Here is a 57,015-nt window from a genome sequence, read left to right as displayed (position 1 = left end):
GCTGCCCTACCTGATCAGCATGGCGCTGTTCGTCTCGGGCCTGGGCACCTTCGTCCAGGCCCGGCGCCTGGGGCCGATCGGTTCCGGCCTGCTGTGCGTGCAGGGCACCAGCTTTTCCTTTATCAGCGTGCTGCTCAGCGCCGGCTTCATGGTCAAGGGCCGGGGCGGCAGCACCGACGACATCCTCTCCACCATCTTCGGCATCTGTTTTGTCGCGGCCTTTATCGAGATGTTCCTCAGCCAGTTCATCGGCAAGCTGCGCAAGCTGATCACCCCGGTGGTGACCGGCACCATCATCACCCTGATGGGCCTGTCGCTGATCAAGGTGGCGGTCACCGACATGGCCGGCGGCTACGGCGCCAGCGACCTGGGCGCGGCGAGCAACCTGGGCCTGGCGGCATTGGTGCTGCTGACCATCGTGATACTCAACCGTTTCAACCATCCGATGCTGCGCCTGGGCTCGATCGTCATCGGCCTGACCCTGGGCTTCGTGGTGGCCTGGATGCTTGGCCGGGTGGACCTGGCGGCCCTGCCCGAGGTGCCGCTGGTGAGCGTGCCGGTGCCGTTCAAGTACGGCTTTTCCTTCGACCTGATTGCCTTTATTCCCCTGGCGGTGATCTTCCTGATTTCGCCCCTGGAGGCGGCCGGCGACCTGACCGCCAACTCGATGATTTCCCAGCAGCCGGTCAAGGGCCCGCTGTACATCAAGCGCATCAAGTCCGGGCTGCTGGCGGACGGTTTCAACTCGGCGGTGGCGGCGGTGTTCAACAGCCTGCCGATGGTGACCTTTGCCCAGAACAACGGGGTGATCCAACTGACCGGCGTGGCCAGCCGCTACGTGGCCTACTTCATTGCCGGGCTGCTGGTGCTGCTGGGCCTGTTCCCGGTGATCGGCGCGGTGCTGCAACTGATGCCCAAGCCGGTGCTGGGCGGCGCCACCCTGATCATGTTCGGCACCGTGGCAGTGGCCGGGATCAAGATTCTCGCCGAGGCCGGGCTGCACCGGCGCAACGTGCTGATCGTGGCCATTTCCCTGGGCATGGGCCTGGGGGTGGCGGCGGTGCCGGAGGTGCTGCGCGAGCTGCCCAAGGCCCTGCACAACATCTTCGAGTCGCCGATCACCGTGGGGGCTTTCTGCGCGATCTTGCTCAACCTCTTCCTGCCGGAAGAATTCCTCGAACTGGAAGAGGATGAGTTCGACCCGGAAGCGGCGACCCTCAAGGTCATGCAAGACCCGGACATGAGCGCTAAAGCGAACTCCTGAGGCTGGCGGGCGTCTATGCTGCGTGCGCGGGTGTCGGGCTCTCGGCTTTGGATGTTGCAAGGCCCTGGGGGCCTTGTCGCAGCCTCGCAGGCTCGGCAGCGGCTACAAGGTGCCGGTCCGTCATTCATTTCCATTGTTGACAGGTATTGCATGCGTAGATTGATCGCCTTGACCCTGGTACTGCTCAGCCTCGGCGCCTGCGCGCTGTTGCCCAACCGCGATCCGCTGGCGATCAACGTGGTGGGCATCGAGCCGCTGCCGAGCCAGGACCTGGAAATGCGCTTTGCGGTGAAACTGCGCCTGCAGAACCCCAACGAAAGCCCCATCGACTACAACGGCGTGGCCCTGGACCTGGAGGTCAACGGCCGCCCGCTGGCCTCCGGGGTCAGCGACCAGCAGGGGCACATCGGCCGCTACTCGGAAGACATCCTGGTGATTCCGGTCAGCGTCTCGGCCTTTGCGGTGCTGCGCCAGACCCTGGGCCTGAGCCAGACCCAGAGCCTGGACAACCTGCCCTACGTGCTGCGCGGCAAGCTGGCCGGCGGGCTGTTCGGCACCCAGCGCTTCATCGATCGCGGGCAGATCAGCCTGAACAACCCCGGCGCCTGGTAAACCCTGGGCTCTGTACCAAAGGTTTTGCGACGAAGGTCAGGCAAGGCGAAAACGGTCGAGGAACGACCGGGGTCGCGTTCGACTTTACGGGTTGTCAATGAGCATTCCGATCAGACTCGCGCACGAGACTGTTTTCAACGCAGCATCACCGAGTATCAAGGCTGTTCGTACAAAGCCTAGAACACTGACCAACCTATGCGCTGGCTGAGCAGTTCCAGGGCCGCCATGCCCACCAGCGAGTTGCCGGCGGCGTTGAGTTCCGGCGACCACACGCACACCGTGAACTGCCCCGGCACCACGGCGACAATCCCCCCACCGACCCCGCTCTTGCCCGGCAGGCCAACTCGATAGGCGAAGTTGCCAGCCTCGTCGTACAGGCCGCTGGTGGCCATGATCGAGTTGACCTGCTGGGTCTGGCGCCGAGTGAGAGTCTGCTCGCCGCTGTGCTTGCAGAAGCCGTCGTTGGCCAGAAAGCAGAACGCCCGGGCCAGATCGACGCAGCTCATGCGCAGCGCGCAATGGCTGAAATAGTTGCGCAGCACCGCCTCGACATCGTTATGGAAGTTGCCGAAGGACTGCATCAGGTAGGCCATGGCCGCGTTGCGCGCCCGGTGCTGATATTCCGACTCCGCCACCCGGCCATCCACCAGCACCTGATGGTTGCCCGACAGGCGCCGGACGAAATCGCGCATGGACAAGGCCGGTGCGGCGAAACGCGACTGATTGATGTCGCAGATCACCAGGGCGCCGGCATTGATGAAGGGATTGCGCGGGCGGCCGCGCTCGAACTCCAGTTGCACCAGGGAGTTGAAGGGTTGTCCCGAGGGCTCGTGGCCCAGGCGTTCCCAGATCGCTTCGCCGGAATGGCCGATGGCCTGCACCAGGCTGAAGACCTTGGAAATGCTTTGCACCGAGAATGGCGTGTCGGCGTCACCGGCGCTGAATACCTGGCCATCGTTGCCATATACGGCAATCCCCAGCTGGTTGGCCGGCACGTCGGCCAGGGCCGGAATGTAGTTGGCGACCCGGCCTTGGCCGATCAGGGGGCGGACTTCATCGAGAATCTGGTTCAACAGGGCTTGCATGTTCAGGCTCATCATCACGGGCCCCGGTACGGCTGCGGGGCTATGGCTGCTAGACGCACGCCAGGCCCTGCGCAGCACACCCGAGTGCACATCCGCCGGCACTTTTGCCGGCGCTGGCAGGTCTGCGAAAGCACGCCAAGGCCCTGTACCGGTCTCCAGGCCCCCTTCGCCGGCAGGGCCCACGCCATCGCGCAGGTGCCGAGAGGCCAGCAACAGCGCGGCAGGCCCGGCACATGAAATCGAAATGCAATTGAGATTCGATCATTTCCAGCAATCACAAAACACGCTGTCGATGACCCGCATCAGCTTGAATTAAGGTTCAGGCGCTAGAATGGCCTCCGGTTACGCGCGAACAAAGCTGTCATATCCCGCTATACCCCAGCGCCACACCACCCCATGCATCGCGCCTTATGGCCTTGCCCCCCTTGCAACGGGACCTTTGCGGCAGTCGATGTTCATGCCATGACGGCATTTCCTGAGCGGAGTCATGCACCCTTGAAAACCTGGCACACGATAATCGGCGTTCTGCTGATCACCACGTTCACCCTCCTGCTGGAGATCCCTTCCACCACCTGGCTGACCTCCGCCACCCTGAGCATGGTCCTGGGCAGCACCGCCCTGGCGTACATGGCCCTGTCCTGCCTGCTGGCCGCCCGCTGGGGCGTTGTCGAGCGCCTGTTCGGCGGCCTTGACCGGGTCTACGAGGTGCATAAATGGCTGGGGATCTGGGCCCTGGCGTTCGCCAGCTATCACCTGGTGTTCAAGGCCAACCTGGACGAATGGAACAGCGTGCCGATCCTCGAACTGTCCAAGTACTGGACACGCCTGGTGCGCCAGTTGAGCTACGTGGCCCTGGGCCTGATCGTGCTCCTGGCGCTGAACCGCAACATTCCCTACAGCCAGTGGCGCTGGTGGCACAAGCTGTCCGGGCCGCTGTTCCTGATCGTCATCCTGCACGGCTTGAGCTTCAAGTCGCCGATCACCCTGGACTCGCCATCGGGCCTGTGGCTTGGCGCGCTGTGCATCCTCGGGGTGCTGGGCGCCCTGTACAAACTGCTGCTTTACCCCTTGGTGGCCAAGGCCGGCGAGTATCAGGTGAGCGCGGTCAGGGTGGAGAAGAACTCCCTGCACCTGGAACTGCGCCCCCTGGGCCGTGGCTTTCCCTTCAAGGCCGGGCAGTTCGCGTTTCTGTCGATGCAGGAAAAGGGCCTGCGCGAGCCGCACCCCTTCACCATCGCCAGTGCCCAGGCCGAGGACGGGCGCATCGAGTTCGTCATCCGCGCCCTGGGCGACTACACCCAACGGCTGCGCAAGCAGGTCAAGGTCGGCATGCGTGCTGATCTCTACGCGCCTTACGGCCGCTTCAAGCGGCCCGAGGCGGCGGCCCGGGAGATCTGGATCGGCGGCGGAGTGGGCATCTCGCCGTTCATTTCCTGGCTGCAGGACGCGGCCGCCGGGGAGTTCGACAAGGCCACCCTGGTGTATTGCTACAACCCGTCCCGGGCCTTTCCCAGCGTCGACACCCTGCAGGGCATGGCCCAGGCTCGCGGCGTGGACTTCGTCGCCAACAGCGGCGGCACCGAGTCCCTGGCGCAAACCCTGCAACGCAGCGCGGCGCAAACCGACCCGCAGCAGATCCGCATCAGTTTCTGCGGCCCCAAGGGTCTGCTGGCCCAGGTCCGCGAGTTGATGCACCAGTACCGGATTCCCGAAGCCAACCTGCACTACGAGTTCTTCGAGTTCCGCTGATCAGCTCCGCAAGCGACGCGGGTGGCGCGGCTCATGCAACGCCACCTTCACCACCAGGGCCGCCACCAGGGTGATGACCATCAGCACCTGCAACAGCTGGCTGAAGGCCTGGGCATAGCCCTGCAGCAACGCCTCCCGGGACCCGCTCGGCAAAGTCCCGGCACTGGCCGCCAGATCCCCCCCGGCCAGTTGCCGGGCCGCCAGCACCAGGGACTCGCCCGTGGCCCCCTGGGCGCCCAGGGCCTGTTGCAGCAGTGCCGCCAGCAAGGCCACCACCAGGGCCAGGGCAATGCCCTCGCCCGCCACCCGGGTGGTGCTGAAGATGCCACTGGCCATGCCGGCCCGCTCCTTGGGCACCACGCTCACCGACAGACCGTCCATCAAGCCCCAGGGCAGGCCGCTGCCCAGGCCGATCACCAGCAACGGCCAGACCCGTTCGCCGCTGCCCTGCCCCGGCGCCAGGCGACTGAGCCACCAGAGTCCGCCGGCGGCCACCACCAGCCCCAGGCTCGACAGATTGCCGGCGCTGAACCAGCGGTTGAGCCAGCCCGCAGCCAACGGCACCACCAGCATCGGCGCGGACAGGGCCAGCATCAGCAGCCCGGCGTCGATCTCGCTGTAGCCTTCGACGCCGATAAAGCGGATCGGTAGCAGGATCAGCAGCACCACGTAGCAATAGCAGGTAGCGATAGGCAGCACCTGCACCCCGACAAAGCGCGGGTAGCGAAACAGCGACAGGTCGAGCATCGGCCGTGCCGCCCGCCGCTCCACGACGACGAACAGCCCCAGCGCCAGCAGCGCTCCCAGCAGCAGCGCCAGAACCCAGGGGCTGCCCCAGCCGCTTTGCGGCGCCTGCAGAATGCCCCAGGTCAGCAGCACCAGGGCCAGGGTGAAGCTCAAGGTCCCGGGCCAGTCCACGCCCCGGGCCTCGGGATCCCTGGACTCCTGCATGCGCGGCACGCCAAAGGCCAGGGACAGGCCGCCGATCAGCGCTCCGGAGACGAAGATCCCGCGCCAGCCGCTGTGTTCCACCAGGACCCCGGCGAGGATCGGGCCAAAGGCCAGGCCGACGCCAAAGGTGGTGCCCAGCAGGCTGAAGGCCCGGGTCCGCCCGGGGCCGTCGAAGGCCTGGGCCAGGGCCGCCGAACCACCGGCCAGGGCGGCGGCCCCGGCCAGTCCCTGGACCCCGCGCAGCAGGTTGAGCCACAGCAGCGACGGCACGAACACCAGGGCCAGGGAGCTCAGGCCGAACAGCGCCACCCCCAGGCTGAACAGGCGCTTGCGACCGTACTCGTCGGCCAGGGTCCCGGCGGCCATCAACACACTGCCAAAGGTCAGCATGAAGGCGTTGGTGGTCCAGCTCAGGGCCAGGGGGCTGCCCCCCAGTTCGCGGGCGATGGCCGGGGTCGCCACGGCCACCCCGACAAAGGTCAGGGGCAGCATCAGCGCCGCCAGGCACACCGCCGCCAATACGCCGTAGGCACCCCGCTCGCGGGTACGGGCCGGCAGCCCAAGGGATAGGTCGAGTTCAGGATTCACGGACACCTCTACGCCCCGGTCATCAGGGCTCTTGGAAGAAAAACCCAGGATAGGCAGGCCGCAATCGGTAAAAAACAGGGCATTATTCCGCTCTTTACGGACAAAAACGCTGCAATCGAGGAGCGCCATGGACAACCTGAACGGCCTGCAAGTGTTTGTCTGCGTGGTCCAGAGCGGCAGCCTGGTGGCCGCCGGTGAACGCCTGGGGCTGTCCGCCTCGGCGGTGGGCAAGGCCCTGTCACGCCTGGAACAACGGCTCGGCGTGCGCCTGCTCAACCGCAGCACCCGGCGCATCAGCCTGACCGACGAAGGCACGCTGTTCTACGAACGCGGCCAGCGCATCGTCGATCAGGTACAGGAAGCGGAAGCCGAACTGGCGCGGATCAGTGATGCGCCACGGGGGCGCTTGCGGGTCAGCCTGCCGGCCATCGGCTACCGCATGTTGCTGCCGATCCTTCCGGCGTTCTCCGCGCGCTATCCGGACATCGAACTGGACCTGGATTTCAACGACCGGCTGATCGACGTGATCGCCGAAGGGGTGGATGCGGTGATTCGCAGCGGCGAGTTGCCGGACTCCCAGCTCAGGTCCCGCAGCCTCGGGCCCTTCGGCTTCGTGCTGGTCGGCGCGCCCGGCTACTTCGCGCGCCGCGGCACGCCCCAGACGCCCAGGGACCTGGAGCACCACGCCTGCCTGCGCTACAAGTTTCCCGGTGGCACCCAGCTGCAGCCGTGGCGCCTGCACCTGGCCGACAGCGCAGCGCCGCTGGTGCTGGGCAGCGCCCTGACCAGCAACAACCTGGAGTCGCTGATCCATGCCGCGACCCAGGGCCTGGGCATCGCCTACGTGCCGGATTTCGTGGTCGCTGGCGCCCTGGCCGATGGCAGCCTGGTGTCGGTGCTGGACGACTTCCAGCAAGAGCGCGGCAAGTTCTCCATACTCTGGCCCAGCAGCCGGCACCTGCTGCCCAAGCTGCGGGTGTTCGTCGACTTTCTCGGCGAGCATCTGCTGCTCGGCAAACTTCACAAGGAGTCCTGACGATGATTGGCAACCTGCCCACCCTGCACACCGAGCGCCTGTTGCTGCGGCCCCTGGAACTGGCGGATGCCGACGCCATCCAGCAGCTGTTTCCACATTGGGAAGTGGTGCGCTACCTCAACGCCCTGGTGCCCTGGCCCTACCCGGCCGACGGTGCCTTGAGCTACGTGCGCGACCTGGCCCTGCCGGCCATGGCCCGGGGCACGGAATGGCACTGGACCCTGCGCCGGCGCAGCGACCCGGGCCAGATGATCGGCTGCATCAGCCTGATGGACCAGGTGGACGACAACCGCGGCTTCTGGCTGGCCCCGCCATGGCAGGGCCAGGGCTACATGAGCGAAGCCTGCAAGGCGGTGGACCACTATTGGTTCGAGGTGCTGCAACGGCCCTTGATGCGCGTGCCCAAGGCGGCGCCGAACCAGGGATCGCGGCGGATTTCCGAGCGTGGCGGCATGCGCCTGATCGACTCCCGGGACGGCGAATTCGTCAGCGGGCGGTTCCCCGTGGAGCTGTGGGAAATCACCCGCGAAGAGTGGCGCCGGCTCAGGTAAAGCGCACTCCGGGGCGGGCGCGCTGGTCCACGGTCAGTTCAAACACATCCGGGCGGGCGTAATGACCGACCACGTCGTAGTCATAACGCGCACGCACCAGGTCGGCGGTATCGATCTCGGCGCTGATCAGCCCGGCGCGGCCCACCAGCGGCCCGGCCAGCACATCGCCCATGGGCCCGACGATCACGCTGCCGCCGGCAATCAACGGCCGCTGCGCCGGCCAGTTGGCAATCTCCAGCCCCAGTTCCTCGGGCGAGGCCTGCACTTGACAGGCGCTGACCACGAAGCAGCGGCCCTCGTGGGCGATATGGCGCATGCTCACTTGCCACATTTCCCGCTCGTCCACCGTCGGCGCGCACCAGACTTCGATGCCCTGGGCATACATCGCGGTGCGCAGCAGCGGCATCATGTTTTCCCAGCAGATCACCGCGCCGACCCGGCCGACCTGGGTGTCCAGCACCGGCAGGGTCGAGCCGTCACCCTTGCCCCAGATCAGCCGCTCGGTGCCGGTGGGCATCAATTTGCGATGCTTGCCCACAAGCCCCGCCTGCGGGTCGAAATACAGCGCCGTGCAATACAGGGTGCTGCCGCTGCGCTCGATCACCCCCAGGACCAGATTGGCCCCGGTCCGCGCCGACAGCCCGGCCAGGGCCTCGGTTTCGGCCCCGGGGACATCGATGGCATTGGCAAAGTAGCGGGCGAAGGCCTCGCGCCCTTCCGGCAGGCGATAGCCCAGTTGAGTGCCGAAGCCTTCACCCTTGGGGTAGCCCCCCAACAGCGCTTCGGGCATCACCACCAGGTGCGCACCGGCCTCGATGATGGCGGCTTCGTAGGACAGGATCTGCTCCAGGGTGGCCGCCTTGCCTTCAGGCAGGGCACCGATTTGCAGGGCAGCGACGATGGACTTGGGCATGACGTGTTTCCTCGAACGATCAGGTGTTGCGCATTCTGCGGGCGCCGCCGATCATCGATAAACCCCAACTCAGTGCTTAATGATATGAATCAGATGAATATCGCCAGCGTCGATCTCAACCTGCTCAAGGCCTTCGAAGCCTTGCATGACGAGTCCAGCGCCAGCCGCGCCGCCCTGCGCCTGGGGGTCACCCAATCGGCCATGAGCGCGGCCTTGCGCCGGCTGCGGGAGCTGTATGGCGATCCCCTGTTCGTGCGCACCGGGCGCGGCTTGGCACCGACCCTCAAGGCCAATCAGTTGAAGCCGGTGGTCAGCGATGCCCTGAACAAATGCCGGCAGAGCCTGGCCATGGTCGCTCCGGACACCGGCGATTATCAGGGGCGCTCGGTGACGGTCGGGCTGTCGGATGATTTCGAGATTGCCTATGGCCGGCAGATGATCGAGGCCGTGGCCCGGCGGGCGCCCAAGCTGCGGCTGATTTTCCGCCAGACCCACAGCCAGATCGTCGCCGAGGCGCTGTTGCAGCGCAGCGTCGACCTGGCCATCAGCGCCGGCGGTTTTGCCGAACGCCTGCTCAGCCGCCAGGTGCTGGGAGAAGGGGCTTACCTGTGCCTGGCCGACCCGGCCAGCCTGGCTCCCGGGCAGCAACGCATCAGCCTTGAAGAGTTCGTCGAGCGGGAGCACCTGCTGGTGTCGTCCCAGGGCTTTATCGGCATCACCGATGAAGGATTGGCGAACCTGGGCCTCAGTCGCCGGGTGTGCGCCTCGACCACGCACTTTGCCGCGCTGCCCTTTCTGCTCAAGGGCAGCCAGGCGGTGGCAACCATTCCCGACCATGCCGCCCGGCGCATCGCCGAGCTCACCGGCCTGCAACTGCTGCCCTGCCCCCTGGCGCTGCCGCGTTATCCGATCGAACTGGGCTGGCGCACCAGCCCGCAGACCGATCCACTGCTGGTGAAGGTACGCGAGGCGATCGTCGAGAGTTTCGCCCTTACTTGTTCGCCGCCATCAGGCGATTGACTTCGCTGCGCACCATGTTGGAGAACTCCGGCGGCGACATGCCGTCGAGCTCGGCGCGGACCCACTCGGCCCACTTGCCCTTGCGCTTGCCACGCTCGCCGAACAACCGCGCGGCCTCGCCCTTGGCCTTGCCCAGGTTGCTCTGCCACAGTTCGAACAGACGGGACTTCTCGTCCTCGATGGCGGCGCGCTCGGCCAGGGGCTTGTTAGCCAGATTGAAACTCATGGGAAATTCCTGCTGCGTAAAATAGGCGACATCTTACACTGTAGGGGCTGACGGGTTTACCCCGGACTGGCGAGCAAGGAGCAAAATGGCTGCAACTTTTGCCCCGGCAACGGACTCCATTGCAGGTACCCGATCACTGCAGCCGCTGCCGCAGACTGCAATCGGCTTGAGCCGGCCTCCCGCTCCGGAAGGCGCGCTCATGCACCACCGTTCACATTGTCCAAGGAAAAACTTCATGGCTCGTAAATCAGCCGCGCAAGCGGAAAACGATCAAATCAAGGATCAGGCCTTCAGCGAGTTGCAGGCGCTGATCGAAGAATCGGAAAAACTGCTCAAGGGCAGCGCCACCCTGGTGGGCGAAGAAGGTGAAAGCCTGCGCCGGCAGGTGAGCCTCAAGCTCAAGCAGGCGCTGGACTCGGTGAGCCATGTGCGCGAACGCAGCAAGCCGGTGGTGGATGCCACCGAACAGTACATCGGTGGCCATCCGTGGCAGACCGTGGCCATCTCCGCCGGTGTCGGGCTGGTAGTCGGCCTGTTGCTGGGCCGTCGTTCCTGACCGCCCCTGCAGGCCGGGCCCCTGGTGGGCCTGGCCTGCATCTGTGCATCCCTCAGCCCCGCGCCAGATCCCGCAACTGCTGCAGTTGCGCAGCGCCGATGGCAATCCCTTGTTGCAGTGAACGCTCGCGCTGCTGATGCCGGCGCTCCCCGGGCAGGCGCTTGAGTCCCACCGCGTGCATCTGCCGCACCAGTTCCTGGCTGCGCTCGGCGAAACTCTGTCCGGCGGCCTTGCTCGGATCGATGACGATCAGCAACTGCCCGGTCCAGGGCGTCTTGGCCCCGGGATGATTGGACCAGTCGAATTCGAAAGAGAAATGCCCGCCAGTCAGCGCCGCGGCCAGCAACTCCACCATCATCGACAGCGCCGAGCCCTTGTGCCCGCCAAAGGGCAGCAGCGCCCCGCCTTCGAGGATCGCCTTGGGGTCCTGGGTCGGCTGCCCCAGGCTGTCGACCCCCATGCCCAGGGGCAGGCGCTGGCCTTCCCGTGCGGCAATCTGCACATCGCCATGGGCAATGGCGCTGGTGGCCAGGTCGAAGACAATCGGCTGGCCCTGGGCCTGGGGCGCGGCGAAGGCGATCGGGTTGGTGCCGAACAACGGCCGGTCGGCCCCATGGGGCACCACGCAGGTCATGCTGTTGACCACGCTCAGGGCCACCAGCCCTTCTTCGGCAAAGGGTTCGACATCCGGCCAGAGTGCCGCGAAATGGTGCGAGTTGCGGATGGCCAGGACGGCGATCCCGGCCTCGCGGGCCTTGTGCACCAGCAGCTCGCGGGCCGCCGCCAGGGCCGGCTGGGCAAACCCGTTGTCGGCATCGACCCGGACAAAGGCGGCGGCCACGTCTTCCACCCGCGGCTGCGCCTGGCCATTGACCCAGCCACTGGCCAGGGTCGAGACATAACCTGGAATACGGAACACGCCATGACTGTGGGCGCCGTCACGCTCGGCGCCGGCGCAGTTCTCGGCCAGGCACCGGGCGACGTCGGCGCGACAGCCGTGGCCCAGGAAGATCGTCTCCAGCAACTGCACCAGAGCCGGGAACGACAGGTATTCGGAGGGGGTATCAACAACCGGGGACGAGGCAGACATCTGAAGCTCCAGAGTAGTTATTGGAGGGGGCAACAGCGCGTGACCCGCGATTAAACAACGCCGAGCCGCAACCCTGTCAACCACTGCCTGAAGCTTGCAGGGAAGGTGCCAGGATCCCCCTTGCGGCGGCATGCGCCACCTTGCCCCCAGCGCCTGCCAAGGGGCGTCTCGGATGAAAATAACCACCGGTTACTGGGCAATCGCCATCATGGTTGTTCTCCAAGGCTTGTCGCGAAGGGTAGAATGCGCGAAATCAGGAAGAGTCAATGAGCCAACAGATCCTCTCAGAAGCCGAGTACGACGCCATTACCCAGGCTGCGGCGCAATGGTGCATGCGCCTGCACGAAGCAGACTGCAGCGATGCCGAACGCCTGGCCTTTCAGCAATGGCACGATGCCGACCCACTGCACGCCTTCGAATACCAGGCCATGCGGGAAATCTGGGAAGTGGCCGACCAACTGCCACCCTCCGCCCTGTCGACCCCGGCGCCCCAGCCTGCGCCACGGCGCAGCTGGCAACGCTACGGCGTGGCGGCGGCCATTGCCCTGTGCGCCCTGCCCCTGGCCGCCTACAGCGGCTGGGAACTGGGTTGGCTGCCCTCATCCTACGAACGCTTCGAAGCCGGCGACAGCCTGCGCAGCGTGACCCTGGCCGACGGCAGCCAGGTCGAGCTGAACCTGGGCAGCGCCCTGACCTACAGCAACTACAAGGACCAGCGCCGGGTCACCCTGAACAAGGGCGAGGCCTTCTTCAAGGTCAGCCATGACAGCGCCCATCCTTTCGTGGTCAAGGCCGCCCGGGGGCAGGTCAAGGTCACCGGCACCCAGTTCAACGTGTGGATGTATGAAGATCAGGTGCGGGTCACCCTGCTGCAGGGCTCGGTGCTGGTCAACAGCGATACCGCCCAGCCTGGCGAAGGCTTCCGCCTGGAGCCCGGCATGCAGGCCCGCTACCAGGAAGGCGACTACGCGCCCCAGATCAGCCAGACCTACAGCAACGACAGTTCCCTGGCCTGGCGCAATGGCAAGCTGGTGCTGGACAACCTGTCCCTCAACGAGGCCCTGCCGCTGATCAATCGCTATCTGGATAGCCCGGTACAGCTGGCTGACAGCCAGACCGGCAGCATTCGCGTCGGCGGCATCTACAACACCAGGGAGATCAAGAGCCTGCTGACCTCGCTGCCCAAGGTGCTGCCGGTCTACCTGACGCGCAATCGCCAGGGCAACCCGGTGATCAACGCCCTGCCCCAGTCCCCGCCAAACAGCTGAAGGCCGCCCGGTTGCCCGGGCGGCCCAGATGATCCCACCGACCTTCACAGCGCCGCCAATGGCTAAGGCTCCCGGCGCGGCTCCTGGATCCGTTGCACCTGATACTGGCCATCGGCGCGGATCTGCGCCTCGGTAAAGGGCAGCACCTGCCACTGCTTGGCGGCGAACGCCTCGGTCTGGTCGCGAAAATGCGCCGAGGCCGGGTCGCTGGACAGGGAGAACGCCAGCAACCCCAGGGCCCGTGGCCCCTGCTCATCGAAGCTGACCACATTCAGGTAGCTGGTGCCGCTCACCACCTCCCGCTTGCCGCCGTCCCCCGGCACGCTCTGGATGGCGTTGTACACCCCCAGGCTTTCCGGGCCGCCGGGCACCGGGGTCGGTCGGCCGCCCCGGCTCACCTGCTGCAGCTCGCCCCAGCGCACGTCATCGGCCAACCCGGCCTCGTCCACCATCTGCGCCGCTGCCAGCATGGCCGCACGCAGGGCCCGGGCCACCGGTTCGCGGCCGATGGCCAGGCCCCGCGGCGTGTGCTGCGGGTCCCTGGCATCGAACGCCACCCGCCAGATGTCCGGGTCATGCAGCAGCGGCTGCATGATGCCCTGGAAATACACCAGGCCCAGCCCGCTGTGCAGGCCGGCGCTGCGGTCCCAGGACCCGAGGCTGCCACACAGCCGCGCCAGGCGCCGGGCATCGGCGCCCAAGTCCTGTGCACAGAACTGCAGCAGGTCCGGCATCACCAGGCCGGCCAGGTACACCTGGTTGTCGCTGACCATGTGCAGCAGATCGGCAGCCTTGATCTGCTGCATCCGGCCCAGGCGCTCCAGGGCGAAACGCGCACGCATCTTCAACGGTACGTCCTGCTGGCTGATCACCGGCGAGAAGCCTTGCAGCGGCGCCGCCGGGTTGACCATCCAGGCCGAGTCGTTGGCGTGCTGCAGGTAGTCGTTGCGCGCCAGCTGCGGCAACTGGCTGGCGGCGAAGATACCCGGCTGCGCCGCGGCCGGATCGATATCCCAGGCGCAGGCGCTGCGCGATCCATCGAGAACGATCACCTGGGTACCGGCCCGCGGATCGCTGCACTGCGCCAGCTTGGCCTGGGTCACGTTGGGCACCACCGACTGGTTCATGTACAAGCCGCGGCCCTGGTCATCCACCGCCAGGGTGTTGACCCAGGGAATGCCCTGCAACCGGTGCACGCTGTCTTGCAGGTCGCTGACGCTGCCGGCCTGATTCATCGCGTACCACTGGGCCAGCACGCGGCTGTTGTCGAGGTTGGCGTCACGCAGGCTGTAGGCGTACTGGCGGTTCCAGTCCAGCTCCCCCGGCCATTGCACCACGGGGCCGAACACCGAGCTGTAGAGGGTGCGCGACTGGGGCTGCAAGCGCCCGTCCGCGGTCTTGCCCTGCACCGTCACCACCTGACGCTGCAATGGCAGCGAGCGGCCATCCAGCAGGTAGCGGGTCGGGTCCTTGGGGTCCAGTTGCAGGCGGTACAGGGTGAAGTGCTTGGACGTATCCACGGTGTGGGTCCAGGCCAGGTGCTGGTTGAAGCCGATATTGATCAGCGGCAGACCGGGCAAGGCAGCGCCCATCACATCCAGCTGACCGGGAATGGTCAGGTGCATCTGATAGAAGCGCATGCCGCCGACCCAGGGAAAGTGCGGATTGGCCAGCAGCAGACCGCGCCCATTGAAGGAACGCTCGCCGCCCACCGCCACGGCGTTGCTGCCCCGGTCCAGGGCAAAAGCCTGTTGCCGGTTCGCCGCCAGTTGCCACTGCCTGGGGCTCAAGGCCGCCTGGGCGGCGTCTCCCGGAGGCGCGGCCAGGGCCAGGGCCTCGACGAACTGGCCGGCACCGCCTTCGACCAGCAGGCGCCGGGTCAGCTTCACCAGGTCGGCGCTGGTCAGCGGCCGCACCCAGTCGCCCTGGCACTGCTCCGGCAGGCCCTGGGCACGGCGCTCGAGCAATTGCCGGTTGAAGCCTTCGACATAGCCCTGCATGCGCTCACGCAGCGCCGGGGTCTGCGCCTGCCAGAACGCCGCCACCGCCTGGGGCGAGTTCAGCCAGCTGAAGAACAGGTCGCTGGCCAGATTGTCGCGCTGCTCCAGGGTCTGGCCCTCCGGACCGAAATACCTGGAGCGCTCGGCGTTGACCGTCAGCACTTCATTGGCCATCAGGCACAGATTGTCCTGGGCATAGGCGTAACCGATGCCGTAGCCCAGTCCGCGCTCATCGGCGGCACGGATATGCGGGACACCAAAGCTGGTGCGGCGGATCTCGGCCTGGACCGGGTCCGGCTGCGCCTGTGCGTGAACCCCACAACCGAGGCTCAGCAACACGGCGGCAAGGGCAAAATGCGGGAACTGCCTGGAAATGATCACACCGACTCCTGATACAAAAGAACACAACCAGGACTGGTGCGCAGGCGGGGTACGGCGATGCCGCCAGTCTGGGAATCCAGCCGCGCACGGATCAACCGGCGCCTGCCTGCCCATAAGGACGAAGAGCGGGAAAAAAATTTACTCCCATCGCAGCGGCCGCCGCGGTCATGACATGTCAGTGACTCGATACTGACAATTTTTCTACATCCCGGGCCTCATGATTGGTCGCGCTCGCTCGTCTAGTACTAGAGCACCCATCATTCTTTTCCTGATCAGGCTCTGATAAGGAGTTCTTGCATGTACAACCCGCAACTGCCAATGGATGGCACCACCATGAACAACCCGCCTGCGCTGAATGCCGGCGCCGGTGTCTTCGGCCGCAGCGCCGAGCGCACCAGCAACGAGCGCATCAAGCAGCTGCTGAAGAGCTTTGGCCTGCGCACCAGCCTGATTCGCCTGAAAGTCATCGACGCCCTGCTCACCGCCGCCCAGAGCGAACGCTCCCTGGGCGTGCGCGGAATCCACAGCCAATTGCTGGAACTGGACATTCCGCTGTCGTTTCTCAGTGTCCGGGAAGTGTTGAAACGCCTGTGCAGCGAGGGCGTGCTGACCCTCAATGCGGACAAGAGCTACAGCCTGCACCAGCGGGCCGCAGCGGTGCTCGACGGCCTCTCCTGAGGCCGCCGGCGGCTCAGGGCTTGACCTTGCGACGCATCACGCCATTGATCACCACCACGACCACCGCCACGCCAATGGCGATGTACTGGAACAGTTTTTCGCTGATCACCCCGTGGTTCTGCAGGTAGGAAAGGCCAAGCATGATCCCCAGTACCACCAGGGAAATCAGAATCGAGTATTTCAAGCGTTGTGACTGGGTCATTGCGGGGTCCTGAAGCTGAAAATGTATCCGCTGTGTATCAAGGTCGATGCCAAGCACCTACCAGGTTTTGGGGATGAGCCGGGGAAATCGGGGTCACATGGTACAGGCGCCAAGGAGATTTTGCTTACTTGACGGCCTGTTGCGTTTTCCGTGCCCTTTGAGGATTGATAAATGTTTCGTCGAATCACGCTGCTGATTCCCCTGCTGGCCATCCTGACCCTGTCAGGCTGCATCATCATGCCCCGCGATGGCGGCCATCATCGTTACTACGACGGCGGTCCCGGCTACTACCACCGCTGAAACGTGCGGCCAATCCATCGGCCGCAGCGCATCGCCTACCACCAACGCCCGCCCCGTCGCGGGCGTTTTGCTGCCAGGGGTGGCGGTTTCAGGGGCGCGAAGTCAGGTTGCCGGGACGAGCGAACAGCTCCACCAACCAGTCGACCAGCACCCGTACCCGGGTCGACAGGTGGCGCTGGGGCGGATACAGCGCAGTCAAGGGCAGCGTCGGCGCCGGGCAGTCCTGTAGCACCTCCTGCAGAAGGCCGGCCTGCAACTGCCGGGCAACGTTGTAGTACGGGGTCTGCACCAGCCCGTAACCGGCCTCGCAGGCCGCCAGGTAACCGTCGGCGCTGTTGACCGCCACCTGCTTGGGCAACTGCATCTGGCGCAACTGGCCGTCGACGAAGAACTCCAGGCCATAGCGCTTGCCGCTGACGCTGGAGAAGTACTCCACCATCTGATGCCCCTCCAGCTCCGCCGGGGACCGTGGGATCCCCCGCTGGCGCAGGTAGCCGGGGCTGGCGCACGTCACCTGCTGCAATTGCACCAGCGGCCGCGCCACCAGGCTCTCGTCCAGCGTCGGGCCGCCACGCAGGGCGCAATCGACACCTTCGCGGATCAGGTCCACCGGACGGTCATTGAGGCCGATTTCCAGCTCGATCAACGGGTAGCGGGCGGAGAACTCCGGCAATGCCGGAATCACCATCAGGCGACCGATGCCCACCGGCATGTCGATGCGCAACAGCCCCCGGGGATGGTGCCGGGTCAGGGAAAACGCCGCCTCGGTTTCCTCCAGGTCCGCCAGCAGTTGCACGCAGCGCCGGTAATAGGCGGCGCCGTCCAGGGTCGGGCTGACCTGGCGGGTGGTGCGGTGCAGCAGTTGCACCCCCAGGTGGGCTTCCAATTGCTTGATCAGGATGGTCACCGAAGCCCGGGGCAGTTGCAGGTCGTCGGCGGCCCGGGCAAAGCCGCCAAGCTCGACGATGCGGGTGAAGACGCGCATGGCGTTGAAACGGTCCATGGAATACAGGCTCGCGATTATTTAGAAAATACCAATAGTGATAGCGTTTTTAGCCTGTTTATCGGTTTTTTGTCGAGTAGCAAACTGCACGCTCTTCCCCACTCACCGGAGTAATCACCGATGCACACTCGACAACTGGGTCACAACGGTCCGCAGGTTTCCGCCATTGGCCTGGGCTGCATGGGCATGAGCGACTTCTACACCCCCGACAGCGATCCCCGGGAAGCCATCGCCACCCTGCACCGCGCCCTGGAACTGGGGATCAACCTGTTGGACACCGCCGACATGTATGGCCCCCACAGCAACGAAGAACTGATCGGCCAGGCGATTCGCGGCAAGCGCCAGCAGGTGTTCCTGGCCAGCAAGTTCGGCATCGTCCGCGATCCGGGCGACGCCACGGCCCGCGGCGTCAATGGCCGCCCGGAATACGTGCGCGCCTCCATCGACGGCAGCCTGCGTCGCCTCGGCGTGGACACCCTGGACCTGTACTACCTGCACCGGGTCGATCCGCAAGTGGCCATCGAGGAGACGGTCGGCGCCATGGCCGAGCTGGTCCAGGCCGGCAAGGTGCGCTACCTGGGCCTCAGCGAAGCCTCGGCCGCGACCCTGGAGCGGGCGCACAAGGTGCATCCCATCAGCGCCCTGCAAAGCGAATATTCGTTGTGGAGCCGGGATCAGGAAGACAACGGCTGCCTCGCCGCCTGCCAGCGCCTGGGGATCGCCTTCGTGCCCTACAGCCCCCTGGGCCGGGGTTTTCTCACCGGCGCCCTGCAAAGCCCGGACGATTTCGCCGCTGATGACTACCGGCGCCTGAGCCCGCGTTTCCAGGGGCAGAACTTCCAGCGCAACCTGCAACTGGTGCAGCAGGTGCAGCAACTGGCGGCGGACAAGCAGGTCAGTGCCGGGCAACTGGCCCTGGCCTGGGTGCTGGCACAGGGCGACTACCTGATTCCGATTCCCGGAACCAAGCAACGGCGCTATCTGGAGGAAAACCTGGGGGCACTGGAGGTGCGCTTGAGTGCGCAGGAACTGGCGTCGCTGGAGCAGATCTTCAGCCCGGGCAACACGGCGGGCAATCGCTATCCCGAAGAGGTCATGGCGCTGCTGACGCGTTGAAGCAAGCGGCTTGCGCGCTCGCCGGGCGAGCGCGCAAGCGTCGCGCAATCAGGCTTTGGTGGAGACGTTCTTGTCGGTCACCGTGGTGCCGTTGCCCTTGCCGTAGTTCTGCAGGCTCTGCAGCACGTAGATGGCCTTCTTGTACTCGGGCACCAGGTAATTGGCGTACTTGTTGCCCTTGATGTTGTTGTTCTGGATGTCATCGAGCTTCATGGCGAAGTATTCCAGGGCATTGAAGGGCTCGTCCGGGTTCTTCGGAATACCGAAGCGGTCGAACTTGTCGCCGGCGTTGAGCAGATTCAGCGCGGTGACGTCGGAAATCAGCCCGTTGTTCTTCAAGAAGGTGCTCATGCCGCCCAGGGACTTGGTGGTCACGTTGGTCGGATCAAAGCCCTTGATCTGCTTGTGCAATTTCAACTGGTCCATCTTGCGGATGTCCAGCACCGTGGGGTTGCTTCCCACCAGGCTCAACATCTGCCGCACCTTGGCGCTCTGCGAAACCGGTTTGGAGGAACTGCCACCGCCGTCCTGCACCAACAGACCCGCCTTGCTGGTCCAGCCTCCAACGTATCCGATTGCCATGCTGACACTCCTGTAGTCCGGCTTGCCGATCCCCCTGTTGCGCTTGCTAGCGCCAGCCCCTGAAAGCTCTGATAAGGGACCTGAAACTGGGTGGAAGCCGTGTTGAATCATCTGAATGGGCGCCAGTATCAACGCCGGGGGAGCCCAGCAACAACGCTTTATTTCCACAATTTACAATTTTTGTACAAACTCGACACAATTCGCCCAAAGGCTTGATTTACTGGGTGGACAGAGGGTCGCCCCTGCTCCAACCGTCATCTTTTCCTGGTCTGATCGAGGCTTTGCGCACCTGCCCGGGGCCTTGGCCGAGCCGCGCTCATGGCGGTTTTCAAACCCGTCGCGATTTTTTTGGACGATCGTACTAAAGAGCTGAAAAACCGCGCCGACATCCTGTGGATGCCCTGACACGGCTCATCCCCCCGAATAATAAAAAACGCTCGGTAAGGACAGGTCCCATGCCCGCTTTGCGCACCATTCAAGCCCGCTACACGCTGTTTCTGGTCCTGTTCATTGTCTTGATGCTGGTACTCACCGTCGTGGGCATCAGTCAGCTGGTCGCGCCCAAGCTGCGCCACACCGAAGAACAGGTGGCCCTCAATCGCATCGCCGAAGTGGCGGAACGCATCCAGGGCGAACTGAACAAGGTCCAGGCCCAGCAGCGCAGCATCACCCAGACCATTCCCCTGCTCGACAGCGACAGCATCGACCGGGTCCTGCCGGGGCTGGTGGACCAGTACGGCGAGCAGAAAGTCTTCGGTGGCGGCATCTGGCCCCTGCCGGGCCAGCGCACCCCGGGCCGCAACAAGCACAGCACCTTCTGGCACCGCGACGCCTCCGGCAAGCTGGTGGTCAACACGTTCTGGAACAGCGACCCGGCCCCCAACTACTACGACCAGTCCTGGTACAAGGGCGGCATGCAGACCGCTCCCGGCCAGTGCGCCTGGGCCGCGGCCTACAAGGACGACGCCAGCGCCGAACCGCGGACCAACTGCGCCATGGCCATCCGCCGTGACGGCCAGCCCTGGGGCGTGGCCACCATCGACGTGACCCTGGGCTTCTTCAACGACCTGGTGGCCCGCCAGGAAAAGGAACTCAACGCGCAGATGCTGATCGTCGAGGCCGACGGCAAGATCATCAGCAACAGCTCGCGCATCAGCGGTCCGATCGTCCTCAAGAACATTCGCGAACTGGCCGCCGCCTCGCCCTTCGCCGCCCGGATCCAGGCCGCGCTGGAGCAACGCGACAAGGGCAGCCAGCGCATCGAATTCGATAACGCCGGGGTGCCCAGCACCTTCTTCATGCGCGCCATCGAAGGCACCCCCTGGTTCCTCGCCAGCACCCTGCCCACCCAGCAGATCACCGCCCAGCGCGACGATGTGCTGAGCACCCTGAGCCTGTTGCAGATCCCCATGGTGATCCTGCTGGTGCTGCTGCAGGTCTATGCGATCCGTCAGCTGGTGCAACGGATGAAGATCCTCAAGGGCAACATCGATGCCCTGGCCACCGGCGACGCCGACCTGACCCGGCGCATCGTGATCCGCGCCGAAGACGAGCTCGGCGCCATCGGCCATTCGGTCAACCACTTCATCCAGTACCTGCAGACGATGATCGGCGAAGTGACCCAGGCCACCGACGCCATGGCCAGCAGCCTGGCGCAGTTGCAACAGAGTTCGGCCCACAGCCAGCAGATCCTGCTGCGTCACGCTTCGGAAACCGACCAGACCGTGACCGCCATCACGCAGATGAGCAGCACCGCCGACAGCGTCGCGGCCAACGCCGCGCAGACCGCGGACTTCACCCGCCGCGCCAACGAGCATGCCGAGCATTCGCGAGTGGTGGTGGGCCAGGCCTCGGGCAGCGTCATCGCCCTGATCGACGAAGTGGCCGATGCCACCCACAAGGTCGAAGCCATGCAGGCCGACGCCCAGCGCATCACCGAAATCCTCGGGGTGATCGGCGACATCGCCGGACAGACCAACCTGCTGGCCCTCAACGCCGCCATCGAAGCGGCCCGGGCCGGAGAACAGGGACGCGGCTTCGCGGTGGTCGCCGACGAAGTCCGGGCACTGGCGGCGCGGACCCAGGACAGCACCTCGCAGATCAACGAAATGCTCAGCCGCCTGAGCCAGGGCGTCAGCTCCTCGGTGAGCGCCATGGAAAACACCCAGGCCAGTTGCCAGTCGGCGGCGGACGCCACCGCGCGGGTCAACACCGGCCTTGACCAGATGGCCGATTCGGTGAGCCAGATCAACAGCCTCAGCACCCAGATCGCCACCGCCGCCGAACAGCAGAGCGCGGTGACCGAGGAGATCAACCGCAGCATGGTGAGCATCCGACACATGGTCGAGGAACTGGTGGAGAGCGCCCGAGCCGGCCAAAGCAATACCCAGAGCCTGCTGCAGGCCAACGCCCAGGTCAGCCACCTGATGAGCCGCTTCAAAGTCCGCTGAACGGTCACCCGCCGCCGCTGGCAGCACCGGGCGGCGGGACTATATTGGAGGCTCCGGTCACAAGGAAGTGGAGTGCGTCATGGGCCAGCGCCAATCACATTTGTTGCAGGAACAGATCCGCCACGAGCTGTACATCCATGCCGGTATCGACACCCTCTACTACTACGTGACCCAGCCGGACCGCTGGCCGGAATGGCACCCTTGCAGCCTGCGGGCCGACACCGGGCTCGGCGGCTCGCTGCCGGCCGGCCACCGCTTCAGCGAAACCATGGACCTGCTGGGGGTGCAGATCCCCATGAGCTACCGGGTGCTGGTCGCGCAGTTTCCCAAGGAGTTCAAGGCCGTGTTCAGCTCCGCCGCGCTGGACGGCTCGATTCACTACCAGTTGAGCAAACAGGGTGACGGCACACTGCTGCGCCGGACCCTGGCGTTCTCCACCGACCTGCATCTGAGCGGCCTGCGCCTGCGCATGGAGCAGCTGTCGGCCCAGGCCCTGGGCAATCTCAAGCAGCGCCTGGAAGCCGCGACCGGCTGATCAGAAGGCGCCGTTGGCATTGGCGGCCTGGTCCGGCAGCACCTGGCTGGTGTCCCAATGCTCGACGATCTTGCCCTGCTCCAGGCGATAGATATCGATGATCGACTTGACCACCCCCGGTTCGCGGCCGGTGTTGCGCACATGCACGATCACGAAGTCGCCATCGACGAACAGGCGTTTGATCTCGCTTTGCGATTGCGGGTAGTGCTGCTTGAGAAACTCGATAAAGGTCCTGAATCCCTCGATGCCGTCCGCCACGGCCGGATTGTGCTGAATGTAGTGCGCGCCCAGATAAGGTCGGGCAGCGGCGAAGTCCTTGTCGTTCAGGGCCAGTTGATAGAACGCCAGCACAATGCGCCGGTTCTCCTGCTCCTGGGCGCTGTACCCGGCCAGCGCCGGATTGGCCAACAACAGCAGGAACAACAACGTCAGGTAGGGTTTCATGGAACCTCGCTTGTGTGCCGCGGGCCGTGCGCCCGGCCCTGTATAAGAATGTTCGCCCTGGCCGCCAGCCCACCTGACAAATCTGTAACCCAGGCCTCAGGTTGCTGACAGCCAGCGCCGCTTAGGCTGTGCCAAACCCGCAGGACTCTATCGGCATGCAGGGCCCTGCAACAAGCCATCGGTGCATCAGGTCCGCAGCCGGTGGCGCCCGGGCAGCGGCTTTGTATCACCTTGATACATACACGGGCGCCACAAACCGGCAAAAACCGCAAAAATGCGCGGCACACGGCAATGGCCCGCGCATCCACACGAGATATTCCATGAAACACACACTGCGTCTGGCGGCCCTGTCCGCCCTGTTCCTCACCTCCCTGGCCCAGGCCGCCGGCAGCATCGACATCGATGTCCACCGGGACGCCAACTGTGGCTGCTGCAAGAAGTGGATCGAGCATTTGCAGGCCAACGGCTTCAACGTCCGCGATCATGTCGAGGCCGACATGAGCCCGGTCAAGCAGCGCCTGGGCGTGGCACCGCGCCTGAGCTCCTGCCACACCGCGGTCATCGACGGCAAGTTCGTCGAGGGCCACGTACCGGCCGAGCAGGTGCTGGCCCTGCGCAAGCGCGACGACCTGCTGGGCATCGCGGCCCCCGGCATGCCCATGGGCTCCCCCGGCATGGAGATGGACGGCATGGGCGCCGAGGCCTTCCAGATCATCGGCCTGACCCGCGACGGCCGTGATGTGCTGGTGGCGGACTACCCGGCCCGTTGATCCTCGGCGCCTACCTCGGGCTGTTCCTGGCGGCCTTCGCCGCCGCCACCCTGCTGCCCCTGCAATCGGAAGCCCTGCTGGTGGGCCTGCTGCACAACGACCAACTGAGCGTGCTCGGGCTGTGGCTGGTGGCCACCCTGGGCAATGTCCTGGGCTCCCTGGTCAACTGGTGGCTGGGACGCCGCCTGGAGCAGTACAAGGAGCGCCGCTGGTTCCCCGTCGGCCCGCGGCATCTGGAGCGGGCCCGCCAGCACTACCAGCGCTACGGCCACTGGTCGCTGCTGCTGAGCTGGATGCCTCTGATCGGCGACCCGCTGACCCTGGTGGCCGGCGTCATGGGCGAGCCCCTCAAGCGTTTCCTGCTGCTGGTCAGCCTGGCCAAGGGCGCGCGCTACGCCGTATTGGTGTGGCTGACCCTGGGCTGGCTGACCGGCCCGGGCGCCTGACTGACACCCCGTAGCGGGCTGGCCAGCCAGGGTACCGCCAGGACCATGCGCCTCCTGGGACCTGCTCGCCGAGCAGCCGACGCCAGCGAAATCTGCGTGCGCGGGACGGCGGATCTGCGCCATGATCGGCAGCCTCAGCAGGCCCCGCCGGGCCGCTTGATCCGCCCCCCGAATCAGGAGCCCGTACATGACGCTGCAGATTGCGGTAATCGACGATTGGCAAGACGTGGCCCGCGAGGTGGTCGACTGGTCGGTGCTGCAGAGCATCGGCCAGGTCAGCTTCCTGCATGACTACCCTGGCGAGCGCGAGCTTCTGGTGCAGCGCCTGCTGCCGTACCAGGTGATCTGCGTGATGCGCGAGCGCACCCTGTTCGACGCCGATCTGCTGCAACGCCTGCCCCAACTCAAGTTGCTGCTGACCGGCGGCATGCGCAACGCCGCCATCGACCTTGAAGCCGCCAAGGCCCTGGGGATCCAGGTCTGCGGCAGCGACAGCTACCGGCAGGCCGCCCCGGAACTGACCTGGGCACTGCTCATGGCCCTGACCCGCAACCTGCTCAACGAGGCCAATGCCCTGCGTGCCGGCCACTGGCAACAGGGACTGGGCGGCGATCTGTACGGCAAGACCCTGGGCCTGCTCGGCCTGGGCAACATCGGCCAGCGGGTGGCGCAGTTCGGTCAGGTGTTCGGCATGCGGGTGATTGCCTGGAGCGAGAACCTCAGCGCCGAGCGCGCGGCCGCCGCGGGGGTGATCCACGTCAGCAAGCAGGCCCTGTTCGAACAGGCCGATGTGCTCTCGGTGCACCTGGTGCTCAGTGAACGCAGCCGCCACCTGGTGGACGCCCAAGCCCTGGCCTGGATGAAGCCCGACGCCCTGCTGGTCAACACCGCCCGGGGGCCGATCGTCGACGAGGCGGCGTTGATCGCCGCCCTGGAACAGGGCCGGCTGGCCGGAGCCGCCCTCGACGTGTTCGCCGAAGAGCCCTTGCCCGCCGGGCATCCGTTCCGGCACCTGCCCAATGTCCTGGCCACGCCCCATATCGGGTATGTCACTGAGCAGAACTACCGACTGTTCTTCAGCCAGATGATCGAGGACCTGCAGGCCTGGCACGCCGGCCGGCCGATCCGTCTGCTCAACTGACCCGCCGCCTCCCCGGCCCATTTTCGGGCAGCGCGCCCCAGGCCCTGCACCAGCGGCTGGCAGGGCCTCACCGTTTTCGCGCCGAGGGCTGCACGGCCACGCTCGCCGACGGTGCAGCCACGACCTTTCGTCGGGAGATGTCCTGGCTCCCGCCAGCCCTCCGGGGGAAAACCCCGGGGCCCACGGCGACGCTCTAGGTTCTGTCCTAGACTGAATTTCGCCCCGTGACCGGCCGGTCACTTTGACACTGAAAAAGTCGAAACTTTTCGCTTCGGCCCAGGGTCAGGTTAAAGGTAGGGCCGCTGCCACTGGTGCATTCCTTGCAGCGGCTGATCCACCCTTTCTGCTTCAGCGCTCGAGCAGCTCAGGCTGATCGATGTGTGGCGCGTTTGCGCCCGGCCACAGGAATTGGCCGACAGCACTTCAATAAAAACGGGAGAGACCTATGATCAGCGCCGTATTGAATACTCAGGGAGAGCATCCTCAACCGCAGGCCGGTGAACGCACCGCCCAGCCGACTTCGGGGAGCAAGACGGTGCTGCCGCTGGCCCGGCACAATCCCAACCGCAAGCGGGTGCTGTTCGTCACTTCGGAAATCGCCGATCTGGTCAAGACCGGCGGCCTGGGCGATGTCTCCGCGGCCCTGCCCCGAGCCATGGCCCACCTGCACGATGTGCGGGTGCTGATCCCCGGCTACCCCCAGGTGCTGCACAGCGAGAACCCCATTCACATCATCGGCGAGCTGGGCGGCCACGCGGCGCTGCCGGCGTGCAAGATCGGGCGCATGGACATGCCCGACGGCCTGGTGATCTACGTGCTGATCTGCCCGGAGCTCTATGAGCGCGAAGGCACGCCCTACGGCGCCAACAATGGCCGCGACTGGCCCGACAACCATATTCGCTTCGCCCGCCTGGGGCTGGCCGCCGCCGACATCGCCGCCAACCTGGCGCAGATCCACTGGTGCCCCGATCTGGTGCACGCCCACGACTGGCCCGCCGGCCTGGCCCCGGCCTACATGCACTGGCGCGGACAACGCACGCCGACCCTGTTCACCATCCACAACCTGGCCTACCAGGGCGTGGTCAGCCTGGCCTCCTGCCCGGAGCTGGGCATTCCCGAACACGCCCTGCAACAGGAAGGCATGGAGTTCTACGGCAAGCTGTCGTTCCTCAAGGCCGGCATGGCCTACGCCAGCCACATCACCACGGTCAGCGCCACCTATGCCCAGGAAATCACCACCCCGGCCTTCGGTTGCGGGCTGGACGGCTTCCTTGCCAGCAAGACCCAGCAGGGCCTGCTCAGCGGCATTCCCAACGGCATCGACGAGAGCTGGGACGCCGCCACCGACAGCCATCTGTTCCGCCCCTTCAGCATCGGCGACTGGGAAGGCAAGGCGGCCAATGCCGCCTATGTGCGGCAGATGTTCGGCCTCGACCCCAGCAACGGCCCGTTGTTCGCGGTGGTCTCGCGGCTGGTCTACCAGAAGGGCCTGGACCTCACCGAGGCGGTGGCGGAGTTCATCGTGCAAGCAGGTGGCCAGATCGCCATCATCGGCCGCGGCGAACCGGAAGAGGAGCAATCCATGCGCGCCCTGGCCCGGCGCTTCCCCGGGCGCATCGGGGTGCATATCGGCTTCAACGAAACCGACGCCCGGCGCATGTTCGCCGGCAGCGACTTCCTGCTCATGCCCTCGCGCTACGAGCCCTGCGGCCTGAGCCAGATGTACGCCCAGCGTTTCGGCTCGCTGCCGGTGGCGCGCAACACCGGCGGCCTGGCGGACACCATCGACAATGGCGTCACCGGGTTCCTCTTCGACGAATCCACGGTCCCCAGCTACCAGGAGGCCCTGACCCGGGCGTTCAAGGTGTTTGCCTACCCGGCGCTGCTCAACGCCATGCGCTGCCGGGCCATGGCGGCGCCGTTCAACTGGTGCAAGGCGGTGGAACCCTACGCCGAGCTCTATGAGCAGTTGGTGGCCAAGGCCCTGGGGCAGGCCGTGAGGCCGTAGGGGCCGGGCACCATGTCACTCAGCCCCCCCGCGAGCCACGGCGCGGTTGTCCTGGACGCTGCGCGCACCCGCTTCGCCCTCTGGGCCCCGGATGCGCGCAGCGTCAGTCTCGAACTCGACCAGGGCCGGTCGCTGCCCATGCAGGCCGAGGCCGAGGGCTGGTTCGTGCTCCAGGCGCCCTGTCCTCCGGGCAGCCGCTACCGCTTCAAGATCGACCAACAGCTGCTGGTGCCGGACCCGGCGTCCCGGGCCCAGGACGGCGACATCCACGGCCCGAGCCTGGTGGTCGCCGCCGACGCCTATCCATGGCAGCACCCGGCCTGGGCTGGCCGCCCCTGGCACGAGGCGGTGATCTACGAGCTGCATGTGGGCGTCATGGGCGGCTACCAGGCGGTGCAACAGGCCTTGCCGGGCCTGGTGGAACTGGGGGTGACCGCCATCGAGCTGATGCCCCTGGCGGAATTCCCCGGCGCGCGCAACTGGGGTTACGACGGGGTTCTGCCCTATGCGCCGGAAGCCTCCTACGGCCCGCCCGAAGCGCTCAAGGCGCTGATCGACTGCGCCCACGGCCTGGGCCTGGCGGTCATTCTCGACGTGGTCTACAACCACTTCGGCCCCGACGGCAACTACCTGCCGCACTACGCCAAGGGCTTCTTTCGCCAGGACCTGCACACGCCCTGGGGCGCGGCCATCGACTTTCGCCGCCGCCCGGTACGCGACTTCTTTATCGACAACGCGCTGATGTGGCTCCTGGAATACCGCTTCGACGGCCTGCGCCTGGATGCGGTGCACGCCATCGACGACCCGGACTTTCTCCTCGAACTGGCCCGGCGGGTGCGCCAGGCCGTGCCTCCCGAGCGCCATGTGTGGCTCAACCTGGAGAACGAACGCAATCAGGCCAGCCTGCTGCAACAGGGCTTCGATGCCCAGTGGAACGATGATGGGCACAACGCCCTGCACGTGCTGCTGACCGGCGAAACCGAGGCCTACTACGCCGACTTCGCCGACGACCCGACCACGCAACTGGCCCGCTGCCTGAGCCAGGGCTTCGCCTTCCAGGGCCATGTCGACCGCCACGGCAAGGCCCGGGGCGAACCCAGCGGCCACCTGCCCCCCAGCGCTTTCGTGCTGTTCCTGCAGAACCACGACCAGATCGGCAACCGGGCCTTCGGCGAGCGCCTCAACCAGCTGGCACCGCCCCAGGCCCTGCACGCCGCAACCGCGCTGTTGCTGCTGTCCCCGATGATTCCGCTGCTGTTCATGGGCGACGAGGTCGCCGCCGAGGAACCCTTCCTGTTCTTCACCAGTCATCAGGGACCACTGGCCGAGGCGGTGCGCGAGGGCCGGCGCAACGAGTTCGCCGCCTTCAGGGCCTTTGCCGATGCCCGGCAGCGCCAGGGCATCCCCGACCCCAATGCCCTTTCGACCTTCCAGGCCTCGCGGCCGCAGCCGCGCTTCGACCAGGCCGCCGCGACCCGGGCGCTGTACCAGAGCCTGCTGCAGATCCGCCACCGCCAGTTGCTCCCGCGCCTGCCCGCCGCCCAGGCCCTGGGCACGCGGGTGCTGGCCGAGGGCGCCCTCAGCGCGCACTGGCGCCTGGGGGATGGCAGCCGCCTGCGCATCGACCTCAACCTGAGCCCGCACCGGGTCGAGCTGGCGCCCGAGCCTCCGGGGCAACTCTGGTTCGAACACCCGCCCCACAGCCTCGACCACTGGCGCCAAGGCTGGCTGCCGGCCTTCAGCGTGGTGGTCCAGCTGGACGACATACATGCCCCGACAGCCCCTGATGGAGAATGCCTATGAGCGATGCGCAACTGGAACTGCTGGCCAGCCGCGCCGGCCTGGCCGTGGATTGGATCGATGCCAACGGCCGTGGGCAGAAGGTCGAACCCCGGGTCCTGCGGGCAGTGCTGGCGGGCCTGGGCCACCCCGCCGACAACGACCAGGAAATCCGGCACAGCCTGCAGCAACTGGAGGAACTGCAACACAGTCGCCACCTGCCGCCGCTGCTCACTGTCGACGTCGGCCAGGGGCTGGATCTGGCCCGCTACTTTCCGGCGCACACGGTCTGCGCCATCCAGCTGGAAGACGGCAACCCGCTGTCCCTGTCCCTGGATCAGGCCAGCGTGCTGCCCGGCGTGCTGCCCGTGGGCTACCACGGGATACAGGTGAACGACGAACACTTCGTCCTCGCCGTGGCCCCCGAACGCTGCTACAGCGTGGCCGACGCCGTGGACCAGGCCACGCCCCGCGCCTGGGGCCTGACGGTGCAGCTGTATGCCCTGCGGCGTCCCGGGGATGGCGGCTTTGGCGACACCCAGGCCCTGGAGGATCTGGCCCGCCAGGCCGCCGAGCGCGGTGCCGACGCCCTGGCCATCAGCCCGCTGCACGCCATGTTCGCCGCCGATCCCCAGCGCTACAGCCCCTACTCGCCCTCCAGCCGGCTGTTTCTCAACAGTCTGTACGCCGCGCCGGCGGCCATTCTCGGGGACCGGGCCTGGCGCACCGCCATCCAGTCCTGCGGGGTCGGCGAACAGTTGCAGGCCCTGGAGCATGAGCCGCTGATCGACTGGCCCCAGGCCGCCAAGGCCAAGCAGTTGGCATTGCGGGCCCTGTATGCGGGTTTCTGTCACGGCCAGCACCCACTGCACGAGGACTTCGCCAGCTATCGCCGGGCCGCCGGCGAAGCCCTGGAAAACCACTGCCGCTTCGAAGCCATCCAGGCCCAGCGGGCGGCCCGTGGCGAAGACCTGGACTGGCGCCACTGGCCAGAACAGTGGCGCAACCCGGCCAGCCCGGCCCTGGCCCGCTTTGCCCAGGAGCAGGCTGAGGAAATCGGCTTTCATGCCTTCTGCCAGTGGCTGATTGCCCGCGGCCTGGAACGGGCCCAGAGCGCGGCCCGCAGCGGCGGCATGGGCATCGGCCTGATCGCCGACCTGGCGGTGGGCGCCGACGGCGGCGGCAGCCAGGCCTGGAGCCGCCAGGAGCAACTGCTGGCGTCCCTGACCGTGGGCGCGCCACCGGACGTGCTCAATCGCCAGGGCCAGGGCTGGGGCATCTGCGCCTTCTCCCCCGAAGGCCTGCAGCGCCATGGCTTTCGTGCCTTTATCGAAATGCTGCGGGCCAACTTCGCCCACGCCGGCGGCCTGCGCATCGACCATGTCATGGGCCTGCAACGCCTGTGGGTGATTCCCCTGGGCGCGCCGCCCAGCGACGGCGCCTACCTCAATTACCCGGTGGACGACCTGCTGCGCCTGCTGACCCTGGAGTCCCACCGCCATCAGGCCATCGTTCTCGGCGAAGACCTGGGCACGGTGCCCGACGGCCTGCGGGACAAGCTCGCCGCCCGGGCCATGCTCGGCATGCGCGTGCTGCTGTTCGAACAGGACCACGGCTGCCACTTCAGGCCGATCCTCGACTGGCCGGACAACGCCCTGGCCACCACCAGCACCCACGACCTGCCGACCCTCAATGGCTGGTGGCAGGGCCGCGACATCGACTGGAACCTGCGCCTGGGCATGGTGGACGAACACGGCGCCCGGCAATGGGCCGAACACCGCCAGCGCGAGCGTGACGGCCTGCGCCAGGCCCTGGCCCGGGACCCGCAGAACTTTCGCCAGGACTGCCAGGAAACCGAGCAGGTGATCGACGCTGCCGTGCGCTTTCTCGGCCACACCCGGGCGCCACTGGTGCTGCTACCCCTGGAAGACGCCCTGGGCATCGATGAACAGGCCAACCTGCCCGGCACCCTCGACAGCCACCCCAACTGGCGCCGGCGCCTGGCCAGCGCGAGCCGCCGCCTGCTGGAGGACAGCGACGCCGCCCGGCGCCTGGAACTGCTGGCCTGCGCCCGCCAGCAAGCCCTAGAGCGTGACCGATGAACTCCAGCACCCTGCCCCAACCCCTGCCCCTGTTGCGGGCCAGCCTGCGCCTGCAGTTCCACCGGGGGTTCAGCCTCGACGACGCCGTGCCTCTGGTGCCCTACTTCGCCCGCCTGGGCATCAGCCACCTCTACGCCTCGCCGCTGCTGTGCGCCCGGGCCGGATCGATGCACGGCTACGACGTGGTGGACCCGACCCGGGTCAACCCGGAACTGGGCGGCGAAGCGGCCCTCAGACGCCTGGTGAGCGCCTTGCGCGCCGAGGGCATGGGCCTGATCCTGGACATCGTCTCCAACCACATGGCGGTGGGCGGCAGTGACAACCCCTGGTGGCTGGACCTGTTGCAGTGGGGGCGCCTGAGCCCCTATGGCGAATTCTTCGATATCCAGTGGCACTCCCCCGACCCGCTGATGCAAGGCCAGCTGTTGGTGCCCTTTCTGGCCACTGACTACGGCGTAGCGCTGCAGCAAGGCAGCCTGCCCTTGCAGCTGGACGAGGATCTGGCGGGCTTTCATGTGCAGCACCACGAGCATCGTTTTCCCATCTGCCCTGCCGACTACGGGGAGCTGTTGCGGATCGAATCGCCCCTGGCGCCGGCGGCCGCGGCCGAACTCAAGGCCCTGGCCGGCGCCTTCGACGCCCTGCGCTTGCACGGTGATGCCCAGGCCCAGGCCCGGCCCCTGCAGCAGGCCCTGGCGCGCCTGCTGCAACAGCCGGCGCTGCGCCAAGCGGTCGCCGAGCACTTGCACGGCTACGACGGACGTCAGCCCGAAGGCCTGAGCCGTCTGCATCAATTGCTGGAGCGCCAGAGCTACCGACTGGCCAGCTGGCGCACCGCCGCCGATGACATCAACTGGCGGCGCTTCTTCGACGTCAACGAGCTGGGCGGCCTGCGGGTCGAGCGCCCAGCGGTGTTCGAGGCCACTCACGCCAAGATCTTCCAGCTGATCGAAGAAGGCCTGGTGGACGGCCTGCGCATCGACCATATCGACGGCCTGGCCGATCCCCGGGCCTACTGCCGCAAGCTGCGGCGCCGGGTCGAGCGCCTGCGCCCCGGCCAGCACCTGCCGATCTATGTCGAAAAGATCCTCGGCGCCGAAGAAACCCTGGCCCGCGACTGGCAGGTGGACGGCAGCACCGGCTACGAATTCATGAACCAGCTGTCGCTGCTGCAACAGGCCGCCACGGGCCGGCCACTGCTGGCCGAACTCTGGAGCCGGTACAGTCGGCGGCCGGCGCAGTTTGCCCGGGAGGCGCTGCTGGCCCGTCAGCAGATCCTCAACGGTTCTCTGGCCGGCGACTTTGAAAGCGTGGCCCAGGCCCTGCTGCAAGTGGCGCGCCTGGACCTGATGAGCCGCGACCTGACCCTGGGCGCCATTCGCCGGGCGCTGCAGGAACTGATCGTGCACTTCCCGGTGTATCGCACCTACATCAGCGCCCGCGGCCGCGGCCCCCAGGACCAGCGGTTCTTCCAGCAGGCCATGCAGGGGGCCCGGGCCAGCCTGGGCGAAGCCGACTGGCCGGTGCTCGATTACCTGGAGCGCTGGCTCGGCGGCCAGGGCTGGCGGCAACAGCCGGCGGGTCGCCCACGCAAACTGCTGCGCCACGCCTGCGTGCGCTTCCAGCAACTGACCTCGCCGGCGGCGGCCAAGGCGGTGGAGGACACCGCGTTCTATCGCTCGGCGGTGCTCCTGGCGCGCAATGACGTGGGCTTCGACACCGAGCAGTTCAGCGCGCCGCCCGCGGCCTTCCACAGCGCCTGCGAACAGCGCCTGGAGCGGTTCCCCGACAACCTGCTGACCAGCGCCACCCACGACCACAAGCGCGGCGAGGACAGTCGCGCGCGCCTGGCGGTGCTCAGCGAGCGCGCCGCCTGGTACGTGCGCCAGGTGCAGGCATGGCGGCCGCTGGCCGAGCCGTTGCGCCAAGGCCGCGACGGGCCATCGGCGGCGGATGAGCTGATCCTCTACCAGACCCTACTGGGCAGTTGGCCCCTGGACCTGCAGGCAGATGATCAACCGGCCCTGGCCGACTACGCCCGGCGGATCGGGCAGTGGCAACTCAAGGCCCTGCGCGAGGCCAAGCTGCACACCAGTTGGGCCGCGCCGAACCCGGAGTACGAAGAGGCCGCGCAAGGGTTTATCGAGCGCCTGCTGTGCGCGCCCGAGGGCCTGCCCTTGCGTCGCTCGATCGCCGATGCGGTGAATGCCATCGCCCCCGCCGGCGCCCTCAACAGCCTGGCGCAAACTTTGCTGCGCATGACAGTGCCGGGGGTGCCGGATCTGTATCAGGGCAACGAGTTCTGGGACTTCAGCCTGGTGGATCCGGACAACCGCCGGCCGGTGGACTACGGGGCCCGGCAACAGGCGCTGAACCGCTTGCGCGATCCCCGCGAGTGGCTCACAGGTTGGCGCGACGGGCGCATCAAGCAAGGCCTGATCGCCCGGACCCTGGGCCTGCGCAGCCAGTACCCGGAGCTGTTCCGGCGCGGCCACTACCGGCCCTTGCCGGTGCTCGGCCAGGAGGCGGGACGGGTTCTGGCCTTCATGCGTGAATACCGGGAGCAACGGTTGGTGGTGATAGTACCGATCCGGGTCGCCGCGCTGCTGGAGGACAGCGCAGTGCCCAAGGTCGATGCACAACGATGGGGCGATACCCGGGTGCAACTACCGTTCACCGCCTCGCGCCGCAACCTGAATGGACTTTTTTCAACCGGAGCAGTCACACCCCATAAGGAGTTGCTGATCAGTGCCGTATTGCAAGACTTTCCGCTCAATCTTTTGATTCAACATTGAATCCAGTCCAGGAGCATTGCGATGAGTACCGACGACAAACGCATTCGTGAATTCGCCTATCAGATCTGGGAATCGGAAGGCAAACCCCAGGGCCAGGAAGCCCGGCACTGGGACATGGCGCGCAAGCTGGCCGAAGCCGAAGCCCTGGCGCCGCCGCCCCCGGCCAAGGCCGCCAAGCCCAGGACCCGCACCGCCGCCGCCAAGCCCAAGGCCAAGCCGGCCGCCGCCGTGGTCCTGCCTCCGGGCGAGAAGCCGGCGCCGAAGAAACCCCGGGCCCCGCGCAAGCCGCCCGCCCACTGACGCCCTTCCCCACCCGTTGATCACCGCCGACCCGTGGCGCGTCATGGCGCCACAAGGGTTTGTCTCGCCCGGAAAAAACCGGAGCAGCACGGGTATCAGCACTTGTCATCAGACCTGCAGGAGCAACCATGAGCCGATCCAAGCAGACTCCCGAGCACGAACCCTCGCGCATCCGTGAAGGCCTGCCCTTCCCGCTGGGCGCCACCTGGGATGGCCTGGGCGTCAACTTCGCGCTGTTCTCGGCCAACGCCACCCGGGTCGAACTGTGCCTGTTCGACGCCACCGGCGAAGTGGAACTGGAGCGCATCGAACTGCCGGAATACACCGACGAGATCTTCCACGGCTACCTGCCCGATGCCCACCCCGGGCTGATCTACGGCTACCGGGTGTACGGCCCCTACGACCCGGCCAACGGCCACCGCTTCAACCCCAACAAACTGCTGATCGACCCCTATGCCAAGCAACTGGTGGGGGAACTGAAATGGTCCGAGGCGCTGTTCGGCTACACCATCGGCCACCCGGATGCCGACCTGAGCTTCGATGAGCGTGACAGCGCGCCCTTCGTGCCCAAGTGCAAGGTCATCGATCCGGCCCACACCTGGGGCCACGACCAGCAGATCAACGTGCCCTGGGACAAGACCGTCATCTACGAGACCCACGTGCGCGGCTTCACCATGCGCCATCCCGCGGTGCCGGAAAACCTGCGGGGCAGCTTTGCCGGGCTGATGGTCGACGACGTGCTGGAGCACATTCGCAAGCTGGGGGTGTCGTCGGTGGAGCTGTTGCCGATCCACGCCTTCGTCAACGATCAGCACCTGCTGCACAAGGGCATGACCAATTACTGGGGCTACAACAGCATCGCCTTCTTCGCCCCGGACCCGCGCTACCTGGCCAGCGGCAAGATCGCCGAATTCAAGGAAATGGTCGCGCACCTGCACGAAGCCGGGCTGGAGGTGCTGCTGGACGTGGTCTACAACCACACCGCCGAAGGCAACGAACAAGGCCCGACCCTGTCCATGCGCGGCATCGACAACGCCTCCTACTACCGCCTGATGCCCGACGACAAGCGCTTCTACATCAACGATTCCGGCACCGGCAACACCCTGGACCTGAGTCATCCCTGCGTGCTGCAGATGGTCACCGACTCCCTGCGCTACTGGGCCACGGAAATGCACGTGGACGGTTTCCGCTTCGACCTGGCGACCATCCTCGGCCGCTACCACGATGGTTTCGACGAGCGCCACAGCTTCCTCGTGGCCTGCCGCCAGGACCCGGTGCTGCGCCAGGTGAAGCTGATCGCCGAACCCTGGGACTGCGGCCCCGGCGGCTACCAGGTGGGGCGCTTTCCGCCGGGCTGGGTGGAATGGAACGACCGTTTCCGCGACACCGTGCGGGCCTTCTGGAAAGGCGACGACGGCCAGTTGGCGGACTTCGCCGGGCGCATGACCGCCTCCGGCGAGATGTTCAACCAGCGCGGCCGGCGGCCCTACGCGTCGGTCAACTTCGTCACCGCCCACGACGGCTTCACCCTGCGCGACCTGGTGTCCTACAACGACAAGCACAACCAGGCCAACGACGAGAACAACCAGGACGGCAGCGACAACAACCTGTCCTGGAACCATGGCGTCGAAGGCCCCACCGACGACCCCGAGATCAACGCCCTGCGCCTGCGCCAGATGCGCAACTTCTTCGCCACCCTGCTGCTGGCCCAGGGCACGCCGATGCTGGTGGCCGGCGACGAATTCGCCCGCACCCAGCACGGCAACAACAACGCCTACTGCCAGGACAGCGAGATCGGCTGGGTCAACTGGGAGCTGGACGCCGACGGCAAGGCGCTGCTCAAGTTCGTCAAGCGCCTGATCAAGCTGCGCCTGAACTACCCGATCCTGCGGCGCGGGCGCTTCCTGGTCGGCAGCTACAACGAGGACCTCGGGGTCAAGGACGTCACCTGGCTGGCCCCGGACGGCAACGAGATGAGCACCGAACAATGGCAAGACCCCCACGGCCGTTGCCTGGGCATGCTGCTGGACGGCCGCGCCCAGGAAACCGGGATCCTGCGCCCCGGGGCCGACGCCACGGTGCTGCTGGTGGTCAATGCCCATCACGACATCGTCAATTTCCGCCTGCCCGAGGTGCCGGCCGGCGAGTTCTGGAGCTGCATGCTCGACACCAACCAGCCGGCGGTGCGCGGCCAGGAGCGTTTCGCCTTCGGCCACAGCTACTCGGTGACCGGACGTTCGCTGCTGCTGTTCGAGCTGCAGCATGAGGAAGAAGACTGAAATGGACCTGCAAGCCTTCCTGCGCCATTACCCCGACCTGGGGCACGCCGATGCCCCGGCGCTGGGCCTGTGCCTGGAGGCTCTGGTGGCCGCCGGCCTGGATCGCCTGCCGCGGCCGGCGAGCGGTGCCACCCTGCAGCGTTGGCAGGCCCTGGCCCGGGTCGCCGGACATGACCTGGGCCTGTGCAAGCTCTACGAGGGACACACCGATGCCCTGGCGATCATGCAAGAGCTGGACTGCACCGTCGCCCCCGGCACCACCTGGGGCACCTGGGCCGCCGAACCACCCCGGGCCCGGGTTCAGGCCGACGCCGACGGCCCGCACTGCCGCTTGCGCGGGACCAAGGCCTGGTGCTCGGGAGCCGCGCTGCTCAGCCATGCCCTGCTCACCGCCTGGGACAGCGCGGGGCGCCAGCGCCTGGTGGCGGTGGCCCTGGACCAGCCCGGGGTGCAGGTCGAGCGCGGCGGCTGGCAGGCGGTGGGCATGGCCAATACCGACAGCCGGCAGGTGCGGTTCGACCAGGCACGGGGCCATTGGGTCGGCGGGCCGGACGACTACCTGCAGCGCCCGGGTTTCTGGCAGGGCGCCATGGGCATCGCCGCCTGCTGGCTGGGCGCGGCCCAGGCCATCGCCCTGCCGCTGCGCGAACACTGCGCCAAGCACGACGAGCCCCACGCCCAGGCGCATCTGGGGGCGGTGGACAGCGCCCTGCATCAGGCCGCCTGCGTCCTGCGCCACAGTGCCCGGCAGCTGGACCAGGCCCCCGACGCCGATTGCCAACTGCTGGCCCGGCGCACCCGGGCCGTGACCGAAGCCAGCGTCGACAGCCTGCTGCGGCATGTCGGTCGGGCCCTGGGTGCGGGCCCCTACTGCCTGGACCGGCACTTCGCCCGGCTGCTGGCCGACCTGCCGGTGTTTATCCGCCAGAGCCATGCCGAACGCGACCTGGCCCAGCTCGGCCAACAGCTGGCCGGCGAAGCCGCTGCGGCGGACCGGGGAGGATGGTGCCTGTGAAAGCCAATCCGATTGTCGGCCGCGGCACTTCACTGAAGGCCTGGCAGGCCTCCTCGCACCTGCGGGCGATGGCCTGCGTGGATATCCAGACCCTGGTTGCGCCCGGTTCGCGGGCGGTGATCGTGGCCCCGCACCCGGACGACGAAATCCTCGGCTGCGGTGGCCTCCTGCAATTGCTGGCGGCCGCGGGACGGGAACTGTTGCTGATTTCGGTCACCGATGGCAGCGCCAGTCATCCCGGCTCACCGCGCTGGCCCATCGAGCGCCTGAGCCTGGTGCGGCCCCAGGAGTCCGCCGAAGGCCTGCGCCGCCTGGACCTGCCACTGGCGCGGATCACATGGCTGCGCGGCGGCTTCCAGGACAGCCGCGTGGCCCGGGACGAAGCGGCCCTGGCGCGCTACATCCAGGCGTGCCTGCGGCCGGACGATGTGCTGTTCAGCACCTGGTGCGAGGACGGCCATTGCGACCACGAGGCCGTGGGCCGGGCCAGCGCCCTGGCCGCCCGGACCACGGGTACGCGCCTCAGGGAGTTGCCCATCTGGGGCTGGCACTGGGCCGACCCCGAGGGCCGCCAGTTGCCCTGGGAGCGCGCCCGCAAGGTGCTGCTCAGCCCCGCCCAGGTGGCACGCAAGCGTCACGCCATCCAGGCCTTCGCCAGCCAGTTGGAAGGCGACCCGGACATTGGCCTGGCACCGGTACTGGCGCCACACATCATCGAGCGTCTGCTGCAACCCTTCGAGGTGGTATTCCTATGAGCGTCGACAGTCACTATTTCGAAGGGCTGTTCGCCCGGGACCAGGACCCCTGGGCCTTTCGCCGACGCTGGTACGAACAGCGCAAGCGCGCCATCACCCTGGCCAGCCTGCCGCGGCGCCATTACCGGAGCATTTTCGAACCCGGATGCGCCAACGGCGAACTCAGCGCCGAACTGGCGACCCGCTGCGACAGCCTGCTGTGCTGCGACACCGCACAGACTGCGGTCAGCCTGGCCCGGCAACGCCTGCGTTCGATGCCCCAGGCCCGGGTGGAATGCGCGCGCCTGCCCGAGGACTGGCCCGACGGCCCCTTCGAGCTGATTGTCATCAGCGAGCTTGGCTACTACCTGGACCCTGGGGATCTGGCGCGCCTGGTGACTCGGGCCCTGGACTCCCTGGCCGCCGACGGTCAGTTGCTGGCCTGTCATTGGCGTCCGCCCATCGCCGGCTGTCCCCTGGAGGGCGGGCAAGTGCATGCAATGCTCCACCGGCAGTTGCAGCTGCCACGCCTGCTGGAACATCAGGATGCGGATTTTCTCCTCGACCTCTGGGGCCGCGACGCGGATTCGGTCGCGACCCTGGAGGGCCTGCGATGATCGGTGTGGTGATTCCCGCCCATAACGAAGAGCGACTGCTGGCCGACTGCCTGCAATGCGCCCTGACAGCCGCCAGCCACCCCGAGCTGAAGGAGGACGTGCTGATCCTGGTGGTGCTCGACAGCTGTTCCGACCGCTCCCTGAGCATCGCCCGCCAGTACGACGTGCAGCACCTGCAATTGCAGGTGCGCAATGTCGGACGGGCACGCGCCGCCGGCGCGCAATGGCTGCTGCAGGCCGGGGCACGCTGGCTGTCGTGCACCGACGCCGACAGCCGGGTGCCCGCGGACTGGCTGGTGGCCCAGCTGGCCCAGGGCACCGACGCCGTCTGCGGCACGGTCACCGTCGACTGCTGGAGCGAAGGCTTCGCGCCCCAGGCCCAGGCCCGCTACCACGATGCCTACCAGAGCGCCGATGAGCATCGGCATGTCCATGGCGCCAACCTGGGCATCAGCGCCGCGGCCTATGTTCGCGCCGGCGGTTTCGAAGCCCTGGCGTGTCACGAGGACGTGCAACTGGTGCGACAGCTGCAGCGCAGCGGCGCCAGCATCGCCTGGAGCCGGCACCCGCAGGTGATTACCAGCGGGCGCCTGGACAGCCGGGCCCGGGGCGGCTTTGGCGATTACCTGCAAAGCCTGGTCGAACCTTGAAGGGCGAGGAAGTAGCGCACGACTTTCGTCTTGTGGCCTCCCCCGGGAAGCAATTGCCGTCTACCCTGTGACAGGGTTCGTAATGCTCGAACAAAGCTTGGGCCGCCCCTGCGTGGACGGTTCCAGGCTGTGTATGATGAGCCCCGCATCGCGGCGCCCCAAAGGGATGGAGCGCCGGTACTTCACGCTGAGGCGGATGCCGGAATCAGCGTGCGGACAAACCCAGGGGCGCGGCTCGACGGTGGTTCCACCGCCCAGGCCGCGACCCGACAAACAGGGACGTGACACCTCATGAAAGCCATACCCGCAGTAGACAACAGCTGGTCCAGCCAGATATGGAACTCCGCCCGCCGACTGGCCGAGGTCCCGGCCATCAACCTGGCCAGTCTGGTTCCGCCAGGCTCACGGGCGGTGATCGTCGCCCCCCACCCCGGTGACGAGGTGGTCGCCAGCGGCGGACTGCTGCAAGTGCTGGCCCACCACGGCCACCCTTTGCAGTTGATCTCCATCAGCGACGGCAGCGCCAGCCACCCGGGCTCGGAACGCTGGCCCAAGCGCCGCCTCAGCGTGTTCCGCCCCCAGGAAAGCGCCGAGGCCCTGCGTCGCCTGGGCTTGCCGCTGCACAGCCTGAAGTGGATTCGCGGCGGCTTTGCCGACAACGCCCTGAGCGAGCGCGAGCAGCAACTGGTGCCCTTCATCAGCCGCTACCTGCGCGACAGCGACGTGGTGTTCAGCACCTGGCGCGCCGACGGCAACCTCGATCACGAAGCGGTGGGCCGGGCGACGGCCAAGGCCACGGCCCTGGTGGGCGCACGTTTCTACGAAATTCCGCTGTGGGCCTGGCACTGGCCGTCGCGGGAGGAGCATCAGATCCCCTGGCAGCGGGCCCGCAAGCTGCGCCTGGACACCTGGACCGTGGCCCGCAAGCGGCATGCTGCCCACGCCTATGCCAGCCAGCTGCAGGGCGAGCCGGAGATCGGCCTGGAGCCGGCGCTGTCTCCGGTGCTGCTGGAGCGCTTGCGCCTGCCCTACGAGATCATCCTGATGTAGACCGGGGCCGATGCACATCCAGCTGAACGCGAGCGCCTGCCGTCAGTCCCATCAGTAACCGCCACGGAAACACAGGAGCCCGCGTGAGCATCGATTGCCCCCCTCAGCCCGACCCACCAGGCATCAGCCGCCTGCGGGTGCTGACCGTCAATACTCACAAGGGCTTCACCGCCCTCAACCGGCGCTTCATTCTCCCGGAGCTGCGCGAGGCGGTACGCAGCACCCGGGCCGATCTGGTGTTTCTCCAGGAAGTGCTGGGGGAGCATGAGCGCCACGCCTCACGCCTGAACAACTGGCCCGAGCAGTCGCAATACGAATTTCTCGCCGACAGCATGTGGAGCGATTACGCCTACGGGCGCAATGCGGTGTACCCCGACGGCCATCACGGCAACGCCCTGCTGTCGAAGTTTCCCATCCGCCAGTACCGCAACCTTGATGTCTCCATCACCGGTCCCGAACGCCGGGGCCTGCTGCACTGCGTACTGGATGTGCCGGGCCACGCCGAAGTGCACGCCATCTGCGTGCACCTGAGCCTGCTGGAGAGCCATCGGCAACAGCAACTGGCCCTGCTGTGCCAGTTGCTCGAATCCCTGCCCGCCGAGGCGCCGGTGATCATCGCCGGCGACTTCAACGACTGGCAGATGCACGGCAATGTCACCCTGGGGCGACGGGACGACCTGCACGAAGCCTTCGAGCGCCATCACGGCCGCCCGGCCAAGACCTACCCGGCCCGCTGGCCGTTGCTGCGCCTGGACCGCATCTACCTGCGCAACGCCAGCAGCCATCGACCGCAGATTCTCGGCAACAAACCCTGGACCCACCTCTCCGACCACCTGCCCCTGGCGGTGGAAGTGCACCTCTAGCCGGGGCTCGCTGCCCGGCCCGCCAGGGGTGCGCGGGCAACCGCCGCAGGTGCGGGCCGGCCAGCGACGGCGCGCGCCGTGGCCGCACCGGGCGCCGCGCACGGTTCGCCGGCAAGCCGGCTTCTACGGGACATCGCCACGGTCGGGGCGCAGCACCAGGACCGCCAGGGGCGGCAGGTTGAGCACCAGGGACAGGGCCTGGCCATGGCTGCCCTGCTCTTGGCTGAACGCCTCGCCGCCGTTGCCGTAGTTGGAGCCGGCATACAGCTGCGAATCGCTGTTGAGCAGTTCGCTCCAGCGCCCGGCCAGGGGCACGCCGACCCGGTAGGCCTGGCGCGGCACCGGGGTGAAGTTGGCCACCACCAGCAACGGCTCGCCGCTGCGGCTCCAGCGCAACCAGGCGTACACGCTGTTGATCGCGTCATCGCCGATCAGCCATTGGAAGCCCTGGGGCACATCGTCCTGGTCATGCAGTGCCGGGTACTGGCGATACAGCTGGTTGAGGTCCGTCACCAGCTTTTGCACCCCGCGGTGCTCGGGGTACTGCAGCAGGTACCAGTCCAGTTGCTGATCGTGGTTCCACTCGCGCCACTGGCCGAACTCGCAGCCCATGAACAGCAGCTTCTTGCCCGGATGGGTCCACATGAAGCTCAGGTAGGCCCGCAGGTTGGCGAACTTCTGCCAGCGGTCGCCGGGCATCTTGTCGATCAGCGAATGCTTGCCGTGCACCACCTCGTCGTGGGAGATCGGCAGGATGAAGCGTTCTGACCAGGCATACACCAGGCCGAAACTCAGCTCGTTGTGGTGATGGGCGCGGTACACCGGGTCCTGCTGGATGTAATGCAGCGAGTCGTGCATCCAGCCCATGTTCCATTTGTAGGCAAAGCCCAGGCCGCCCTGGTCGGTGGGCCGGCTGACCCCGGGCCAGGCCGTGGACTCTTCGGCGATCACCAGGGCCCCTGGCGCTTCCAGGGCCACCACGTCGTTGAGGTGGCGCAGAAAGTCGATGGCCTCCAGGTTCTCGCGACCGCCATGGCGGTTGGGCACCCACTCCCCGGCCTTGCGCGAATAGTCGCGGTAGAGCATCGAGGCCACGGCGTCCACCCGCAGGCCGTCGACGTGGAAATGCTTGAGCCAGTGCAGCGCCGAAGCCAGCATGAAACCGTGCACTTCGGTGCGCCCGAGGTTGTAGATCAGGGTGTCCCAGTCCTGATGGAAGCCTTCCAGGGGATTGCCGTATTCATACAGCGCAGTGCCGTCAAATTGCGCCAGGCCGTGGGCATCGGTGGGAAAATGCGCCGGCACCCAATCGAGGATCACCCCGAGCTGCGCCCGGTGGCAGGCATCGACAAAGGCGGCGAAATCCCGCGGGCTGCCATAGCGGGCGCTGGGGGCGAACTGCGACAACGGCTGGTAGCCCCAGGAGCCGCCAAAGGGATGCTCCATGATCGGCATCAGTTCGATATGGGTGAACCCCAGGTCCTTGACGTAGGGAATCAGGCGCTCGGCCAGCTCGGCCCAGCTGTACTGGCGGGCCACCTCCCCCAGGTCGTCCACCTCGCACTGCCAGGAGCCGGCGTGCAGCTCGTAGATCGACAGTGCCGCGTCGGGCCGCTGCAGCTGGCTGCGTTGCGCCATCCACGACTGGTCCTGCCAGTCGAAATCCAGCGGTTCGGCGACCCGCGAGGCGGTCTCCGGCGGCAGTTGCGTGGCCAGGGCCATGGGATCGGCCTTGAGCGGCAGGATGCCCTGGGCCCCGAGAATCTCGTACTTGTAGGCCTCGCCGGCCTGCAGCCGCGGGATGAACAGCTCCCAGACCCCGGAAGGATGGCGCAGGCGCATCGGATGGCGGCGCCCGTCCCAGATATTGAAGTCCCCCACCACCGAGACGCGCCGGGCATTGGGCGCCCAGACCGCGAAGCGCACCCCGGCGACGCCGTCCACGCACATCACCTGGGCGCCCAGGCATGCACTCAGATCGCGGTGATTGCCTTCGGCGAACAGGTACAGGTCCATCTCCCCCAGCAACGGGCCGAAGCTGTAGGGGTCTTCGCTGACCTGCTCGCCTCCGGCCCACTGCACCCGCAGCAGATAGGCCCGGCACTCGTCGAAATGCCCGACAAACAGCCCCGGCGCCTCGGCGGCCTGCAGGCTGCCCAGCACCTGCTGCTGGTCCCGGTCCAGCACTTGCACGCTCAGTGCCCCGGGCACAAAGGCGCGGATGAACTGACCGCCCGCGCCGTCGCCGTGGGGGCCGAGAATGGCGAACGGGTCCTGATGTTCTGCCCGCACCAGGGCTTCGATGGCCTTGGCCGAGGGCAGCAATGCCGCTGTGGGCTTTCCCTGTTCCTTGTTCGAGACACTCATGACTGCTCTCCACCACGCTCAAGTTCGGAAAAAGCTTGCAGCTCACTCAACAGCCCGACCAGGCCGTGCAAGGGCACGTGGAGCCAGGTGGGCCGGTTTTGCGCTTCATAGGCCAACTCATAGGCGGCCTTCTCCAGGCTGAACAGGGCCAGGGCGGCATCCGCGGCGCCGGGCTCCTGCCAGCCATGGGCAAGCGTAGCCGTCGCCAGCCGATACGCCTGGACAAAGGCCTGCCGCGCCTGGTCGAGGTAACGCCGCAGCACCCGCTCCCGCGCCGCCGCGGCCGCCGGCGAGCCATCGACCACCGGCGCCTCGCGGGCCATGGCCGCGGCATAGTCGAAGGAGCGCAACACCCCGCTGACGTCCTTGTACGGGCTGTGCTTGCCCCGGCGCTCGGCCAGGGACCGCGCCGGCTCGCCCTCGAAGTCGATCAGGTAGGCGTCGCCCTTGACCACCAGCACCTGGCCCAGGTGCAGATCGCCGTGGACCCGGATGCGCAGGCCGCCCACCAGCTGTTTGGCCAGCTGCTGGATATGACCGAGGATCTGCGCCTTGTGCTGCAACAATCGACTCACCCACTGCCGGTCCCGGGTGCTCAGTGCACCTTGATGCTGCTTGAGCACCTGCAACCCTCGTTCCACTTGCCCGGCCACCTGCCGATTCCAGGCCTGGGTGTCCTTGAGCGTGCTCACTTGTGGTGCAAAGTCCGGGCCGCTGCCCGGGGCCGCCAGCAACAGGTGCATTTCCCCCAGGCGCCGGCCCAGCAGCCCGGCAAACTCCCGCAGTTCGCCAAGGGCGTTGTAATGCTGTTCCTGCTCGGACATGGCATCCGCCAGCTCATCGTGGATGGCCCGCTGCAGGGTGTTCTGCGTCCACTCCCAGGCGTCGCCCTGATTGCTCAGGTAGCCCTGGGCGATCATCAGCAGGTGGTCCTCGCCCTGGGCATCGCAACGCAGCACCGCACCCAGCAGGGGCGAGATATGGGCAAAGCCCGCGGCCGTGAGGAAGGCGCCCATTTCCAGCTCCGGATGCACGCCGGCGGACACCCGGCGCAGCAGCTTGAGCACCAGGCTGCCGCCCACCACCACCGAACTGTTGGACTGCTCCGCCGACAGGTAGCGCACCTCGGACTCGGCCCCCAGGCCCAGCCCATCGAGGGCCGGGCTGCCCTCGAAACGGATCGACCCGGCCTCGCTCTGCAGCCGGGTGCGGGCCTGCAGGGCCAGGAGCACGTCGCGCACGAAACTGTCGAGGGCAAAGGCATCGGTGATCAGGCCCACCTGGCGCCCGCGGCGCACCCGGGCCATGGCCAGTTGCTGGGGCAAGGCACTGCCGAACTGCTCTTCACCGAGCAGGCCGAAGGGCAACTGATAGCGCTCGGACTGGCCGTCGCCGCTGACCTCGATCTCGCTGAGCAGCACCGGATGCCGAGGGTCGCCAAAGCGCACGGCGTAGGCGATGCGCAGTGCTTGCGGGGCGCTGTCCTTGCCGGCGAACCAGCGGCGCTTGGGCAGCCAGAGGGGCAGCACTTCGTGCTCCAGGGTGGTGCGCGCCGGGGCTTCGAGCAATTCTTCGAGGCGCTTTTTCAGGACCAGGGTGCAAAAGTCCGGCAGGCTCTGGGCCGGTTCCACGTGCCAGCTGGGCATCTGCTGCTCGGCGGCCAGGACGAACCAGTAAAAGCCGTAGGGCGCCAGGGTCAGCAGAAAGTGCAATTGGCCGATGGGCGGAAAGGCATTGCCGCCAAGCATTTCCACCGGGACCCTGCCGGCGAACGCCGACAGGTCCAGCTCCGCGGCCTGGGCACTGCGCGAGACGTTGGCCACGCACAGGATGATTTCCTGATGGCCGTCGGCGTCGGTGTATTCCCGGGTGTAGGCCAGGATCCGCCGGTTGCTCGGCGACAGCATCTTCAGGCTGCCACGGCCAAAGGCCTTGGACTGCTTGCGCACCGCCAGCATGCGCCGGGTCCAGTTGAGCAGGGAGTGAGGATCGCCGGACTGAGTCTCGACATTGACCGACTGATAGCCATACAGCGGGTCCATGATCGGCGGCAGCACCAGGCTGGCCGGGTCGGCCCGGGAAAAGCCGCCATTGCGGTCGATGGACCACTGCATCGGCGTGCGCACGCCGTCGCGGTCCCCCAGGTAGATGTTGTCGCCCATGCCGATCTCGTCGCCGTAATACAGGGTCGGGGTGCCGGGCATCGACAGCAGCAGGCTGTTGAGCAGCTCGATGCGCCGCCGGTCGCGCTCCATCAGCGGCGCCAGGCGCCGGCGGATGCCCAGGTTGATCCGCGCCCGACGGTCGGCGGCGTAGTAGTTCCACAGGTAGTCGCGCTCCTTGTCGGTGACCATTTCCAGGGTCAGCTCATCGTGGTTGCGCAGGAAGATCGCCCATTGGCAGTGGGCCGGGATCTCCGGGGTCTGGCGCAGGATATCGGTGATCGGGAAGCGGTCTTCCTGGGCCAGGGCCATGTACATGCGTGGCATCAGCGGGAAGTGAAAAGCCATGTGGCACTCGTCGCCGTCGGCGCCGTTGACGGCCTGCCCGAAGTACAGCTGGGTGTCTTCCGGCCATTGGTTGGCCTCGGCCAGGAGCATGCGGTCCGGGTAGTGGGCATCGATCTCGGCGCGAATGCGCTTGAGCACGTCGTGGGTTTCGGGAAGGTTTTCGTTGTGAGTGCCATCGCGCTCGATCAGGTAGGGAATGGCGTCCAGGCGCAGACCGTCGATGCCCATGTCCAGCCAGTAGCGCATGACCGAGAGCACCGCCTTCATCACCTGGGGGTTGTCGAAGTTGAGGTCCGGCTGGTGGGAATAGAAGCGGTGCCAGAAGTACTGGCCGGCCACCGGGTCCCAGGTCCAGTTGGACTTCTCGGTGTCGAGAAAGATGATCCGGGTGCCGGCGTACTTCTGGTCGTCGTCGGACCACACGTAGAAATTGCGCGCCGCCGAACCGGGCCTGGCCTTGCGCGCCCGCTGGAACCAGGGGTGCTGGTCCGAGGTGTGGTTGATCACCAGTTCGGTGATCACCCGCAGCTCGCGCTTGTGGGCCTCGGCGATAAAGCGCCGGACGTCGGCCAGGGTGCCGTAGTCGGGGCTGACTCCGCGGTATTCGGCGATGTCGTAGCCGTCGTCGCGCCGTGGCGAGGGGTAGAACGGCAACAGCCAGAGGGTGTTGACCCCCAGGTCCTTGATGTAGTCGAGCTTGGCGATCAGCCCGGGAAAGTCGCCGATTCCATCGTTGTTGGAATCGAAAAAGGACTTCACATGCACCTGGTAGATCACCGCGTCCTTGTACCAGAGCGGGTCCTTGATAAAGGTCGCGGTGCGGGGTTTCTTGGCCATGTCGGACTCCTTGAAAAAATGAATGAGCGCCGACGCACCTGCCGATGCGCCACGACAGCGGTAGGCGCTGGCTTGCCAGCGCAGGCGTCGGCCAGGCCGGCGCAAGGCTCATGGGGCTCTTCGCCGGCAAGCCGGCTCCTACAGGGGACTGATGCGCCAGATGCCGAAGGGCTGCGCCGGTTCCAGGCGCATGAATTGGGTCTTGCCGTACCAGGTCCAGCGGTGGCCGTTCATCAGGTCTTCGCCCTGGGTCGAGGCGTCGTCAGGCAGCCCCATTTCCCACAGCGGCAGCTCGAAATGGGCCTCCTGCGGGTTGAACGGATCGAGGCTGACCGCCACCAGCACGAAGTTGTCGCCCTCGGCGCTGCGCTTGCCGAAATACAGGATCTGGTCGTTCCAGGCGTTGTACAGCTTGAGCCCCAGGTGGCTGTGCAGCGCCGGGTTCTGCCGGCGGATGCGGTTGAGCTGGGCGATCTCGGCAATGATGTTGCCGGCGGCGTTGAAATCCCGGGGGCGGATCTCGTACTTCTCCGAATCCAGGTATTCCTCCTTGCCCGGCAGCGCCGCCGACTCGCAGAGTTCGAACCCGGAGTACATGCCCCACAGCCCCGAGCCCATGCTGGCCAGCACCGCGCGGATCAGAAACCCCGGGCGCCCCGACTCATGCAGAAACGCCGGATTGATGTCCGGGGTGTTGACGAAGAAGTTCGGCCGGAAACACTCACGCCATGGCGACTGGTTGAGTTCGCTGAAGTAGCTGGCCAGTTCGCTCTTGGTGTTGCGCCAGGTGAAGTAGGTGTAGCTCTGGGAGTAACCCATCTTGCCCAGGCGCGCCATCATCGCCGGGGTGGTGAAGGCTTCGGCCAGGAAGATCACCTCCGGGTGCCGGCCGCGCACGTCGGCGATCAGCCACTGCCAGAACGGCAGCGGCTTGGTGTGGGGGTTGTCCACGCGAAACAGCTTGACCCCCTCCTCGACCCAGCCGAGGACGATGTCCCGCAGTTCCAGCCACAGACCGGGGATGGCCTCGGCGGCATAGAAGTCGACATTGACGATGTCCTGGTACTTCTTCGGCGGGTTCTCGGCGTATTTGATGGTGCCGTCCGGTCGCCAGTTGAACCAGCCCGGATGCTGCTTGAGCCAGGGGTGGTCCTGGGAGCACTGGATGGCGAAGTCCAGGGCGATTTCCAGGCCGTGGTCGGCGGCGGCGGCCACCAGTCGGCGAAAGTCCTCCCGGCTGCCCAGTTGCGGATGGATGGCCTCATGGCCGCCCTCCTCGCTGCCAATCGCGTAAGGGCTGCCGGGGTCGTCCGGCGCGGCGCTGAGGGCATTGTTGCGGCCCTTGCGATGGCGGCGGCCAATGGGATGGATCGGCGGGAAGTACAGCACGTCGAAGCCCATGTCATGGATCATCGACAGCCGCCCATGGACATCGTCGAAGGTGCCGTGGCGCCGGGGATCATCGGTGATCGAACGGGGAAACAGCTCGTACCAGCTGGCGAACTGCGCGCGCTTGCGCTCCACATCCACCGGGTACTCGGGGCTCAGGCTCAGGTAGGGACGGTGATCGGCCTCGGCCATCAGCCGGGCGCTGCGCTCCGCGAGAAACAACGCCACCTGCTCGGTCTCCAGCAATCCGGCCAGTTGCTCGCGCAACGCAAGCAATTGCTCGCGCAACGGCCCCTCGCTGCGTTCGGCGGCCTGCTGCACCTGATTGCGCCCCTCCTGCAGCTCCAGGCTCACCGGCACCCCGGCCTGGTGCTTTTTCTCCAGCTCGTGGCAGAAGCTGGCGAACTGGTCGATCCAGGCTTGGATGCAGAAGCGGTAGCGACCCACCACCGGCACCGGGAAGCGCCCCAGCCAACCATCGTTGCCCTGATCCTCCAGAGCCTGGCTGTACCAGCTGTCCTGGCCCTCGTTGCGCCAGCGCACGCGCACCGCCAGCCGGTCGTGACCGTCGGCGAACACCTTGCACGTCACCTCGACCTCCTGGCCCTCCACCGCCTTGACCGCAAACTGCCCGCCATCGAGCACCGGACGGGTGTTCTCGATGGCGATGCGCGGCAGCAGCAAGGCCTGGGACAAGGGCAGCTGCGACAGGTGGTCGTGCTGTTGTGTCGGTTTCTCTGCAGTCATCGAGCATCACCCCTCTAACACGTCCAAGACGCTCTGGTTGTGGAGCCGGCGGCACCCCGGTGAATCCATGCACCTAGTGTCCGAGCCACAGGCCGCGGCGAAAGTTCAGCGCAATTGCTCGGCCAGGCGACGGGAATCAAATCCGCGTACGCAGGGTCCACCGCAAGAGCCTGTGCATCGACAAGCACAAAGGAGGCCATAGCGATGAATATCCCGATCCCGGCAGAAACCCCCGACCCGAACCTCGACCAGCCGCCCTTGCCCCCCAGCGAACCGCCACCGGTGCCCGAGCAGGATCCGCCCGGCACCACCGCACCGCCCAAGGGCGATCCGCCCACTACCCAGCCACCGGTGGAGCTCCAAGCATAGCCAGCGGTCCCGGCAGGTCGGCGGCGGCAACCGCCGCCAGGCACCGTTGATCGCCGCCGTCGAACCCGGGCTCCACCCCGGCCCCTAACCTGTATGCCCACCGCCAAGAGGAACGCACCATGAGCCTGCGCATAGAAAACCAGACCTGCTATTTCGACACCGACACCCTTCACCTGCGCCTGCCCGCCAGCGCCGTGACCGTCATCACCGACAGCGCCAAATCCATGTCAGCGGTGGATCTGACAGGCGAACGGGTCTACATCACCGAGGCCCAAGCCGACGCCTTGACCGTGGCGGGCGCTACCGACGGCCGGCGCCATCTGAAGGCCACCGAGGGTGATTCGGTGATTTGACTGACCTGGATCAGGGCTGTCCGCACAGGCCTGTGCCAGAGGCCCCTGCGGCCATCCCTGGGGGTGCTGGAGGGGGTGCAGCAAGTTGTCGCAGGGCCCCGGAAAAGCTCATCTGATACGGTTTTTTATCAAATACCTGAGTCTGTTATGCAAACAGATCCGTGGTCATAGTTGCGCGGCCTGATGGAGGCTGATGAGCGAACGACCATGAGCGAAAGAATCCCCGTCCGATTAGTAGAGACCTTCGAACCTTCACAACCCAAACAGATGAAGTCGAAGACCACCGACAAACACGTTTACACCCGCAGCTTCACCGGTTTGTTCCGTACCCTGCGCATGACCGGCGCGGGTTTTCTGTTCCTGCTGTTCTTCGGCACGGTCTGGTTGAACTGGGGCGGCCGCCAGGCGGTGCTCTGGGACCTGGCCGAGAGCAAGTTCCACATCTTCGGCGCGACCTTCTGGCCCCAGGACTTCATTCTCCTCTCGGCGCTGCTGATCATCTGCGCCTTCGGCCTGTTCGCCATCACGGTGTTCGCCGGCCGGGTCTGGTGCGGCTACACCTGCCCGCAAAGCTCGTGGACCTGGCTGTTCATGTGGTGCGAAAAGGTCACCGAAGGCGAGCGTAACCAGCGCATCAAGCTGCAAGCCGCGCCCTGGGGCCTGAACAAGCTGGCCCGCCGCGCCATGAAGCACACCCTGTGGCTGGGCATCAGCCTGCTCACCGGGCTGACCTTCGTCGGCTACTTCACCCCGATCCGCCCCCTGGCCCACGAGCTGCTGACCCTGCAGATCGGCGGCCTGAGCCTGTTCTGGGTGCTGTTTTTCGCCGCGGCCACCTACATCAACGCCGGCTGGCTGCGCGAAGCGGTGTGCATGCACATGTGCCCCTATGCCCGCTTCCAGAGCGTGATGTTCGACAAGGACACCCTGACCATCTCCTACAACCCGGTGCGCGGTGAAAGCCGTGGCCCGCGCAAGCGCGATGTGAAGCCTGCCGACGTCGGCCTGGGGGATTGCATCGACTGCCAGCTGTGCGTACAGGTCTGCCCCACCGGCATCGACATCCGCGACGGCCTGCAGATGGAGTGCATCGGCTGCGCCGCCTGTATCGACGCCTGCGACTCGATCATGGACAAGATGGGCTATGCCCGGGGCCTGATCGCCTACACCTCCGAACACGAGCTGCAAGGGGGCAAGACCCACCTGCTGCGGCCGCGCCTGGTGGGCTACAGCGCGGTGCTGCTGGTGATGATCGGCGCCCTGGTCCTGGCCCTGGTGCAACGGCCGATGGTGTCCCTGGACGTGAGCAAGGACCGCGGCCTGTTCCGCGAGAACGCCATGGGGCAGATCGAGAACATCTACAGCCTGAAGATCATCAACAAGACCCAGGAACGCCAGAACTACCGCCTGGCCCTGGTGGACGGCGATGGCTTCGAACTGCAAGGCAAGACCGAACTGAGCCTGGCCCCGGGGGAAATCACCGACCTGCCGGTGTCGGTGGCAATGACCCAGGACCGTGCGCAAAGCAGTTCCCAGGCCATCAGCTTCAAGGTCGCCGACAGCGATGACCCTGGCGTCTACGCCGTGGCCAAGAGCCGTTTTGTCGCGCCGATGAACCGCTAAGCCTCTAGAATACCGTGGCCGGGGAGCCTGCTGACTCCCCCGGACCACGGGAACGCTGTACTCGACGCCGCCATGGGCCCGCCCTGGCCGTCGAGTCCCCCGACTCCCTCGCCACCGAACACCTTGACCCGATGACCAGACTGGATCTTGCCCCGCAGATGAAACGCTACGAAAAATTCGCCGACGACATCGCCGAACTGATCCGTTCCGGGGTCCTGGGTCCGGGCCAGCGCGTGCCTTCGGTGCGCTACGCCAGCCAGACCTACGGGGTCAGCCCGTCGACGGTGTTCCAGGCCTACTACCTGCTGGAGCGCCGCGGCCTGATCCGCGCCCGCCCGCGCTCCGGCTACTTCGTCAACGCCCACGCGCCGAGTCCGTTCTCCGAGCCGGTGATCAGCAGCGAAGTCAACGAATCCACCGAAGTCGATGTCAGCGAACTGGTGTTCTCGGTGCTCGACTCGATCAAGGACCCGAGCACCGTGCCCTTCGGCTCGGCGTTCCCCAGCCCGACCCTGTTCCCCCTGCAGCGCCTGTCCCGGTCCCTGGCCAGCGCCAGCCGCGAGATGGACCCGCGGGTGGTGGTCACCGACATGTCCCCGGGCAACCCGCAACTGCGTCGGCAGATCGCCCTGCGCTACATGGTGGCCGGGCTGATGCTGCCCATGGAGGAGCTGCTGATCACCAATGGCGCCCTGGAAGCCCTGAACCTGTGCCTGCAGGCGGTGACCGAGCCCGGCGACCTGGTGGCCATCGAGGCCCCGGCCTTCTACGCCAGCCTGCAAGTGCTGGAACGGCTCAAGCTCAAGGCGGTGGAGATTCCCGTGCACCCGCGGGACGGCATCGACCTTGGGGTCCTGGCCCAGACCCTGGAGCGGCACCCGATCAAGGCCTGCTGGTGCATGACCAGCTTCCAGAACCCCATGGGCGCGAGCATGCCCGAGGCCAAGAAGCAGGAACTGGTGGAGCTGCTGCGCCAGCACCAGGTGCCGCTGATCGAAGACGACGTCTATGCCGAGCTGTACTACGGCCAGCAGGCGCCGAAACCGGCCAAGGCCTTCGACACCGAGGGCCTGGTGATGCACTGCGGCTCCTTCGCCAAGAGCCTGGCCCCGGGCTACCGCATCGGCTGGGTGGCCGCCGGGCGTTACGCACAGAAAATCGAACGGCTGAAACTCATGACCTCGCTGTGCGCCTCGATGCCGGCCCAGGCGGCGATTGCCGACTACCTGCAGCACGGCGGCTACGACCGCCACCTGCGCAAACTGCGCTACGCCCTGGAAGAACAGCAGAGCGCCATGCTGGCGGCGATTGCCCGCTACTTCCCGGCGCAGACCCGGGTCAGCCAGCCGGCGGGCGGTTACTTCCTGTGGCTGGAACTGCCACCGCAGATGGACTCGCTGAAACTGTTCCAGATGGCCCTGGCCCAAGGCATCAGCATCGCCCCCGGACCGATCTTTTCCCCGACCCAGCGCTTTCGCAACTGCATCCGCCTGAACTACGGCAGCCCCTGGAACGACGCCGCGGAACAGGCCATGGAAACCCTGGGGCGGATCATCCGCTCCTTTTGAGTGCTGCAGGCGCAGGGGGAGTCGGGCGATGGGGTGTATCAGGTGCATCGAGGTGGCAGGTTTAGCGCCTGCTGCGTCGGCCGTTCGCAGCCTGCGGCAGCGGCTACAGGGCCCTATATTGTTCTGTAGCCGCTGCTGAGCCACGGCGAAGCTGCGCAAAGGTCCGCAGGACCTTGCCTGACGATCGCCAGCCGATCTTGGGCAGCCTCAAGATCCCCGCGTCTCCTGCGGAGCCGTTCGCAGCCTGCGGCAGCGGCTACAGGGCCCTATATTGTTCTGTAGCCGCTGCTGAGCCACGGCGAAGCTGCGCAAAGGTCGGCAGGACCTTGCCTGACGATCGCCTGCAGATCTTGGGCAGCCTCCAGATCCCCGCGTCTCCTGCGGAGCCGTTCGCAGCCTGCGGCAGCGGCCACAGGGTCCTATGTTGTTCTGTAGCCGCTGCTGAGCCACGGCGAAGCTGCGCAAAGGTCCGCAGGACCTTGCCTGACGATCGCCCGCCGATCTTGGGCAGCCTCAAGATCCCCGCGTCTCCTACGGAGCCGTTCGCAGCCTGCGGCAGCGGCTACAGGGTCCTATGTTGTTCTGTAGCCGCTGCTGAGCCACGGCGAAGCTGCGAAAAGGTCCGCAGGACCTTCGGCCCTGCCAAGAGCAACGTCGCCCTGTAAAGGTCAAATGAAACCAGGCCGGTAGGCCGCCGTCTTGCTTTGGCTTTTGACCTTCCTGCCCCTTTAGACACGATGGTCGTTTGTCTGGGTCGGCATTCCAGCCCCTGAAAGAACCCAAACTCCCTTGCCCCACCCCCTCGTTTCCTTCAGCATCCGCACTCCAATTTTCCAGGGAAAGGAACACGTCATGGTCGAAGACCTGTATTACGACGACTACCCAGAGGCCAAGGCCGAACTGCTCAAGGCCATCGAACGCGGCCGCCTGCCCCTGCTGACCCAGGAACTCAACGCCTACGACTGCATCCAGGCGATCTTCGAACTGGACGCCATCAACAACCCCAAGGACGAGGAAGACGCCTTCTTCGACCTGGCCCTGGCCCTGATCGGCTGGATCCCCGGCCCGGGGCAAGGCCTGAAGATCCTCCTGCGCCTGATCAACCGCGCACCCCAGCGCCACGCCGAAAAGCTCTTCGACATGATCCGCTACGCCCTGATGGCCTGCCGCCTGAAAACCAGCCCCGAACAGCTGCTGGAAAAGTGCCTGGACCCAATGCGCCTGGCCGAAGAACTGCCTGAGATCATCCGCGGCGTGAGCGCCTCCAGCACCTTCAACGGCCTGACGCCCCAGCAGCAGCGCCTGGTGCTGCACAACCTCAACGAAGCCTGCGAACACACCGAATTCCTCATGGCCTCGGTGCAAGAGCGCATCGCCCCGTGGATCGCCGAGCAGCGCAACAACTCGGCCGCCGCCCACAGCCGCGGCCCGGCCCTGGTGCCCAAGCCGCAGTCTTCCCTGGAGCCGCGCGCAACCACCCTCACCCCCGCGCCGCAGCCGGCAAGCCAGGACGCCGCGAGCCTTGCCCAGGACATCAACCAGGGCCTGGACCACCTCACCGGCGAAGGTCACTGGCTGGAGCTGAACCTGCACTACCCCAACCTGGAACCGGTGTCCGGCGCCGCCTACCGAGCGGTGTTCAGTGACGGCTCGCAAGCCGAGGGCAGCCTCGATGAAGAGGGTTTTGCCCGCCTGGAAGGCATCCCTGAGGGCCCGGTGAAGATCTACTACGGCGAAGACCCGCGTCCCTACCTGCGCCAGCCGATCAAGGCCCTGGCGGCCGATGCGCAGCAACTGGAAGAAGAGCTGGAAGCGCTCGACCTGGAGCCCGCCGAAGTCGACCTGGCGACCCTGCTGCTGGAAACCTCGCAGCGCAAGGCGCCCTTCACCCTGATTCCCGTGTACTGAGACAAGGCACCGACATGAACCGCAGACAAGTGTTTCTCAGCCACAAGCAGTACCACGACTTCCTCGAAAGCCTGGCCGGCGAAGAAGCCCATTGGCAGACCCATTCGATGATGGCCGACAGCCCCGAGCAGGAAGCCTCCCTCAAGGCCTCCACGGTGCGAAGCGCGCGCCTGCACCATTTGATCCTGGGCTACACCGGCGGTGCCCCCATGGAGCAACTGGCCCGGGAGCTGGACGGGGTGATCGAAGGCTACGAGGACTACCAGCGCAAGCTGGAGGTTTATGAAGAACGGCCGGATATCGCGCCACTGAACATCGAAGACTACCCCGACGAGTACGAGGAATATGTCCAGGTGATCAGCCTGTGCATCCTCCTGCAACGCAGCGACCTGCTACCGCGTCTGGTGCTGCTGCAGGACCGCGCCGGCTTTGGCGGCCAGGACACCCTGATCGAGGACCTGCTCAAGCCCTACCTGCCGGATCGCGCCGAGCTCGATGAGTGGTACCACAGCCTCTACTCGCCCCTGATCTGGGCGATCTACAGCGAAGACCCGGACGAGCCTCGGGAACTGCTGGTGGAGTACTGCAACCAGTGGTACGAGGCGTTCGAACAGGCTCCCTGGCACGACTCCCACCTGCAAGGCGACGAGGGTTCCTACTTCGGCTACTGGGCCTTTGAAGCCGCTGCCGTGGCCTACCTGTTCGGTCTGGACGACAGCGCGGTCAAGCACATGATCTTCCCCCGGGAGATGCTCGAATACGCCCGGCGCTTTACCCCGCCAATTTCCCAAGGGGCGATACCGGACTGATACGCCCCGTTGACCTCCCCCGCTTAAAAAAGGTGATGCACTGCCCATGAAATCCTGGATCAAGACCCTGCTGATCACTCTGCTTGCCGCGGCCTTGTGCCTGCTGTTTGCCCGCGTTGTCCTGCCACTGCTGCTGTCGTTCCTGGTACCGCCAAGCTTGGAAGGCGCCCCCTGGTACTGGATCAATCTGTTGCTGGCCGGTTTCTTCGCCGGGCTGCTGGTGGCGCCCCTGCTGCGCACCCGGCGCTACTACCCGGTGCCTCTGCTGCTGTTGTTGTCGACCCTGGTGGTGGTGGGCAGCTGGGCGCAGAGCCGCTGCAACGACGCCCAGTTGCAGGCCATCGAACAGTTGGAAAGGCGCAGCGCGAGCCATTCGAACCTGGGGTTCTCCGAGGAGCAGCCCGAGCCTTCGGCACCCGTGGACCTGGGCGCCACACCGGACGTCTGGGCCCATGAACAAGGCTACGGATATGGCTACAGCTGCACCCGTCCGGGGGAAACCCTGGGGTACCTGGCGCCGTTGTTGATGGGTTTTGTCATCAACGTGCTGGGGCTGTTGCTGGCGTTGCTGATCGGCCCCGGCCGCCGCCGCGCCAACTGAAGGAAACCGTAGGAGCTGGCTTGCCAGCGACGAACTCTGCAAGGTCGGCACAAGGCGCAAGGGCCTCTTCGCCGGCAAGCTGAACTGGCCTAATAATTTTGGACACCCCAATCGGGCGCTATGATGGCGCCCAAATCTGAGGTGTTTGGATATGCGTAATTCTTATTCGGGTGAATTCAAGCTCAAGGCAGCCAGCATGGTGTTGGACGAGGGACTATCGGTTCCCGAGGTTTGCGCCAGTTTGAGTGTTGGTCCTACGGCGCTGCGTCGCTGGGTTGAACAAGTTCGTCAAGAGCGCCAGGGATCAACTCCGGTCGGGGCCAAAGCGATTACCGCCGATCAGCGAGAAATCCAAAAACTCAAAGCCTTGCTCAGGCAAAAAGATCGGGATATCGAAATCCTAAAAAAGGCCAGTGCTCTCCTGCTGTTGGACGCCAAAGATCACTCTCGCTGATCGATGAGCTGGGTGAGCAATACGGCGTGAACAAGTGCTGCCGCGTGCTGGGAATTAGCCGCAGCAGCTTTTACGCATGGCGCGAGCGCCAAGGCCGAGCTCGGCCCGAACGAGAGAAACTCAAAGCCTTGCTGGTCAAGCACCATAAGGCTTCCAGGGCATCTGCCGGCTCGCGCACCCTGGCCAAGGTGCTGCAAGCCAATGGGCATAGTGTCGGACGGTACATGGCTCGCAGCCTGATGCGAGAAGCCGGTATCGCCAGTCGTCAGCGTCGACGCCACAAGTACAAGTCCTCCGGCGTGGAAGCGCTGGTGGCGCCCCACGTGCTCAA

General features: G+C 66.3%; 49 protein-coding genes (2 of these 49 only partly in view). 36 read left to right on the top strand and 13 right to left on the bottom strand.

Annotated elements, in window-relative coordinates:
* Together ACMGG8_RS18820 and ACMGG8_RS18815 are read left to right on the top strand one after the other, a co-directional pair.
* Positions 1-1,264: the 3' portion of a nucleobase:cation symporter-2 family protein gene (locus ACMGG8_RS18820; protein ID WP_060839410.1), read on the top strand. The gene continues 176 nt to the left of window position 1, outside the view; the window shows 1,264 of its 1,440 coding nt (coding positions 177-1,440); the start codon falls outside the window, past its left edge; the stop codon is at positions 1,262-1,264.
* Between the two features lie 150 nt (positions 1,265-1,414).
* Positions 1,415-1,876, top strand: a complete 462-nt coding sequence (locus ACMGG8_RS18815) for an LEA type 2 family protein (protein WP_060839411.1) — start codon at positions 1,415-1,417, stop codon at positions 1,874-1,876.
* Positions 1,877-2,052: 176 nt separating this feature from the next.
* On the opposite strand, the gene glsB is transcribed toward ACMGG8_RS18815, so the two are convergent.
* The gene (glsB, locus tag ACMGG8_RS18810; RefSeq protein ID WP_414158135.1) at positions 2,053-2,961 is read right to left on the bottom strand and encodes a glutaminase B; all 909 of its coding nucleotides are present in this window, start codon (positions 2,959-2,961) and stop codon (positions 2,053-2,055) included.
* Positions 2,962-3,456: 495 nt separating this feature from the next.
* On the opposite strand from glsB, the gene ACMGG8_RS18805 reads away from it, so the two are divergent.
* Positions 3,457-4,710, top strand: a complete 1,254-nt coding sequence (locus ACMGG8_RS18805) for a ferric reductase-like transmembrane domain-containing protein (RefSeq protein WP_129406157.1) — start codon at positions 3,457-3,459, stop codon at positions 4,708-4,710.
* Here ACMGG8_RS18805 and ACMGG8_RS18800 read toward each other — a convergent pair whose 3' ends face one another.
* Positions 4,711-6,249, bottom strand: coding sequence for an MFS transporter (locus ACMGG8_RS18800; RefSeq protein ID WP_235760175.1), 1,539 nt, complete (start codon positions 6,247-6,249; stop codon positions 4,711-4,713).
* Between the two features lie 127 nt (positions 6,250-6,376).
* On the opposite strand from ACMGG8_RS18800, the gene ACMGG8_RS18795 reads away from it, so the two are divergent.
* Positions 6,377-7,285: a LysR family transcriptional regulator gene (locus ACMGG8_RS18795; RefSeq protein WP_414158134.1), complete on the top strand. Its 909-nt coding sequence runs from the start codon at positions 6,377-6,379 to the stop codon at positions 7,283-7,285.
* Between the two features lie 2 nt (positions 7,286-7,287).
* A complete protein-coding gene (locus ACMGG8_RS18790) occupies positions 7,288-7,836 on the top strand; it encodes a GNAT family N-acetyltransferase (protein ID WP_060839416.1) in 549 nt (182 codons plus the stop codon).
* Here ACMGG8_RS18790 and ACMGG8_RS18785 read toward each other — a convergent pair.
* The gene (locus tag ACMGG8_RS18785; protein WP_060839417.1) at positions 7,829-8,749 is read right to left on the bottom strand and encodes a carbon-nitrogen hydrolase family protein; all 921 of its coding nucleotides are present in this window, start codon (positions 8,747-8,749) and stop codon (positions 7,829-7,831) included. The genes ACMGG8_RS18790 and ACMGG8_RS18785 overlap by 8 nt on opposite strands.
* Before the next feature lie 84 nt (positions 8,750-8,833).
* Between ACMGG8_RS18785 and ACMGG8_RS18780 the strand changes: the two genes are divergently transcribed.
* Entirely contained in the window at positions 8,834-9,769 is a 936-nt protein-coding gene (locus ACMGG8_RS18780) for a LysR family transcriptional regulator (RefSeq protein ID WP_108543884.1), read from the top strand.
* On the opposite strand, the gene ACMGG8_RS18775 is transcribed toward ACMGG8_RS18780, so the two are convergent.
* Positions 9,741-9,995: a hypothetical protein gene (locus ACMGG8_RS18775; protein ID WP_016962601.1), complete on the bottom strand. Its 255-nt coding sequence runs from the start codon at positions 9,993-9,995 to the stop codon at positions 9,741-9,743. The two genes, ACMGG8_RS18780 and ACMGG8_RS18775, sit on opposite strands and share 29 nt — an antisense overlap.
* A gap of 235 nt (positions 9,996-10,230) precedes the next feature.
* Here ACMGG8_RS18775 and ACMGG8_RS18770 point away from each other — a divergent pair, with 235 nt between their 5' ends.
* The gene (locus ACMGG8_RS18770) at positions 10,231-10,551 is read left to right on the top strand and encodes a DUF883 family protein (RefSeq protein WP_060839419.1); all 321 of its coding nucleotides are present in this window, start codon (positions 10,231-10,233) and stop codon (positions 10,549-10,551) included.
* A 52-nt stretch (positions 10,552-10,603) separates the two neighbouring features.
* Here the strand turns inward: ACMGG8_RS18770 and ACMGG8_RS18765 are convergent, their stop codons facing one another.
* Positions 10,604-11,641: an Ldh family oxidoreductase gene (locus tag ACMGG8_RS18765; RefSeq protein ID WP_060839420.1), complete on the bottom strand. Its 1,038-nt coding sequence runs from the start codon at positions 11,639-11,641 to the stop codon at positions 10,604-10,606.
* Between the two features lie 266 nt (positions 11,642-11,907).
* Here ACMGG8_RS18765 and ACMGG8_RS18760 point away from each other — a divergent pair, with 266 nt between their 5' ends.
* Entirely contained in the window at positions 11,908-12,909 is a 1,002-nt protein-coding gene (locus ACMGG8_RS18760) for a FecR family protein (RefSeq protein WP_060839421.1), read from the top strand.
* Between the two features lie 62 nt (positions 12,910-12,971).
* On the opposite strand, the gene ACMGG8_RS18755 is transcribed toward ACMGG8_RS18760, so the two are convergent.
* Entirely contained in the window at positions 12,972-15,290 is a 2,319-nt protein-coding gene (locus ACMGG8_RS18755) for an acylase (RefSeq protein WP_414158133.1), read from the bottom strand.
* Between the two features lie 297 nt (positions 15,291-15,587).
* On the opposite strand from ACMGG8_RS18755, the gene ACMGG8_RS18750 reads away from it, so the two are divergent.
* Positions 15,588-15,968, top strand: coding sequence for a fe2+ zn2+ uptake regulation protein (locus ACMGG8_RS18750; RefSeq protein ID WP_060839423.1), 381 nt, complete (start codon positions 15,588-15,590; stop codon positions 15,966-15,968).
* 13 nt (positions 15,969-15,981) lie between these two features.
* Here ACMGG8_RS18750 and ACMGG8_RS18745 read toward each other — a convergent pair whose 3' ends face one another.
* Positions 15,982-16,170 (bottom strand): hypothetical protein, encoded by a 189-nt coding sequence (locus ACMGG8_RS18745; protein WP_042941707.1) that lies wholly within the window; start codon positions 16,168-16,170, stop codon positions 15,982-15,984.
* Between the two features lie 171 nt (positions 16,171-16,341).
* Between ACMGG8_RS18745 and ACMGG8_RS18740 the strand changes: the two genes are divergently transcribed.
* Positions 16,342-16,470: a hypothetical protein gene (locus ACMGG8_RS18740; RefSeq protein ID WP_256596732.1), complete on the top strand. Its 129-nt coding sequence runs from the start codon at positions 16,342-16,344 to the stop codon at positions 16,468-16,470.
* An 88-nt stretch (positions 16,471-16,558) separates the two neighbouring features.
* On the opposite strand, the gene ACMGG8_RS18735 is transcribed toward ACMGG8_RS18740, so the two are convergent.
* Entirely contained in the window at positions 16,559-17,473 is a 915-nt protein-coding gene (locus ACMGG8_RS18735; RefSeq protein ID WP_060839424.1) for a LysR family transcriptional regulator, read from the bottom strand.
* A 120-nt stretch (positions 17,474-17,593) separates the two neighbouring features.
* On the opposite strand from ACMGG8_RS18735, the gene ACMGG8_RS18730 reads away from it, so the two are divergent.
* The gene (locus ACMGG8_RS18730) at positions 17,594-18,589 is read left to right on the top strand and encodes an aldo/keto reductase (RefSeq protein WP_060843669.1); all 996 of its coding nucleotides are present in this window, start codon (positions 17,594-17,596) and stop codon (positions 18,587-18,589) included.
* Between the two features lie 48 nt (positions 18,590-18,637).
* Here ACMGG8_RS18730 and ACMGG8_RS18725 read toward each other — a convergent pair whose 3' ends face one another.
* Positions 18,638-19,171 carry a hypothetical protein gene (locus ACMGG8_RS18725; RefSeq protein WP_060839426.1) on the bottom strand — a complete coding sequence of 178 codons (534 nt, stop codon included), beginning with the start codon at positions 19,169-19,171 and terminating at the stop codon, positions 18,638-18,640.
* Between the two features lie 455 nt (positions 19,172-19,626).
* Here ACMGG8_RS18725 and ACMGG8_RS18720 point away from each other — a divergent pair, with 455 nt between their 5' ends.
* Together ACMGG8_RS18720 and ACMGG8_RS18715 are read left to right on the top strand one after the other, a co-directional pair.
* Entirely contained in the window at positions 19,627-21,621 is a 1,995-nt protein-coding gene (locus ACMGG8_RS18720; RefSeq protein ID WP_414158132.1) for a methyl-accepting chemotaxis protein, read from the top strand.
* A gap of 79 nt (positions 21,622-21,700) precedes the next feature.
* The gene (locus ACMGG8_RS18715; RefSeq protein WP_414158131.1) at positions 21,701-22,156 is read left to right on the top strand and encodes an SRPBCC family protein; all 456 of its coding nucleotides are present in this window, start codon (positions 21,701-21,703) and stop codon (positions 22,154-22,156) included.
* Here the strand turns inward: ACMGG8_RS18715 and ACMGG8_RS18710 are convergent, their stop codons facing one another.
* Positions 22,157-22,600, bottom strand: coding sequence for a nuclear transport factor 2 family protein (locus ACMGG8_RS18710; RefSeq protein WP_414158130.1), 444 nt, complete (start codon positions 22,598-22,600; stop codon positions 22,157-22,159).
* Positions 22,601-22,920: 320 nt separating this feature from the next.
* Here ACMGG8_RS18710 and ACMGG8_RS18705 point away from each other — a divergent pair, with 320 nt between their 5' ends.
* The 15 genes from ACMGG8_RS18705 to ACMGG8_RS18635 all read left to right on the top strand — a co-directional run bounded on the left by ACMGG8_RS18705 (position 22,921) and on the right by ACMGG8_RS18635 (position 41,149).
* On the top strand, positions 22,921-23,370 hold the full coding sequence (locus ACMGG8_RS18705; RefSeq protein WP_414158129.1) for a DUF411 domain-containing protein: 450 nt from the start codon (positions 22,921-22,923) through the stop codon (positions 23,368-23,370).
* Entirely contained in the window at positions 23,367-23,816 is a 450-nt protein-coding gene (locus ACMGG8_RS18700; protein ID WP_060839431.1) for a YqaA family protein, read from the top strand. The genes ACMGG8_RS18705 and ACMGG8_RS18700 overlap by 4 nt, the downstream gene beginning before the upstream one ends.
* A gap of 187 nt (positions 23,817-24,003) precedes the next feature.
* Positions 24,004-24,957 (top strand): D-2-hydroxyacid dehydrogenase family protein, encoded by a 954-nt coding sequence (locus ACMGG8_RS18695; protein ID WP_108543896.1) that lies wholly within the window; start codon positions 24,004-24,006, stop codon positions 24,955-24,957.
* 445 nt (positions 24,958-25,402) lie between these two features.
* Positions 25,403-26,965 carry a glycogen synthase GlgA gene (glgA, locus tag ACMGG8_RS18690; protein WP_060839433.1) on the top strand — a complete coding sequence of 521 codons (1,563 nt, stop codon included), beginning with the start codon at positions 25,403-25,405 and terminating at the stop codon, positions 26,963-26,965.
* A 12-nt stretch (positions 26,966-26,977) separates the two neighbouring features.
* Positions 26,978-28,768: a malto-oligosyltrehalose trehalohydrolase gene (gene treZ / locus ACMGG8_RS18685; RefSeq protein ID WP_414158128.1), complete on the top strand. Its 1,791-nt coding sequence runs from the start codon at positions 26,978-26,980 to the stop codon at positions 28,766-28,768.
* Positions 28,765-30,846 (top strand): 4-alpha-glucanotransferase, encoded by a 2,082-nt coding sequence (gene malQ, locus ACMGG8_RS18680; RefSeq protein WP_060839435.1) that lies wholly within the window; start codon positions 28,765-28,767, stop codon positions 30,844-30,846. The genes treZ and malQ overlap by 4 nt, the downstream gene beginning before the upstream one ends.
* Positions 30,843-33,641: a malto-oligosyltrehalose synthase gene (locus ACMGG8_RS18675; protein ID WP_414158127.1), complete on the top strand. Its 2,799-nt coding sequence runs from the start codon at positions 30,843-30,845 to the stop codon at positions 33,639-33,641. Before malQ ends, ACMGG8_RS18675 begins: the two co-directional genes overlap by 4 nt.
* 21 nt (positions 33,642-33,662) lie before the next feature.
* Positions 33,663-33,941 (top strand): DUF2934 domain-containing protein, encoded by a 279-nt coding sequence (locus ACMGG8_RS18670; RefSeq protein ID WP_414158126.1) that lies wholly within the window; start codon positions 33,663-33,665, stop codon positions 33,939-33,941.
* A gap of 128 nt (positions 33,942-34,069) precedes the next feature.
* Positions 34,070-36,220 carry a glycogen debranching protein GlgX gene (gene glgX / locus ACMGG8_RS18665; protein WP_060839438.1) on the top strand — a complete coding sequence of 717 codons (2,151 nt, stop codon included), beginning with the start codon at positions 34,070-34,072 and terminating at the stop codon, positions 36,218-36,220.
* A 1-nt stretch (position 36,221) separates the two neighbouring features.
* Positions 36,222-37,235: an acyl-CoA dehydrogenase family protein gene (locus ACMGG8_RS18660; protein WP_414159953.1), complete on the top strand. Its 1,014-nt coding sequence runs from the start codon at positions 36,222-36,224 to the stop codon at positions 37,233-37,235.
* A complete protein-coding gene (locus ACMGG8_RS18655) occupies positions 37,232-37,990 on the top strand; it encodes a PIG-L deacetylase family protein (RefSeq protein WP_414158125.1) in 759 nt (252 codons plus the stop codon). The genes ACMGG8_RS18660 and ACMGG8_RS18655 overlap by 4 nt, the downstream gene beginning before the upstream one ends.
* Entirely contained in the window at positions 37,987-38,586 is a 600-nt protein-coding gene (locus ACMGG8_RS18650; protein WP_060843681.1) for a class I SAM-dependent methyltransferase, read from the top strand. Before ACMGG8_RS18655 ends, ACMGG8_RS18650 begins: the two co-directional genes overlap by 4 nt.
* Positions 38,583-39,236 (top strand): glycosyltransferase, encoded by a 654-nt coding sequence (locus ACMGG8_RS18645; protein ID WP_414158124.1) that lies wholly within the window; start codon positions 38,583-38,585, stop codon positions 39,234-39,236. The genes ACMGG8_RS18650 and ACMGG8_RS18645 overlap by 4 nt, the downstream gene beginning before the upstream one ends.
* Before the next feature lie 291 nt (positions 39,237-39,527).
* The gene (locus ACMGG8_RS18640; protein ID WP_060843683.1) at positions 39,528-40,286 is read left to right on the top strand and encodes a PIG-L deacetylase family protein; all 759 of its coding nucleotides are present in this window, start codon (positions 39,528-39,530) and stop codon (positions 40,284-40,286) included.
* 83 nt (positions 40,287-40,369) lie between these two features.
* Complete coding sequence (locus tag ACMGG8_RS18635) at positions 40,370-41,149, top strand: endonuclease/exonuclease/phosphatase family protein (protein WP_060839444.1); 780 nt, start codon at positions 40,370-40,372, stop codon at positions 41,147-41,149.
* Positions 41,150-41,272: 123 nt separating this feature from the next.
* Here ACMGG8_RS18635 and glgB read toward each other — a convergent pair whose 3' ends face one another.
* The 3 genes from glgB to ACMGG8_RS18620 all read right to left on the bottom strand — a co-directional run bounded on the left by glgB (position 41,273) and on the right by ACMGG8_RS18620 (position 48,999).
* The gene (gene glgB / locus ACMGG8_RS18630) at positions 41,273-43,516 is read right to left on the bottom strand and encodes a 1,4-alpha-glucan branching protein GlgB (RefSeq protein WP_414158123.1); all 2,244 of its coding nucleotides are present in this window, start codon (positions 43,514-43,516) and stop codon (positions 41,273-41,275) included.
* Positions 43,513-46,863 (bottom strand): maltose alpha-D-glucosyltransferase, encoded by a 3,351-nt coding sequence (gene treS / locus ACMGG8_RS18625; protein ID WP_414158122.1) that lies wholly within the window; start codon positions 46,861-46,863, stop codon positions 43,513-43,515. The genes glgB and treS overlap by 4 nt, the downstream gene beginning before the upstream one ends.
* 138 nt (positions 46,864-47,001) lie before the next feature.
* Positions 47,002-48,999 carry an alpha-1,4-glucan--maltose-1-phosphate maltosyltransferase gene (locus ACMGG8_RS18620; protein ID WP_414158121.1) on the bottom strand — a complete coding sequence of 666 codons (1,998 nt, stop codon included), beginning with the start codon at positions 48,997-48,999 and terminating at the stop codon, positions 47,002-47,004.
* Positions 49,000-49,203: 204 nt separating this feature from the next.
* Here ACMGG8_RS18620 and ACMGG8_RS18615 point away from each other — a divergent pair, with 204 nt between their 5' ends.
* The 8 genes from ACMGG8_RS18615 to ACMGG8_RS18580 form a co-directional block, all read left to right on the top strand.
* Positions 49,204-49,368 (top strand): hypothetical protein, encoded by a 165-nt coding sequence (locus tag ACMGG8_RS18615; protein ID WP_164990736.1) that lies wholly within the window; start codon positions 49,204-49,206, stop codon positions 49,366-49,368.
* A gap of 119 nt (positions 49,369-49,487) precedes the next feature.
* Positions 49,488-49,721 (top strand): DUF3203 family protein, encoded by a 234-nt coding sequence (locus ACMGG8_RS18610; protein ID WP_060839448.1) that lies wholly within the window; start codon positions 49,488-49,490, stop codon positions 49,719-49,721.
* Between the two features lie 207 nt (positions 49,722-49,928).
* On the top strand, positions 49,929-51,344 hold the full coding sequence (gene ccoG, locus ACMGG8_RS18605) for a cytochrome c oxidase accessory protein CcoG (RefSeq protein WP_060843689.1): 1,416 nt from the start codon (positions 49,929-49,931) through the stop codon (positions 51,342-51,344).
* A gap of 158 nt (positions 51,345-51,502) precedes the next feature.
* The gene (mapR, locus tag ACMGG8_RS18600; RefSeq protein WP_047304573.1) at positions 51,503-52,912 is read left to right on the top strand and encodes a GntR family transcriptional regulator MpaR; all 1,410 of its coding nucleotides are present in this window, start codon (positions 51,503-51,505) and stop codon (positions 52,910-52,912) included.
* An 852-nt stretch (positions 52,913-53,764) separates the two neighbouring features.
* A complete protein-coding gene (locus ACMGG8_RS18595; RefSeq protein ID WP_414158120.1) occupies positions 53,765-54,820 on the top strand; it encodes a hypothetical protein in 1,056 nt (351 codons plus the stop codon).
* A 14-nt stretch (positions 54,821-54,834) separates the two neighbouring features.
* Positions 54,835-55,629 (top strand): PoNe immunity protein domain-containing protein, encoded by a 795-nt coding sequence (locus ACMGG8_RS18590; RefSeq protein WP_060839451.1) that lies wholly within the window; start codon positions 54,835-54,837, stop codon positions 55,627-55,629.
* A 46-nt stretch (positions 55,630-55,675) separates the two neighbouring features.
* Positions 55,676-56,230 carry a hypothetical protein gene (locus tag ACMGG8_RS18585; protein ID WP_060839452.1) on the top strand — a complete coding sequence of 185 codons (555 nt, stop codon included), beginning with the start codon at positions 55,676-55,678 and terminating at the stop codon, positions 56,228-56,230.
* Positions 56,231-56,381: 151 nt separating this feature from the next.
* Positions 56,382-57,015 (top strand): IS3 family transposase gene (locus ACMGG8_RS18580; RefSeq protein WP_414158119.1). Its coding sequence is split into 2 segments (ribosomal slippage): positions 56,382-56,655 and positions 56,655-57,015, totalling 1,137 coding nucleotides (it continues 502 nt past the right edge of the window); the frame shifts between segments, so codons are not numbered across the junction.

Source organism: Pseudomonas sp. BNK-45, from assembly GCF_047456255.1.
In the GTDB taxonomy this organism is placed as follows: Bacteria; Pseudomonadota; Gammaproteobacteria; order Pseudomonadales; family Pseudomonadaceae; genus Aquipseudomonas.
The sequence above is the reverse complement of the archived record's forward strand: the minus strand, read 5'-3'. Positions and strand labels throughout refer to the sequence as shown.

Bases quoted from the DNA above. Each gene is read 5' to 3' on its own strand.
- ACMGG8_RS18745 (WP_042941707.1), bottom strand. From the start codon at position 16,170: ATGACCCAGTCACAACGCTTGAAATACTCGATTCTGATTTCCCTGGTG.
- malQ (WP_060839435.1), top strand. From the start codon at position 28,765: ATGAGCGATGCGCAACTGGAACTGCTGGCCAGCCGCGCCGGCCTGGCC.
- ccoG (WP_060843689.1), top strand. From the start codon at position 49,929: ATGAGCGAAAGAATCCCCGTCCGATTAGTAGAGACCTTCGAACCTTCA.
- ACMGG8_RS18710 (WP_414158130.1), bottom strand. From the start codon at position 22,600: ATGAAACCCTACCTGACGTTGTTGTTCCTGCTGTTGTTGGCCAATCCG.
- ACMGG8_RS18725 (WP_060839426.1), bottom strand. From the start codon at position 19,171: ATGGCAATCGGATACGTTGGAGGCTGGACCAGCAAGGCGGGTCTGTTG.
- ACMGG8_RS18585 (WP_060839452.1), top strand. From the start codon at position 55,676: ATGAAATCCTGGATCAAGACCCTGCTGATCACTCTGCTTGCCGCGGCC.
- ACMGG8_RS18760 (WP_060839421.1), top strand. From the start codon at position 11,908: ATGAGCCAACAGATCCTCTCAGAAGCCGAGTACGACGCCATTACCCAG.
- ACMGG8_RS18775 (WP_016962601.1), bottom strand. From the start codon at position 9,995: ATGAGTTTCAATCTGGCTAACAAGCCCCTGGCCGAGCGCGCCGCCATC.
- ACMGG8_RS18670 (WP_414158126.1), top strand. From the start codon at position 33,663: ATGAGTACCGACGACAAACGCATTCGTGAATTCGCCTATCAGATCTGG.
- ACMGG8_RS18705 (WP_414158129.1), top strand. From the start codon at position 22,921: ATGAAACACACACTGCGTCTGGCGGCCCTGTCCGCCCTGTTCCTCACC.
- mapR (WP_047304573.1), top strand. From the start codon at position 51,503: ATGAAACGCTACGAAAAATTCGCCGACGACATCGCCGAACTGATCCGT.
- ACMGG8_RS18765 (WP_060839420.1), bottom strand. From the start codon at position 11,641: ATGTCTGCCTCGTCCCCGGTTGTTGATACCCCCTCCGAATACCTGTCG.
- ACMGG8_RS18790 (WP_060839416.1), top strand. From the start codon at position 7,288: ATGATTGGCAACCTGCCCACCCTGCACACCGAGCGCCTGTTGCTGCGG.
- ACMGG8_RS18620 (WP_414158121.1), bottom strand. From the start codon at position 48,999: ATGACTGCAGAGAAACCGACACAACAGCACGACCACCTGTCGCAGCTG.
- ACMGG8_RS18785 (WP_060839417.1), bottom strand. From the start codon at position 8,749: ATGCCCAAGTCCATCGTCGCTGCCCTGCAAATCGGTGCCCTGCCTGAA.
- glgX (WP_060839438.1), top strand. From the start codon at position 34,070: ATGAGCCGATCCAAGCAGACTCCCGAGCACGAACCCTCGCGCATCCGT.
- ACMGG8_RS18595 (WP_414158120.1), top strand. From the start codon at position 53,765: ATGGTCGAAGACCTGTATTACGACGACTACCCAGAGGCCAAGGCCGAA.
- ACMGG8_RS18815 (WP_060839411.1), top strand. From the start codon at position 1,415: ATGCGTAGATTGATCGCCTTGACCCTGGTACTGCTCAGCCTCGGCGCC.
- ACMGG8_RS18795 (WP_414158134.1), top strand. From the start codon at position 6,377: ATGGACAACCTGAACGGCCTGCAAGTGTTTGTCTGCGTGGTCCAGAGC.
- ACMGG8_RS18640 (WP_060843683.1), top strand. From the start codon at position 39,528: ATGAAAGCCATACCCGCAGTAGACAACAGCTGGTCCAGCCAGATATGG.
- ACMGG8_RS18695 (WP_108543896.1), top strand. From the start codon at position 24,004: ATGACGCTGCAGATTGCGGTAATCGACGATTGGCAAGACGTGGCCCGC.
- ACMGG8_RS18660 (WP_414159953.1), top strand. From the start codon at position 36,222: ATGGACCTGCAAGCCTTCCTGCGCCATTACCCCGACCTGGGGCACGCC.
- ACMGG8_RS18675 (WP_414158127.1), top strand. From the start codon at position 30,843: ATGAACTCCAGCACCCTGCCCCAACCCCTGCCCCTGTTGCGGGCCAGC.
- ACMGG8_RS18750 (WP_060839423.1), top strand. From the start codon at position 15,588: ATGTACAACCCGCAACTGCCAATGGATGGCACCACCATGAACAACCCG.
- ACMGG8_RS18770 (WP_060839419.1), top strand. From the start codon at position 10,231: ATGGCTCGTAAATCAGCCGCGCAAGCGGAAAACGATCAAATCAAGGAT.
- ACMGG8_RS18650 (WP_060843681.1), top strand. From the start codon at position 37,987: ATGAGCGTCGACAGTCACTATTTCGAAGGGCTGTTCGCCCGGGACCAG.
- glgB (WP_414158123.1), bottom strand. From the start codon at position 43,516: ATGAGTGTCTCGAACAAGGAACAGGGAAAGCCCACAGCGGCATTGCTG.
- treS (WP_414158122.1), bottom strand. From the start codon at position 46,863: ATGGCCAAGAAACCCCGCACCGCGACCTTTATCAAGGACCCGCTCTGG.
- glgA (WP_060839433.1), top strand. From the start codon at position 25,403: ATGATCAGCGCCGTATTGAATACTCAGGGAGAGCATCCTCAACCGCAG.
- ACMGG8_RS18780 (WP_108543884.1), top strand. From the start codon at position 8,834: ATGAATCAGATGAATATCGCCAGCGTCGATCTCAACCTGCTCAAGGCC.
- ACMGG8_RS18740 (WP_256596732.1), top strand. From the start codon at position 16,342: ATGTTTCGTCGAATCACGCTGCTGATTCCCCTGCTGGCCATCCTGACC.
- ACMGG8_RS18730 (WP_060843669.1), top strand. From the start codon at position 17,594: ATGCACACTCGACAACTGGGTCACAACGGTCCGCAGGTTTCCGCCATT.
- glsB (WP_414158135.1), bottom strand. From the start codon at position 2,961: ATGCAAGCCCTGTTGAACCAGATTCTCGATGAAGTCCGCCCCCTGATC.
- ACMGG8_RS18720 (WP_414158132.1), top strand. From the start codon at position 19,627: ATGCCCGCTTTGCGCACCATTCAAGCCCGCTACACGCTGTTTCTGGTC.
- ACMGG8_RS18715 (WP_414158131.1), top strand. From the start codon at position 21,701: ATGGGCCAGCGCCAATCACATTTGTTGCAGGAACAGATCCGCCACGAG.
- ACMGG8_RS18590 (WP_060839451.1), top strand. From the start codon at position 54,835: ATGAACCGCAGACAAGTGTTTCTCAGCCACAAGCAGTACCACGACTTC.
- ACMGG8_RS18610 (WP_060839448.1), top strand. From the start codon at position 49,488: ATGAGCCTGCGCATAGAAAACCAGACCTGCTATTTCGACACCGACACC.
- ACMGG8_RS18645 (WP_414158124.1), top strand. From the start codon at position 38,583: ATGATCGGTGTGGTGATTCCCGCCCATAACGAAGAGCGACTGCTGGCC.
- treZ (WP_414158128.1), top strand. From the start codon at position 26,978: ATGTCACTCAGCCCCCCCGCGAGCCACGGCGCGGTTGTCCTGGACGCT.
- ACMGG8_RS18615 (WP_164990736.1), top strand. From the start codon at position 49,204: ATGAATATCCCGATCCCGGCAGAAACCCCCGACCCGAACCTCGACCAG.
- ACMGG8_RS18735 (WP_060839424.1), bottom strand. From the start codon at position 17,473: ATGGACCGTTTCAACGCCATGCGCGTCTTCACCCGCATCGTCGAGCTT.